57 protein-coding genes, 1 tRNA gene and 1 pseudogene (1 of these 59 only partly in view) are annotated in these 55,146 nt (G+C 62.2%); 30 read left to right on the forward strand and 29 right to left on the reverse strand.

The window, feature by feature from the left end:
- Positions 1-783 precede the first annotated feature (783 nt).
- The 12 genes from F2P46_RS28600 (at position 784) to F2P46_RS28655 (ending at position 12,565) form a co-directional block, all read left to right on the forward strand.
- Positions 784-1,446 (forward strand): energy transducer TonB, encoded by a 663-nt coding sequence (locus tag F2P46_RS28600; protein WP_166896665.1) that lies wholly within the window; start codon positions 784-786, stop codon positions 1,444-1,446.
- Between the two features lie 88 nt (positions 1,447-1,534).
- Positions 1,535-2,470: a MotA/TolQ/ExbB proton channel family protein gene (locus F2P46_RS28605; protein WP_208296814.1), complete on the forward strand. Its 936-nt coding sequence runs from the start codon at positions 1,535-1,537 to the stop codon at positions 2,468-2,470.
- A 6-nt stretch (positions 2,471-2,476) separates the two neighbouring features.
- Entirely contained in the window at positions 2,477-2,917 is a 441-nt protein-coding gene (locus F2P46_RS28610; RefSeq protein WP_166896667.1) for a biopolymer transporter ExbD, read from the forward strand.
- 78 nt (positions 2,918-2,995) lie between these two features.
- Positions 2,996-3,424 (forward strand): biopolymer transporter ExbD, encoded by a 429-nt coding sequence (locus tag F2P46_RS28615; RefSeq protein ID WP_208296815.1) that lies wholly within the window; start codon positions 2,996-2,998, stop codon positions 3,422-3,424.
- A 67-nt stretch (positions 3,425-3,491) separates the two neighbouring features.
- Positions 3,492-4,733, forward strand: a complete 1,242-nt coding sequence (locus F2P46_RS28620; RefSeq protein ID WP_166896669.1) for a hypothetical protein — start codon at positions 3,492-3,494, stop codon at positions 4,731-4,733.
- Positions 4,734-4,855: 122 nt separating this feature from the next.
- Positions 4,856-5,827, forward strand: a complete 972-nt coding sequence (locus tag F2P46_RS28625; RefSeq protein WP_166896671.1) for a bifunctional riboflavin kinase/FAD synthetase — start codon at positions 4,856-4,858, stop codon at positions 5,825-5,827.
- Between the two features lie 69 nt (positions 5,828-5,896).
- Positions 5,897-8,830, forward strand: coding sequence for an isoleucine--tRNA ligase (ileS, locus tag F2P46_RS28630; RefSeq protein ID WP_166896673.1), 2,934 nt, complete (start codon positions 5,897-5,899; stop codon positions 8,828-8,830).
- 21 nt (positions 8,831-8,851) lie between these two features.
- The gene (gene lspA / locus F2P46_RS28635) at positions 8,852-9,370 is read left to right on the forward strand and encodes a signal peptidase II (RefSeq protein WP_166896675.1); all 519 of its coding nucleotides are present in this window, start codon (positions 8,852-8,854) and stop codon (positions 9,368-9,370) included.
- A gap of 17 nt (positions 9,371-9,387) precedes the next feature.
- Entirely contained in the window at positions 9,388-10,608 is a 1,221-nt protein-coding gene (gene coaBC, locus F2P46_RS28640) for a bifunctional phosphopantothenoylcysteine decarboxylase/phosphopantothenate--cysteine ligase CoaBC (protein ID WP_166896775.1), read from the forward strand.
- A gap of 14 nt (positions 10,609-10,622) precedes the next feature.
- Positions 10,623-11,072, forward strand: coding sequence for a dUTP diphosphatase (dut, locus tag F2P46_RS28645; RefSeq protein WP_166896677.1), 450 nt, complete (start codon positions 10,623-10,625; stop codon positions 11,070-11,072).
- Between the two features lie 12 nt (positions 11,073-11,084).
- Positions 11,085-12,176 (forward strand): M48 family metallopeptidase, encoded by a 1,092-nt coding sequence (locus F2P46_RS28650; RefSeq protein WP_166896678.1) that lies wholly within the window; start codon positions 11,085-11,087, stop codon positions 12,174-12,176.
- Entirely contained in the window at positions 12,173-12,565 is a 393-nt protein-coding gene (locus F2P46_RS28655; RefSeq protein ID WP_166896680.1) for a surface-adhesin E family protein, read from the forward strand. Before F2P46_RS28650 ends, F2P46_RS28655 begins: the two co-directional genes overlap by 4 nt.
- 12 nt (positions 12,566-12,577) lie before the next feature.
- Here the strand turns inward: F2P46_RS28655 and F2P46_RS38335 are convergent, their stop codons facing one another.
- Entirely contained in the window at positions 12,578-12,712 is a 135-nt protein-coding gene (locus F2P46_RS38335; RefSeq protein WP_267875896.1) for a hypothetical protein, read from the reverse strand.
- A gap of 50 nt (positions 12,713-12,762) precedes the next feature.
- Here F2P46_RS38335 and F2P46_RS28660 point away from each other — a divergent pair, with 50 nt between their 5' ends.
- The 3 genes from F2P46_RS28660 (at position 12,763) to F2P46_RS28670 (ending at position 15,906) form a co-directional block, all read left to right on the forward strand.
- On the forward strand, positions 12,763-13,770 hold the full coding sequence (locus tag F2P46_RS28660) for an XdhC family protein (protein ID WP_166896682.1): 1,008 nt from the start codon (positions 12,763-12,765) through the stop codon (positions 13,768-13,770).
- A 146-nt stretch (positions 13,771-13,916) separates the two neighbouring features.
- The gene (locus F2P46_RS28665) at positions 13,917-14,813 is read left to right on the forward strand and encodes a DNA-3-methyladenine glycosylase 2 (RefSeq protein ID WP_166896683.1); all 897 of its coding nucleotides are present in this window, start codon (positions 13,917-13,919) and stop codon (positions 14,811-14,813) included.
- Between the two features lie 64 nt (positions 14,814-14,877).
- The gene (locus F2P46_RS28670) at positions 14,878-15,906 is read left to right on the forward strand and encodes a MerR family transcriptional regulator (protein ID WP_166896685.1); all 1,029 of its coding nucleotides are present in this window, start codon (positions 14,878-14,880) and stop codon (positions 15,904-15,906) included.
- A gap of 81 nt (positions 15,907-15,987) precedes the next feature.
- Here the strand turns inward: F2P46_RS28670 and F2P46_RS28675 are convergent.
- Positions 15,988-16,064 (reverse strand) — tRNA-Met (locus F2P46_RS28675).
- Between the two features lie 181 nt (positions 16,065-16,245).
- On the opposite strand from F2P46_RS28675, the gene F2P46_RS28680 reads away from it, so the two are divergent.
- The 6 genes from F2P46_RS28680 (at position 16,246) to F2P46_RS28705 (ending at position 21,525) form a co-directional block, all read left to right on the forward strand.
- The gene (locus F2P46_RS28680) at positions 16,246-16,830 is read left to right on the forward strand and encodes an NUDIX hydrolase (protein ID WP_166896687.1); all 585 of its coding nucleotides are present in this window, start codon (positions 16,246-16,248) and stop codon (positions 16,828-16,830) included.
- Positions 16,831-16,833: 3 nt separating this feature from the next.
- Entirely contained in the window at positions 16,834-17,562 is a 729-nt protein-coding gene (aat, locus tag F2P46_RS28685; RefSeq protein WP_166896689.1) for a leucyl/phenylalanyl-tRNA--protein transferase, read from the forward strand.
- Positions 17,563-17,645: 83 nt separating this feature from the next.
- Complete coding sequence (locus F2P46_RS28690) at positions 17,646-18,374, forward strand: arginyltransferase (protein ID WP_166896691.1); 729 nt, start codon at positions 17,646-17,648, stop codon at positions 18,372-18,374.
- A gap of 77 nt (positions 18,375-18,451) precedes the next feature.
- Positions 18,452-19,489 (forward strand): quinone-dependent dihydroorotate dehydrogenase, encoded by a 1,038-nt coding sequence (locus F2P46_RS28695; protein ID WP_166896693.1) that lies wholly within the window; start codon positions 18,452-18,454, stop codon positions 19,487-19,489.
- Positions 19,490-19,499: 10 nt separating this feature from the next.
- Positions 19,500-20,546 (forward strand): aldo/keto reductase, encoded by a 1,047-nt coding sequence (locus F2P46_RS28700; protein ID WP_166896696.1) that lies wholly within the window; start codon positions 19,500-19,502, stop codon positions 20,544-20,546.
- 103 nt (positions 20,547-20,649) lie between these two features.
- The gene (locus F2P46_RS28705; protein WP_166896698.1) at positions 20,650-21,525 is read left to right on the forward strand and encodes a PHB depolymerase family esterase; all 876 of its coding nucleotides are present in this window, start codon (positions 20,650-20,652) and stop codon (positions 21,523-21,525) included.
- A 27-nt stretch (positions 21,526-21,552) separates the two neighbouring features.
- On the opposite strand, the gene F2P46_RS28710 is transcribed toward F2P46_RS28705, so the two are convergent.
- The 6 genes from F2P46_RS28710 to cysT all read right to left on the reverse strand — a co-directional run bounded on the left by F2P46_RS28710 (position 21,553) and on the right by cysT (position 27,023).
- Complete coding sequence (locus F2P46_RS28710) at positions 21,553-22,776, reverse strand: DUF2325 domain-containing protein (protein ID WP_166896700.1); 1,224 nt, start codon at positions 22,774-22,776, stop codon at positions 21,553-21,555.
- Between the two features lie 10 nt (positions 22,777-22,786).
- Complete coding sequence (locus tag F2P46_RS28715; RefSeq protein ID WP_187362413.1) at positions 22,787-23,062, reverse strand: hypothetical protein; 276 nt, start codon at positions 23,060-23,062, stop codon at positions 22,787-22,789.
- A gap of 112 nt (positions 23,063-23,174) precedes the next feature.
- The gene (locus F2P46_RS28720) at positions 23,175-24,122 is read right to left on the reverse strand and encodes a CysB family HTH-type transcriptional regulator (protein WP_166896702.1); all 948 of its coding nucleotides are present in this window, start codon (positions 24,120-24,122) and stop codon (positions 23,175-23,177) included.
- Positions 24,119-25,192: a sulfate ABC transporter ATP-binding protein gene (locus F2P46_RS28725; RefSeq protein WP_166896704.1), complete on the reverse strand. Its 1,074-nt coding sequence runs from the start codon at positions 25,190-25,192 to the stop codon at positions 24,119-24,121. The genes F2P46_RS28720 and F2P46_RS28725 overlap by 4 nt, the downstream gene beginning before the upstream one ends.
- Complete coding sequence (gene cysW / locus F2P46_RS28730) at positions 25,189-26,058, reverse strand: sulfate ABC transporter permease subunit CysW (RefSeq protein ID WP_208296817.1); 870 nt, start codon at positions 26,056-26,058, stop codon at positions 25,189-25,191. The genes F2P46_RS28725 and cysW overlap by 4 nt, the downstream gene beginning before the upstream one ends.
- Before the next feature lie 62 nt (positions 26,059-26,120).
- Positions 26,121-27,023: a sulfate ABC transporter permease subunit CysT gene (cysT, locus tag F2P46_RS28735; RefSeq protein WP_166896706.1), complete on the reverse strand. Its 903-nt coding sequence runs from the start codon at positions 27,021-27,023 to the stop codon at positions 26,121-26,123.
- Positions 27,024-27,240: 217 nt separating this feature from the next.
- Here cysT and F2P46_RS28740 point away from each other — a divergent pair, with 217 nt between their 5' ends.
- Complete coding sequence (locus F2P46_RS28740) at positions 27,241-27,642, forward strand: hypothetical protein (RefSeq protein WP_166896708.1); 402 nt, start codon at positions 27,241-27,243, stop codon at positions 27,640-27,642.
- 22 nt (positions 27,643-27,664) lie between these two features.
- Here the strand turns inward: F2P46_RS28740 and F2P46_RS28745 are convergent, their stop codons facing one another.
- The 5 genes and pseudogenes from F2P46_RS28745 to F2P46_RS28765 all read right to left on the reverse strand — a co-directional run bounded on the left by F2P46_RS28745 (position 27,665) and on the right by F2P46_RS28765 (position 32,235).
- On the reverse strand, positions 27,665-28,438 hold the full coding sequence (locus F2P46_RS28745) for a sulfite exporter TauE/SafE family protein (protein WP_166896710.1): 774 nt from the start codon (positions 28,436-28,438) through the stop codon (positions 27,665-27,667).
- A gap of 159 nt (positions 28,439-28,597) precedes the next feature.
- Positions 28,598-29,236 carry a peroxiredoxin gene (locus F2P46_RS28750; RefSeq protein ID WP_166896711.1) on the reverse strand — a complete coding sequence of 213 codons (639 nt, stop codon included), beginning with the start codon at positions 29,234-29,236 and terminating at the stop codon, positions 28,598-28,600.
- A gap of 65 nt (positions 29,237-29,301) precedes the next feature.
- Positions 29,302-29,862, reverse strand: a complete 561-nt coding sequence (locus F2P46_RS28755; RefSeq protein WP_166896713.1) for an alpha/beta hydrolase — start codon at positions 29,860-29,862, stop codon at positions 29,302-29,304.
- A gap of 512 nt (positions 29,863-30,374) precedes the next feature.
- Positions 30,375-31,698: pseudogene (locus tag F2P46_RS28760) on the reverse strand (IS4 family transposase).
- 150 nt (positions 31,699-31,848) lie between these two features.
- Entirely contained in the window at positions 31,849-32,235 is a 387-nt protein-coding gene (locus tag F2P46_RS28765) for a diacylglycerol kinase (protein WP_166896715.1), read from the reverse strand.
- Positions 32,236-32,383: 148 nt separating this feature from the next.
- Here F2P46_RS28765 and F2P46_RS28770 point away from each other — a divergent pair, with 148 nt between their 5' ends.
- Positions 32,384-33,166, forward strand: coding sequence for an IclR family transcriptional regulator (locus F2P46_RS28770; protein WP_166896716.1), 783 nt, complete (start codon positions 32,384-32,386; stop codon positions 33,164-33,166).
- 147 nt (positions 33,167-33,313) lie between these two features.
- On the opposite strand, the gene pbpG is transcribed toward F2P46_RS28770, so the two are convergent.
- From pbpG to F2P46_RS28785, 3 genes are all read right to left on the reverse strand, one after another.
- Positions 33,314-34,387, reverse strand: coding sequence for a D-alanyl-D-alanine endopeptidase (gene pbpG, locus F2P46_RS28775; protein WP_166896718.1), 1,074 nt, complete (start codon positions 34,385-34,387; stop codon positions 33,314-33,316).
- A gap of 153 nt (positions 34,388-34,540) precedes the next feature.
- Positions 34,541-35,236: a nitroreductase gene (locus tag F2P46_RS28780; RefSeq protein ID WP_166896720.1), complete on the reverse strand. Its 696-nt coding sequence runs from the start codon at positions 35,234-35,236 to the stop codon at positions 34,541-34,543.
- Between the two features lie 8 nt (positions 35,237-35,244).
- On the reverse strand, positions 35,245-36,090 hold the full coding sequence (locus F2P46_RS28785) for a DMT family transporter (protein ID WP_229509503.1): 846 nt from the start codon (positions 36,088-36,090) through the stop codon (positions 35,245-35,247).
- A 425-nt stretch (positions 36,091-36,515) separates the two neighbouring features.
- On the opposite strand from F2P46_RS28785, the gene phaP reads away from it, so the two are divergent.
- Positions 36,516-37,085, forward strand: a complete 570-nt coding sequence (gene phaP, locus F2P46_RS28790) for a TIGR01841 family phasin (protein ID WP_166896724.1) — start codon at positions 36,516-36,518, stop codon at positions 37,083-37,085.
- Positions 37,086-37,483: 398 nt separating this feature from the next.
- On the opposite strand, the gene F2P46_RS28795 is transcribed toward phaP, so the two are convergent.
- The 7 genes from F2P46_RS28795 to F2P46_RS28825 all read right to left on the reverse strand — a co-directional run bounded on the left by F2P46_RS28795 (position 37,484) and on the right by F2P46_RS28825 (position 44,410).
- A complete protein-coding gene (locus tag F2P46_RS28795) occupies positions 37,484-38,209 on the reverse strand; it encodes an ABC transporter ATP-binding protein (RefSeq protein WP_166896726.1) in 726 nt (241 codons plus the stop codon).
- Positions 38,206-38,979, reverse strand: coding sequence for an ABC transporter ATP-binding protein (locus F2P46_RS28800; RefSeq protein ID WP_166896728.1), 774 nt, complete (start codon positions 38,977-38,979; stop codon positions 38,206-38,208). The genes F2P46_RS28795 and F2P46_RS28800 overlap by 4 nt, the downstream gene beginning before the upstream one ends.
- 21 nt (positions 38,980-39,000) lie before the next feature.
- Positions 39,001-40,209, reverse strand: coding sequence for an ABC transporter ATP-binding protein (locus tag F2P46_RS28805; RefSeq protein ID WP_166896729.1), 1,209 nt, complete (start codon positions 40,207-40,209; stop codon positions 39,001-39,003).
- Between the two features lie 18 nt (positions 40,210-40,227).
- Positions 40,228-41,157, reverse strand: a complete 930-nt coding sequence (locus F2P46_RS28810; RefSeq protein WP_166896731.1) for a branched-chain amino acid ABC transporter permease — start codon at positions 41,155-41,157, stop codon at positions 40,228-40,230.
- 274 nt (positions 41,158-41,431) lie between these two features.
- Complete coding sequence (gene ispH, locus F2P46_RS28815; RefSeq protein WP_208296816.1) at positions 41,432-42,379, reverse strand: 4-hydroxy-3-methylbut-2-enyl diphosphate reductase; 948 nt, start codon at positions 42,377-42,379, stop codon at positions 41,432-41,434.
- A gap of 61 nt (positions 42,380-42,440) precedes the next feature.
- Complete coding sequence (locus tag F2P46_RS28820; protein ID WP_166896733.1) at positions 42,441-42,896, reverse strand: peptidylprolyl isomerase; 456 nt, start codon at positions 42,894-42,896, stop codon at positions 42,441-42,443.
- Positions 42,897-43,000: 104 nt separating this feature from the next.
- Positions 43,001-44,410 (reverse strand): hypothetical protein, encoded by a 1,410-nt coding sequence (locus F2P46_RS28825; protein ID WP_166896735.1) that lies wholly within the window; start codon positions 44,408-44,410, stop codon positions 43,001-43,003.
- A gap of 191 nt (positions 44,411-44,601) precedes the next feature.
- Between F2P46_RS28825 and radC the strand changes: the two genes are divergently transcribed.
- From radC to rpmG, 4 genes are all read left to right on the forward strand, one after another.
- A complete protein-coding gene (gene radC / locus F2P46_RS28830) occupies positions 44,602-45,276 on the forward strand; it encodes a DNA repair protein RadC (protein ID WP_166896737.1) in 675 nt (224 codons plus the stop codon).
- A gap of 82 nt (positions 45,277-45,358) precedes the next feature.
- Positions 45,359-46,963, forward strand: coding sequence for a hypothetical protein (locus F2P46_RS28835; RefSeq protein ID WP_166896739.1), 1,605 nt, complete (start codon positions 45,359-45,361; stop codon positions 46,961-46,963).
- A gap of 177 nt (positions 46,964-47,140) precedes the next feature.
- A complete protein-coding gene (rpmB, locus tag F2P46_RS28840) occupies positions 47,141-47,377 on the forward strand; it encodes a 50S ribosomal protein L28 (protein WP_054264245.1) in 237 nt (78 codons plus the stop codon).
- Positions 47,378-47,387: 10 nt separating this feature from the next.
- Positions 47,388-47,558 (forward strand): 50S ribosomal protein L33, encoded by a 171-nt coding sequence (gene rpmG / locus F2P46_RS28845; RefSeq protein WP_197422130.1) that lies wholly within the window; start codon positions 47,388-47,390, stop codon positions 47,556-47,558.
- A 94-nt stretch (positions 47,559-47,652) separates the two neighbouring features.
- Here the strand turns inward: rpmG and F2P46_RS28850 are convergent, their stop codons facing one another.
- The 6 genes from F2P46_RS28850 to F2P46_RS28875 all read right to left on the reverse strand — a co-directional run bounded on the left by F2P46_RS28850 (position 47,653) and on the right by F2P46_RS28875 (position 53,521).
- Positions 47,653-48,153: a low molecular weight protein-tyrosine-phosphatase gene (locus tag F2P46_RS28850; RefSeq protein ID WP_166896741.1), complete on the reverse strand. Its 501-nt coding sequence runs from the start codon at positions 48,151-48,153 to the stop codon at positions 47,653-47,655.
- Positions 48,154-48,273: 120 nt separating this feature from the next.
- Positions 48,274-49,485: a fatty acid desaturase gene (locus tag F2P46_RS28855; RefSeq protein WP_166896743.1), complete on the reverse strand. Its 1,212-nt coding sequence runs from the start codon at positions 49,483-49,485 to the stop codon at positions 48,274-48,276.
- 212 nt (positions 49,486-49,697) lie between these two features.
- A complete protein-coding gene (locus F2P46_RS28860) occupies positions 49,698-51,050 on the reverse strand; it encodes a mechanosensitive ion channel family protein (RefSeq protein WP_166896745.1) in 1,353 nt (450 codons plus the stop codon).
- A 13-nt stretch (positions 51,051-51,063) separates the two neighbouring features.
- A complete protein-coding gene (locus tag F2P46_RS28865; RefSeq protein WP_166896747.1) occupies positions 51,064-52,380 on the reverse strand; it encodes an RsmB/NOP family class I SAM-dependent RNA methyltransferase in 1,317 nt (438 codons plus the stop codon).
- Between the two features lie 12 nt (positions 52,381-52,392).
- Entirely contained in the window at positions 52,393-53,010 is a 618-nt protein-coding gene (purN, locus tag F2P46_RS28870) for a phosphoribosylglycinamide formyltransferase (RefSeq protein ID WP_166896749.1), read from the reverse strand.
- 112 nt (positions 53,011-53,122) lie between these two features.
- Positions 53,123-53,521, reverse strand: coding sequence for a barstar family protein (locus F2P46_RS28875; protein WP_166896751.1), 399 nt, complete (start codon positions 53,519-53,521; stop codon positions 53,123-53,125).
- A 411-nt stretch (positions 53,522-53,932) separates the two neighbouring features.
- Between F2P46_RS28875 and F2P46_RS28880 the strand changes: the two genes are divergently transcribed.
- Both F2P46_RS28880 and F2P46_RS28885 read left to right on the forward strand, forming a co-directional pair.
- A complete protein-coding gene (locus F2P46_RS28880) occupies positions 53,933-54,466 on the forward strand; it encodes a glycine zipper 2TM domain-containing protein (RefSeq protein WP_166896753.1) in 534 nt (177 codons plus the stop codon).
- A 228-nt stretch (positions 54,467-54,694) separates the two neighbouring features.
- Positions 54,695-55,146, forward strand: the 5' portion of a protein-coding gene (locus tag F2P46_RS28885) for a spermidine synthase (RefSeq protein WP_166896755.1). It continues 331 nt past the right edge of the window; 452 of the gene's 783 nt are visible here — the first part of the coding sequence; its start codon is at positions 54,695-54,697; the stop codon falls past the right edge of the window.

Raw genomic sequence — 55,146 nt, forward strand, 5'->3', positions numbered from 1 at the left:
CCCCCCCCCCCCCCCCCCCCCGCCCCCCCCCCCCCGCCCCCCCCCCCCCCCCCCCCCCCCCCCCCCCCCCCCCCCCCCCGCCCCCCGCCCCCCCCCCCCCCCCCCCCCCCCCGCCCCCCCCCCCGCGCGCCCCCCCCCCCCCCCCGCCCCCCCCGCCCCCCCCCGGCCCCCCCACCCGGCCCTACCAGATGAGCGCAACAGAATCGTCCATGTCCGCGCAAAAAAGACTGGTACGCGCGCATCTATATGCTATATTGCTGACGTGATGACAGTCATTAGCCAGGCGCATAGCTTGGCGCGCCCGACCAGCCCGGCATCCCCCCGATGACGACTATTCAGGCGCTGCGCAGCCAGCCTTTCGACAGCAAGTTCCCGGATGCGCAACCGTGGCTTTCAACAGTACGTCCCCCATGACTGAAACTAGCTATAGTTAGCATAATCGCCACGGCGGGGTCGAATGTTATTTGGCGCAGTGTCAGCAAAGTGTAAGAAACAACGGGTTCAATCCATTGCTCCCTGCATTTTGTACGTTTTAACATGCCCATCAAATAATGTAGCATCTTAGTATTGCTTTTTTTGCCGGAAGATGCAGGTCATGGCTCTAGCGAGGCTTTTGACAATCGTTTTCACACTCCGAATCGCACCGGTTTGGAGCCGTAAAAATGTATGGTAAAAAAAGAATTCGTAGGTATAATTCGCCGACGTCCCGGATGCGGCTCAAGGTCTTGTCGTGTTTTGTGGGTTTAGTAGCAACAAAAAGAGTTGGTATTGGAGAAAGCAGGCATGAATTTTTCGCATGATAAGAACCCCGGGAAGAATTTCACTGGCATTGCGGTCGTCATTGCTATTCACGCGTTGGTGGCTTGGGGGATCGTAAGCGGTCTGGGTACCCGCATGGTCACTAAAATGGCTGAAGCAGTGGAAACCAAGATTGTCGAAGAGGTCAAACCGCCTCCTCCACCGGATGTTCCGCCACCGCCGCCGCCGCCTGAAATGAAGGCGCCTCCGCCTCCGTTCATTCCGCCGGTCGAAGTCAACGTACAGCAGCCGCCACCGGTGCAGAACACGATCGCCGCGGCGACCAATGTCAAGCCGGCCACGACGGAACTGCGCCCTCCAGCGCCTCCTGCGCCGCCAGCACCACCGGCGCCGGCCAACCCGAATCCGGTCCGCGTCGCTGCGGTCGCCGATTTCAACACTTGCGCAAAACCGGAGTTCCCAAAAGCTTCCTTGCGTAACGAAGAAACCGGCACGGTTACCCTGTCTTTCCTGATCGGTACCGACGGTCGCGTCGCCGATTCGAAAATCGTCAAGTCGAGCGGCTTCAGCGCCCTGGACAAAGCGGCGAAAGAAGGCATCGGGAAATGCAAGTTCAAGCCAACCATGGTTGATGGCAAGCCGGAACAAGCGTGGATGCAAATGCAATACGTCTGGACGCTGGATTAAGAACCGAGGCGGCAGTTTAGTCTCACTACTGTGATTTTCGTTGTCATTATGTTCAGCGAACTGATTATTTTATAAATTTGGAGGAAGCATGTTTAAGAATACCCGTTTGTCCGCTGCACTGGCGGCTGTCCTGTTCTCGGTTACAGCAGCTTCGGCGCTGGTCTCCGCACCAGCTTTCGCTGACGCTCCTGCTCCAGCGGCAGCCCCTGCGGCAGACGCAGCGGCTCCAGCTCCAGCTCCAGCTCCGGAAGCAGCTGCTCCAGCAGCGCCGGCAGCAGATGCTCCGGCAGCTCCAGCAGTCAAAGAAGGCGAAAAAGAAGCGGTTCACAACCCGTACGGTATCGAAGCACTGTGGGCCGAAGGCGACTTCGTTTCCAAAGGCACGCTGATCATCCTGTCGCTGATGTCCATGGGTTCGTGGTACATCCTGATCACCAAACTGATCGACCAGGCTAAAATCTTCAAGCAATCGAAAGAAGCCCAGGCCAAGTTCTGGAAAGCATCGTCGATCGCTGCTGGTTCGGCTACCCTGAAAGAAGGCAGCCCATTCCGCTTCATCGCTGAAACCGGCACCAAGGCAACCAATCACCACGACGGCGCCCTGCTTGAGCAGATCGACCTGTCGACCTGGGTGACGATGTCGATCCAGCGCGCTGTTGACAAAGTTCAATCACGTTTGCAAGACGGCCTGTCGTTCCTGGCAACCGTTGGTTCGACCGCACCGTTTATCGGACTGTTCGGTACGGTGTGGGGTATCTACAATGCACTGACCGCCATCGGTATGTCGGGTAACGCATCGATCGACAAAGTCGCAGGTCCAGTTGGTGAAGCACTGATCATGACCGCGTTCGGTCTGTTCGTTGCGGTTCCTGCGGTTCTGGGTTACAACTGGCTGGTTCGCCGTAACAAGTCGGCCATGGAAGATGTCCGCTCGTTCAGCGCCGACGTTCACTCGGTCCTGATTTCGGGTGCGATGTCGACCAGCGAAGCTGGCCGTGCTGCCGGCGCTAAAAAGATCGGATAATTCACCATGTCCATGAGCGTCGGCTCCGATAGCGGAGAAGAAGATGCAGTCATGTCAGAAATCAACACGACGCCGCTTGTCGACATCATGTTGGTTCTGCTGATTATCTTCTTGATTACGAGCCCGGTGGTTCTGAAGCTGCAAAAGATCGCGTTGCCTTCGGAAACCAACCAGGCATTGAAACCTAAGCCAACCACGGTGAACATCGTCGTCAATAAAGAAGGCGACATGTACTGGAACCAGACCCGTCTGAACGATACGACCGAGCTGTTCGAGTTCCTGAAGAAGGAAGCCGTGAAGATGCCGCAGCCTGAAGTCCATGTTCGCGGCGATCAACAGACGCGTTACGAGTTCATCGGCAAGGTGATGTTCACGGCACAGCGTGCTGGGATTCAAAAGGTCGGCTTCATTACGGAACCACCAGATAAAACTGGCGGCACCCGCTAAGCCTTCCTTGAGCAGGGCGCGGGACCAGCGGCACCGGTCCCGCGCCCTGCCGGTTCCAACATTAGAAAAGGAAACATCATGAGTATGAGTGTCGGTTCTCCCGCCGCAGGCGCGGATCCGGAACCAATGATGGAAATGAACATGACTCCCTTGATCGACGTAATGTTGGTCTTGATTATCATGTTGATCATCACGATTCCGAAACAAAACCATGCGGTCAATCTGAACATGCCTGTCGGTCCTGCTTCGACACCGCCGGCGCCGCCTGTGGTCATCACGATCGACGTCGACTTCGACGGCACGATTTTGTGGGACAACGCAGTCATCGCCAACCGCTCGGACCTGGAAGCGAAGATGAATGCCGTCGCCGCCATGGCTGACCAGCCGGAAGTGCACCTGCGCCCCAACAAGCTGGTTGAGTACAAGTATGTTGCCGGCGTGATGGCAACTGCCCAGCGCCTCGGTGTGAAAAAGATTGGTATGGTTGGTAACGAACAGTTCCAATAAGCGCTATTGCTAATTGACGATACGGCAGGGTAATCCTGCCGTTTCGCTTTTGATTGAAAGAGTCCCAATGATCAAGTTTCGTCTCGCACATCTCGGCCTCGCCATGGCCGCTCTTGGCTTTACCGCAGCAACGCCCGTCGTCGGACTGTCCACTGCCTATGCAGCAGAAGCGGTGCGCGCGGAAATCGGTGGTCCTTTGCAGGCCGCCCAGAAAATGATGCAAGCCGGACGCGCGAAAGACGCGCTGAACGAACTGCGCAAGCTCGACAGCAAAAACCCCACCGCGAATGAGCAATACCTGATCGAACGCGTGCGCGCCGCCGCCGCCTCGACCGCCGGCGACTACGATACCGCCGCCCGCTCCTTCGAAAAACTGATCGACTCGGGCAAACTGTCCGCCAGCGAACGCGCTAATTTTTCCGAAGGCTTGATCGGCATTTACATGCGCGCCAAGGAATTCGGCAAGGCCAACGCCGCCATCCAGAAATCGCTGAAAGACCGCGACGATCCGAAGCTGCGCGCTTACCTGATCCAGAATTACATGTCGATGGGTAACACCGCCGAAGCCACCAGGCTGCTCAAGTCGGATCTGGCCGCCTACGACAAATCCGGCCGCACGCCGCCGGAAGAACCGCTGCAAATGATGGCCAATCTGCAGAACAAGAGCGGCGACAAAGTCGGCTATGTGGAAACCATCGAAAAACTGGCCGCCCACTATCCGAAGGCAAGCTACTGGGCCGACCTGCTGAACCGTATCGTCAGCAAGCCTGGTTTCGCCGACCGCCTGCGCGTCGACGTCTCGCGCCTGCAACTGGCCAACAACCTGCTCAAAAAGCCGAGCGAGTACATGGAGCTGGCCCAGCTGGTCCTGCGCGACGGCGCCCCTGCCGAAGCGGTCAAGATCGTCGAAAAAGGCTACAAGGCAGGCATCCTGGGTGTGGGCGCCGATGCGCCGCGTCACCAGCGCCTGAAAGACCTGGCCGACAAGAACCTGGCCGAGTTCAACAAGAACATCGCCACGACCGAGGCAGCGCTGCAAAAAGCCGTCGATAACGATGGCCTGGTGAGCCTGGGCTACGGCATGGTGCAAGCCGGCCAGGCCGAAAAAGGCCTGGCGATGATGGAAAAAGCCATCGCCGCCGGTGGCCTCAAGCGTCCTGACGACGCCAAGCTGCGCCTCGGCCAGGCTTACGCCGCCGCCGGCCAGAAAGCCAAAGCCATCACCACCCTCAAATCGGTGGGCGGCAAGGACGGCACGGCCGAACTGGCACGCTACTGGATCATGGCCATCAACCATCCAATGGCTTGATCGTCACCGCGATTCCGTAGTCTCCTAAAAAGCGCTGTCTGCATCTTGCAGGCAGCGCTTTTTAGCTTTGAACGTATAATCGCTATTTCGATTATTCATGACAGACATCCCAAGAGCACTCTATGAAGGTTTTTCGCGGACTTCCCAACGACAGGGCGCGCGCGCCCTGCGCACTGACGATCGGTAACTTTGACGGTGTCCATCGCGGTCACCAGGCATTGTTGGCGCGCGTGTGCGCTGCCGCCTCCGACCTGGGACTGGAAGCGGCCGTGATGACGTTCGAGCCGCATCCACGCGAATTTTTCGCGCGCCGCGCCGGCGACCTGTCGCGCGCGCCGAACCGCATCGCCAACCTGCGCGACAAGCTGCAATCGCTCTCGAACGCCGGCATCGACCGCGTCATCGTCGAACACTTTAACGAACATTTCGCCGCCATCTCGCCCGACGATTTCGTCGAGCGCGTGCTGGTCGAGGGCCTGCACGTCAAGTGGCTGATGGTCGGCGACGACTTCTGCTACGGCGCGCGGCGCGCCGGCACGGTCGCCATGCTGATCGAAGCGGGCAAGCGCCACGGCTTTCATGTCGAGACGCTGCCCACCGTGATGCACGGCGCCCAGCGCATCTCCTCGTCGGCCGTGCGCACGGCGCTGGCCGCGGGCGACTTCGAGCAGGCCGGCCAGCTGCTCGGCCACCCGTACGCCATGTCGGGCCATGTGATCCACGGCGCCAAGCTGGGCCGCACGCTCGGCTTTCCGACCTTGAATTTGCGCGTGGCGCACCGCCCTGCCCTGTCCGGCATTTTCATCGTCCAGGTGCATGGCCTCGGGCCCGTGCCGCTGCCGGCCGTGGCCAGCCTGGGCGTGCGCCCCACCGTCGACGACAGCGGCCGCGTGCTGCTCGAGGTGCATGTGTTCGACTTCGCCCAGTCCTGCTACGGCAAGATGGTGCGTGTCGAATTCCTCGAAAAGATCCGCGACGAAGAAAAGTACACCGACCTGGCCACCTTGACCGCCGCGATCACGCGCGACAGCGAGCAGGCGCGCGCCTGGTTCGCCCGGCGCGCCGCGGCCCTCACCGCCCTAGACCGAATTTGACGCCGCCCGCTTGAACGCAGCAGAGCGTCACGATCCAAGACACCCAGATACACCTCTTTGAAGAAAAATATGTCCGACAATAGCCAAACCAGCAAACCAGAGCAGCAGCAGCAAAACCCGCAAGGCCAGCAAGCCCCCAAGGGTCCTAAAAAAGAAGGCAAGCCGGTGAGCAAATACCCGGTCAACATGACCGACACCCCGTTCCCGATGCGTGGCGACCTGGCCAAGCGCGAGCCGGGCTGGGTCAAGCAATGGCAGGACAAAAAAATCTACGAGCGCGTACGCAAGGCGGCCAAGGGCCGTCCGATGTTCGTGCTGCACGACGGCCCGCCGTACGCCAACGGCGATATCCACCTCGGCCACGCCGTCAACAAGATCTTGAAAGACATGGTCGTCAAGTCGCGCGGCATCGCCGGTTTCGACGCGCCGTATGTGCCGGGCTGGGATTGCCACGGCATGCCGATCGAAATCCAGATCGAGAAACTGCACGGCAAAAACCTGCCGACCGCCGACGTGCTGACCAAGGCGCGCGCCTACGCGCTCGAACAGGTCGACCGCCAGCGCGCCGGCTTCATTCGCCTCGGTGTGCTCGGTGAATGGGACAATCCGTACCTGACCATGGACTTCCGTAACGAGGCGGACGAACTGCGCTCGCTCGGCGCCCTGCTCGACAAAGGTTATGTGTACCGTGGCCTCAAACCGGTGAACTGGTGCTTCGATTGCGGCTCGGCCCTGGCCGAAGCGGAAGTCGAATACCAGGACAAGCGCGACCCGGCCATCGACGTCGGCTTCGCCGTCACCCAACACGAGAAGCTGGCCGCCGCCTTTGGCCTGGCGGCGCTGCCGGCCGGTGACGGCTTTATCGTCATCTGGACCACCACGCCGTGGACCATTCCGTCCAACCAGGCGCTCAACGTCAATCCGGAAGTAACGTACGCGCTGGTCGAAACCACGAAGGGCGGCAAGCCGCTGCTGCTGATCCTGGCCGCCGACCTGGCCGAATCGTGCCTGGCGCGCTACAAGCTCGAAGGCAAAGTCATCGCCACCTGCCTGGGCGCCGCGTTCGACGGCATCGCCTTCAAGCACCCGCTGCACGCATCCGACGCCTTTTTTGACCGCCTCTCGCCGGTCTACATGGCTGATTACGTCACCACCGAAAGCGGCACCGGCGTGGTTCACTCGGCGCCGGCCTACGGCCTGGACGACTTCATCTCGTGCAAAGCGCACGGCATGAAGGATGACGAAATCCTGACCCCCGTCATGGGCGACGGCCGCTTCGCGTCGACCCTGCCGCTGTTCGGCGGCATGACCATCTGGGAAGCGTCGAAGCCGATCTGCGCGGCGCTCACCGCCGCCGGCGCCCTGTTCGAAGTGAAGATGTTCGACCACAGCTACATGCACTGCTGGCGTCATAAAACCCCGATCGTCTACCGCGCCACCTCGCAGTGGTTCGCCGGCATGGACGTGACACCAAAAGACGGCGGACCGACCCTGCGCGAAACCGCCTTGAAGGGCATTACCGAAACGCGCTTCTTCCCCGACTGGGGCCAGGCGCGCCTGCACGGCATGATCGAAAATCGTCCCGACTGGACCCTGTCGCGCCAGCGCCAGTGGGGTGTGCCGATGGCCTTCTTCCTGCACAAAGAAACCGGCCAGCTGCATCCGCGCACGCCCGAACTGCTGGAACAGATCGCAAAAATGTTCGAAGAGCGCGGCATCGACGCCTGGCTCACCATCGAGCCGAAAGACCTGCTCGGTATTGAAGCCGACATGTACGTCAAGAACAAGGATACGCTCGACGTCTGGTTCGATTCCGGCTGCACCCACCAGACGGTGTTGCGCGGCTCGCACGCGGCCCAGTCGCACTTCCCGGCCGACCTGTACCTGGAAGGCTCGGACCAGCACCGCGGCTGGTTCCATTCGTCGCTGCTGACGTCCTCGATGCTCAATGGCTGCCCGCCGTACAAAGCCCTGCTCACGCACGGCTTCACGGTCGACGCCGAGGGCAAGAAGATGTCCAAGTCGCTCGGTAACACGATGGCGCCGCAAAAAATCTCCGATACCCTCGGCGCCGACATCCTGCGCCTGTGGGTCGCCTCGACCGACTACACGGGCGAGTTGTCGATCTCCGAAGAGATCTTGAAGCGCGTGACCGAATCGTATCGCCGCATCCGCAACACCTTGCGCTTCCTGCTGGCGAACACCTCCGACTTCGACCACGCGAAGCACGCGCTGCCCACGGCCGACCTGCTGGAAATCGACCGCTATGCGATCGCCGCCATGGGTGCGCTGCAAAACGACATCGCCAGCCACTACGAGCGCTACGAATTCCACCCGGTCGTCTCCAAGCTGCAGAACTACTGCTCGGAAGACCTGGGCGGCTTTTACCTGGACATCCTCAAGGACCGCCTGTACACGTCCGCCGTCGATTCGCCGGCGCGCCGTTCGGCCCAGACCGCGCTGTGGCACATCACGCAAAGCCTGCTGCGCGTGATGGCGCCGATGCTCAGTTTTACCGCCGAAGAAGCGTGGGCCGTGTTTGCCGACGCCGATGCCTTCGCCGCCAGCGACGAGACCATCTTCACGCAGACCTTCTGGACCCTGCCGCAAGTGGCCGACGGCGCCGCCCTGCTGGACAAGTACACGCTTCTGCGCGCGGTGCGCACCGACGTCACCAAGCAGCTCGAAGAATTGCGCGTCTCCGGCGCCATCGGTTCGTCGCTGCAGGCCGAGCTGACCATCAAGGCCAGCGGCGACAAATACCGCCTGCTGGCGAGCCTGGACGACGACCTCAAATTCGTCTTCATCACCTCGCAGGCCAAGGTGAGCGACGTGGCCGACGAAGCCGCCGAAGCAATCGAGGTAGCCGCCTCCGGTGCGCCGAAATGCGAGCGTTGCTGGCATTATCGCGCCGACGTCGGCAGCCACGCCGAGCACGCGGGCCTGTGCGGCCGCTGCTTCAGCAATTTGTTCGGCAGCGGCGAGAAGCGCGCCTTCGCATAAACAAAAAGAAGAAACCGACCCATGGCCACCAAAAAGAAACAGCTGTTCTCGTCCTCGCCGCAAGGCGGTTCCGGCATGATGCCCTGGCTGGGCATCGCCGCCATCGTGATCCTGATCGATCAGTTGACCAAGATCGCGATCCAGAAAACCTTCGTGTTCGGCGAAGAGAAGGTCATCACCTCCTTCTTCAACCTGGTGCTGGCCTATAACAAGGGAGCCGCCTTCGGCTTCCTAAACAGCCAGCCCGGGTGGCAGCGCTACTTCTTCACCGGCGTGGCGGTCATCGCGGTCGGCTTCATCTTGTACATGTTGAAGCGCCATGCCGGCCAGCGCCTGTTCTGCTGGGCGCTCGCGCTGATCATGGGTGGCGCCATCGGCAACGCCATCGATCGCCTGGCGTATGGTCATGTGGTCGACTTCCTCGACTTCCACATCGCCACCTTCGGCCACTTCCCGGCCTTTAACGTCGCCGACAGCGCCATCTGCGTCGGCGCCGCGCTGTTCGTCTTCGACGAGCTGCGCCGCGTGAACCGGCAATAAGGAGACGGCCCATGACGATGGACCTGCAAGGTAAGAAGATCGTCCTCGGCCTGTCCGGCGGGGTGGCCTGCTACAAGGCGGCGGACCTGTGCCGCGCGCTGATCAAGCAGGGCGCCTCGGTGCAGGTGGTCATGACCGACGCCGCCACCCACTTCATCACCGCCGTGACCATGCAAGCCTTGTCCGGCCATCCGGTCCACACCGACCAGTGGGATCCGCGCGTGCCCAACAACATGGCCCATATCGACCTGACCCGCGCGGCCGATGCGATCCTGATCGCGCCCTGCTCGGCCGACTTCATGCGCAAGCTGGCGCACGGGGTATGCGACGACCTGCTCTCGACCTTGTGCCTGGCGCGCCCGCAACGCGTGCCGCTGCTGGTGGCGCCGGCCATGAATGTCGAGATGTGGGAAAACCCCGCCACCCGCCGCAACGCCGCCCAGCTGCGCGCCGACGGCATCAAGATCTTCGGCCCGGCCGCCGGCGAACAAGCCTGCGGCGAAACGGGCCTGGGCCGCATGCTCGAGCCGGCCGAACTGCTCGACGAAGTCATCGCCTCGTTCCAGCTCAAGGTATTGGCCGGCAAGCGCGTCCTGATCACCGCCGGACCGACTTTTGAAGCGATCGACCCGGTACGCGGCATCACCAACCTGTCGTCCGGTAAAATGGGTTACGCCATTGCCCGCGCCGCGCGCGAGGCCGGCGCCGAGGTCACGCTGATCTCCGGCCCGACCGCGCTGGCAACGCCGCACGGGGTGCGCCGCACCGACGTGCAAAGCGCGCGCCAGATGCACGACGCCGTGATGAACGCCGTCGGCGGCCAGCACGTGTTCATCAGCGTGGCCGCGGTGGCCGACTGGCGCGTGTCCAACGCCAGCACGCAAAAAATGAAAAAGCAGGACGACGGCGCCACGCCGACCCTGGAGTTCGAACAGAATCCCGACATCCTCGCGTCGGTCGCCGCCACCACCTCGGTATCGGGCTGGCCTTACTGCGTGGGTTTTGCCGCCGAATCGGAGCGCCTGGAAGAATACGGCGCCGTCAAGCGCGAAAAAAAGGGCATTCCTCTTTTGGTCGGCAATATCGGCCACCACACCTTCGGCCAGGACGAGAACAGCATCATGCTGTTCGACGACACTGGCCACACCGTACTGCCGCGCGCCGACAAGCTCACCCTGGCGCGCCAGCTGATTTCAGAAATCGCAAGGCGCATCGAACAGCGCTCCCTGCTCAAGTAAAAAGTAACCGCACCATGAAAACCATTGACGTCAAAATCCTCGACCCACGCATGAAAGACCAGCTGCCGGCCTACGCCACGCCGGGCAGCGCCGGCCTCGATCTGCGCGCCTGCATCGACCAGCCGATTACCATCGAAGCCGGCGCCACCGTGCTCATTCCCACCGGGCTGGCGATTCACGTGAGCGACCCCGGTTACGCCGCCATGATCCTGCCGCGCAGCGGCATGGGGCACAAGAACGGCATCGTGCTGGGGAATCTGGTAGGCTTGATCGACTCCGACTATCAGGGACAACTGATGGTATCGACCTGGAACCGTGGCCAGAACGCCTTCACGCTCAACCCCATGGAGCGCCTGGCGCAACTGATCGTGGTGCCGGTGGTCCAGGTCGGATTCAACATCGTCGACGATTTCGACACAAGCGAACGCGGTGCCGGCGGTTTCGGCAGCACCGGCAAACACTAATTGGAGACTCCTATGGCCCGTTTCACTGGTCTGCTTCCGGCTGTGCCGGTAATCTGCCTGGCATTCATGTTGTCGGCTTGCGAGACGACCGGGCCAGCCCCTGATGCCACTCCCACGGTCCCCATGCCGCAGCAGCCGGTCGAGGCGCCGGTGCGCGCGCTCACGCCGCGCATGGCCGCCGCCGCCGAAGCGCTGACCAAAATGGCGGGCCTGCAGGAACGCCTGTACCGCATCGCCGCCCCGCTCCTGATTAACAATACGGACCTGTGCAAGTCGTCCACGCGCAACCTGCTCGGCTTCACCGCGCGCAACCGTTACTGGTATCCGGGCGAGTACAACGAGGCCGCGCAGATCGCCTTCGGCATGGGCGAGCGCCTGCAGGTGACCGGCGTACTGGCCGGCAGCGGCGCCGCGCGCGCCGGACTGCGCCGTGGCGACAACCTCATTTCGGCCAGCGGCAAGGCACTGCCGGTCGGCCCCAACGCGTCGAGCACAGTCGGTTCCGTGTTCGGTCCCCTGGTCGCCAAACAGGCCAGCCTGGCGCTGCAGATCGAGCGTGACGACAAGACCCGCGAGCTCACCGTGCCGGTCACGCGCGCCTGCGGTTTTGCGATCGAACTGGGAAATGCGGATAACGTCAACTCGTATGCCGACGGTTCGCGCGTCATGGTTACGCGCGGCATGCTGCAATTCGCGAAAAACGACGAGGAGGTCGCCTACCTGCTGGCCAAGGGCATGGCGCACAACATTCTCGGACACGCCACGTCGCAGCGCAGCGTCGGCACCATCGGCAGCATCATCGACAACCTGACCAACGTGCGGCCAGATACCTCGATGTTGATCGGCACCGGCGGCATCAAGGCCATGCCGCCGGAACTCGACGCCGCCGCCGACCACCTGAGCATGTACCTGCTGGCGCGCGCCGGCGTGAGCATCGATGGCGCGCCGGCGTTCTGGAAGCGCCTGGCCTCGACCTATCCGGCCACGGTGTTGAACGGCTACGTCGCCAACCACCCCGGCACTGCCCCGCGCCTGGCCGCGATCGACAAGGCCACGGCCGACATCAAGTCCAAGCACGCCGCCAAGAAGACCATCGCGCCATGAAAAAACTGCTGCTCGCCTGCCTGATGCTGCCATTGCTCGCGCAGGCGGCGCAGTGGATCAAAGTGGGTTCGGCCGCGGGCAGCGTCTCGTTCATCGACAAGAGCAGCATCATCAGGAGCGACAAGAGCTACAAGGTGTGGTCGCTGGTGTCGTACGCGAAAGAGCAGGCCACGCCCGAAGGCACGCCCTACCTGTCGATGAAGGCGTTGCACCTGTATTCATGCGCGAACCGCACCACCACCTTGCTCAGCCAGGTGTACTACGCCGAGGCGATGGGCAAGGGGCCGGTTTCGCAAAGCTTCAAGTACGAAAAATTCGCACCGGAAGACATCGTGCCCGACAGCGTGTCGGACGGCGCGCTGCAGGTCATCTGCAGGCGCAGGAAGTAAAACCGCGCATTTTCAGCCTGGAAAATTCGGGAAGTACGTCCCCATGATCCAGGTCAGCACGCCGCAAAACACCACCACCCCAACGAGGACGATCAGCAAACGGCCGAACTTCGGCGAACCATCGTCATTTTTTGTATCATTGCTCATCTTCCCACCCATCATGTGCTCGATTCAGGAGCGCCAGTATATTCGATTCAATGGACAGCATAGACCTGGAAGTATTAAAGACCGCCTCGGCGTGGATCGCCGCCGGTCACCGCTGCGAATTGATCACCGTGATCAAGACCTGGGGCTCGAGCCCGCGCCCGATCGGCGCTACGCTCGCCATCTGCGACGACGGCCGCGTGGTCGGCTCGGTCTCGGGCGGCTGCATCGAAGATGACCTGATCGAGCGCGTGCGCCGGCACGGCATCACGCGCGCGGTACCCGAAGTGGTCAGCTACGGCATCAGCGCCGACGAAGCGCATCGATTCGGCCTGCCCTGCGGCGGCACCATCGAACTGGCGATCGAGCCGCTGTCGCACGACAGCGCCATCGACGAATTGCTGGCGCGCCTGGAAGCGCACGAACTGCTGGCGCGCCGGCTCGACCTGGCCAGCGGCGCGGTCACCCTGGCGACGGCGCAGTCGGGCGCCGTGCAATTGCTGGCGGACGGCGTGCTGACCACGATTCACGGCCCGCGCTGGCGCCTGTTTATCATCGGCGCGGGGCAGCTCTCGCGCTTTTTAGCGCAGATCGCCACGGCGATGGATTACTACGTCACCGTGTGCGACCCGCGCGAAGAATACCGCGCCGGCTGGAATCTGCCGGGCGTGCAGCTGGTGCACATGATGCCCGACGACCTGGTGCTCGAATCGCACCTCGATCACCGCAGCGCCGTGGTGGCGCTCACGCACGACCCCAAGCTGGACGACCTGGCGCTGATGGAGGCACTTAAGTCCGACGCCTTTTACGTGGGCGCGATCGGCTCGCGCCTGAACAACGCCAAACGGCGCGAGCGACTCAAGCAATTCGACCTGTCGGACGAGCAGCTGGCGCGCCTGCACGGGCCGATTGGCCTCTACATCGGCAGCAAGACGCCGTCCGAGATTGCGATTTCGATTCTCGCGGAGCTCACCGCCATCAAGAACGGCGTGCCGGCCGAACTGCAGGTGCGCCATGCGGCGGCGCTGGAACCGGCCAGCACCGAGGTGTGCGCGGTGTAGCTGATTCAATAGCAACAAGCGGCTTTTCCGCACGCGGCCGGTGCGGGTCACCGGGTGCGGGTCACCGGGTGCGGGTCACCGGGTTCACGCCATTCGGATCGCGTGCTATCGTTGCGCCCTCTCCCAACAGCAAATAGGGCCGCACCGTGCAAACGTCGATTTCTCTTCCGCCAGGTTACCGCAGCGCCGACATCCTCGTCTTCCACAGCCGCGACCCGGAAGGCGTGGCCGAACAGGTGACGCCGGCGCGCATCCGCAAGGGCGTAATGATCGGCGGCGTGCCGGTGCTGCTCGACATCGCCCTCGGCCCCGACGCCGCATTGTGCTCGGTCCATGCCGACGGCGCGCTCACGCCAGGCGACGTGCGCCAGGTCGACGACGCCCTGCTCAACATCCTGGCGCTGCGGATCGACCCTGCGCCGTTCGTAGCCGCAGTGGCGGCCGACCCGCTGCTCGGACCCGTGGTACAGCGCCAGCCGGGCTTGCGCATCGTGCAGTCGGCCACGATTTTCGAGGCGCTGACCTGGGCCATCATCGGCCAGCAAATCAACCTGACCTTTGCCATCGCACTGCGCCGCGCGTTCATCTTGCAGGCCGGCCGCCAGCACAGCAGCGGCTTGTGGTGCTACCCCGAAGCGCGCGATGCGGCGCGCCTCGATGCGGACGCCCTGACCACCCGCAAATTCTCGCGCTCGAAGGCCGACACCTTGCTGCGCCTGGCGCAGCTGGTCGACAGCGGCGCACTAACGCTCGATCGCCAGCAGGACGCGGCAAGCGTCGCGGCGGCGCTGCTGGCCGTCAAAGGCATCGGCCCGTGGACTGTCAACTACGCACTGCTGCGCGGCTACGGCTATCCCGACTGCTCGCTGCATGGCGACGTTGCGATCCGTGCGGCCTTGCAGCACCTGCTGGGCGAAGACGCCAAGCCGGACATGGCGCGCACCGAAGCCCTGCTGGCGCACTACGCGCCGCACCGGACCATGGCGGCGGCCCATTTGTGGGCCAGCCTGCATCCGCGCCCGCAAACCGACGCCGGCGAATAAGCTTGACCCTGACGCCACGTCAGACTCCAGACTGTGTTCACGCATGAAGACAAGGAGCGATTCGATGAAGTTGAAAGTAGGCGAGCTGGCGAAACGGTCAGGATTGACGGTACGCGCGCTCCATCATTACGACGCCATTGGCTTGCTCTGTCCTTCGGCGCGTTCCGAGGCCGGCTACCGCCTGTACAACCGCGACGATATCGCCCGCCTGCACCAGGTGCAGGCGCTGCGCCGCTTTGGCGTGTCGCTGGCCGACATCGGAACCTTCCTGGCCAATCCGGGCTCCAACCTGTCGGGCATCGTGGAGCAGCAGATCACCGCGCTGACCCGCCAGATCGACCGGGCCGGCATCTTGCGCGCGCAGCTGACAACGCTGCAGGGCGAACTCGATGCCGGGGTGGAGCCGGACCTGGCCGCGTGGCTGACCACTTTGGAGTTAATGACCATGTACGATACCTATTTTTCAAAAGAAGAACTGAAACAGCTGCCGTTTTTCGCCGGCGACGCCGCCTGCATCGCCGAGTGGGATGCGATGGTGGCGCGCTTCAAGCAAATGATCGCCGCCGGCACGCCGACATCAAGCCCTGCCGCGCAATTGCTGTCGCAGGAATGGATGTTGAAGTTGGAGCGCGACACCAACGGCGACCCGGACATCATGGTGCGCATCCTCGCCATGCAGGCGCGCGAACCGGCGCTGCGCGAGCAGAACGGCATCACACCGGAGGTGGAGGCGTTTTTGAAGGAAGCGTTCACCCAGTCGCGCCTGGCGATGTTCAAAAAATACGTCTCGCCCGCGGAGTTCGCGTACATGGATGCGCACTATCGCCTGCGCATGGACGAGTGGCCGGCGCTGATCGCGCGGGTGCGCAAGGCCATCGCGGACGGCGCGGCCCCGGACGATCCGCCGGTGCGACAGTTGATGCGCGAATGGATCGATTTATCCCAGTCGTTCGCCGGCGACGATCCCGCCACGCATGCGAAAATCCGCACCGCTTACGAAAAGGAACCGCTGCTGATGATCGGCAGCTGGATCACCGATGAGATGAAGGCGTTCATCGGGCAAGCCATGGCGGCCATGCACCAGCATTCCTGAGCCGAGCGCAAGCACTGAAAGTGCTGTCCGCAAAAGCGAAAGCCGCTGATTCCTGTAAGAGAATCAGCGGCTTGCTGTGTTTGGTTGCGGGGACAGGATTTGAACCTGTGACCTTCGGGTTATGAGCCCGACGAGCTGCCAGACTGCTCCACCCCGCGTCTGTATGTAGCTATTATAGGGGCCTTTTCAGAATTAGGCAATATTAATCCAATCAAGATGTGCGATAGCTCTAAACCAAACGCGGGCGCAGGGGCGTCAGCACGCTTTTACGCCCCGCGCGCACGGCATCCGGCCTGCAATCGGTGTACAGTAAGCGAAAATCATTCTTCCCATTTGACTATGAAATTTTGTTCCGAATGCGCCCATCCCGTCGACCTGCTCATCCCGGAGGGCGACAACCGCCCCCGCTATGTGTGCAAGCAATGCGCGGCGATCCACTACCAGAACCCCAAGCTCGTCGTCGGCTCCATTCCTGTATGGCAACCGGAGGGCGAAGAAGTGCGCGTGCTGCTGTGCAAGCGTGCGATCGAACCGCGCCACGGCTTCTGGACCTTGCCGGCCGGCTTCATGGAAAACGATGAAACCACCGCCGAGGCCGCAGTTCGCGAAACCGAAGAGGAAGCCGGCGCCGATATCGAGATCGGCAACTTGTTCAGCCTGCTTAATGTAGCCCAGGTGCACCAGGTCCATCTGTTCTACCTGGCCCGCCTGCGCAGCCTGGACTTTGCGCCCGGCATCGAAAGCCTGGATGCGCGCATGTTCGCCGAGCACGAGATTCCGTGGGACGACCTGGCCTTCCCCACCATCCGCACCACCCTGGAACTGTTTTTCGCCGATTGCGCCCGCATGCGCGACGGCGGCGGCTTCGGCTTCCACACGCACGACGTGGTGCGGGCGATGCGCATTGCCAGCGATCCCGAATAAGCCATGATTCCCTGGCTTGAGACCGATTCGCCGTTTCCCGACGTCGCCGCAGCGCTCACCTCCGACGCGCCGGGCCTGCTGGCGGCCGGGGCCGACCTGTCCCCCGAGCGCCTGCTGAGCGCCTACCGCCACGGCATCTTTCCCTGGTTTTCCGAAGGCCAGCCCATCCTCTGGTGGAGCACCGATCCGCGCATGGTGCTGATGACTGAGGATTTTCGCATCAGCAACAGTCTGCGCAAGGCCCTGCGCCGGGTCGAGCGCAGCATGGAAGAAGGCGGACGCTGGCAGGTGCGCTTCGACAGCGCTTTCGGGGACGTGATGCGCGCCTGCGCCGCCCCGCGCAAGGATGGGCCGGGCACCTGGATTTCGGACGACATCGTCGCAGGCTACAGCGGCCTGCACGCGATGGGTTACGCCCACTCGTCGGAACTGTGGCTCGATGGCGAACTGGTTGGCGGCGCCTATGGCGTGTGCATCGGCCGCATGTTCTACGGCGAATCGATGTTCGCGCGCGTGACCGACGGTTCCAAGATCGCGCTGGCCTTCCTGGTCGCCTTTTTGCGCCGCCACGGCGTGGCCATGATCGACTGCCAGCAGGAGACCGGCCACCTGGCGTCGCTGGGCGCGGCGCCGATCACGCGCACCGCCTTTTTGGCGCATTTGCGCGACGCGATCGCCAAGCCCGGCATCGCACAATGGAAACCGGGCTCGCCATTTACACAGATGCCGTAAACAGCGTAAAGTTTGGCTACAATAGAACCGAAGGAAGCAACCAGGGCCACCGTTCGCAACCACGCCGTATCGAAAGCGACTGCATGACGCACTTAAACGACCTGCCTTTCTCGACGCTGCAGTTCTACACCACAGCGCCCTACCCGTGCAGCTATCTCGACGCCCGGCAGGCGCGCTCGCAAGTGGCCACCCCTTCGCACCTGATCAACGCCGACGTCTACTCCGAACTGGTCAAGAACGGCTTCCGGCGCAGCGGCATCTTCACCTATCGCCCTTACTGCGACGGCTGCAACGCCTGCATTCCGGTGCGCGTGCGCGCCGCCGAATTTGCCCCCAGCCGCGGCCAGCGGCGCGCCTGGACGCGCCACGCGGCGCTGCTGGCCACCGTCGCCAACCTGAGTTTTTCGGACGAACACTACGCGCTTTACCTGCGCTACCAGACCACGCGCCACGTCGGCGGCGGCATGGACCAGGACAGCCGCGACCAGTACGCCCAGTTCCTGCTGCAAAGCCGCGTCAACACGCGCCTGGTGGAATTCCGCGATGGCGAGGGCGTGCTGCGCATGGTCTCGATCATCGACGTGCTGTCGGACGGCCTGTCGTCGGTGTACACGTTTTTCGACCCCGACGTGCCAGGCGCCTCCTTCGGCACCTACAACGTGCTGTGGCAGATCGCCCAGGCCAGCGAACTGAAACTGCCGTTCGTGTATCTCGGATACTGGATCGAGCAAAGTCCCAAGATGGCCTACAAGATCAACTTCCGGCCGCTCGAAGCGCGCATCGACGGCATCTGGAGCCTGCTCGATCGCTAACCGCTTGTGGATGGGCAGTGAGCGGCCAGCCCCGGCGCACGGTAAAATGCCGGCACCCGCACCAACCCGAGCACTCCATGTCCCAGAAACTGCTGTATGCCTTAGGTCGTCCCCTGCTGTTCACCCTCAAGCCCGAGACGGCGCACAATGTCACCCTGCCCTTCCTGCGTAGCGCGGCCGCGCTGGGCCTGACCGGCCTGTTAAGCAAACCCGCGCCCGATCCGCGCACCGTCATGGGCATTACCTTCCCCAACCCGGTCGGCCTGGCCGCGGGCCTGGACAAGGATGGCGCCTACATCGACGGCCTCTCAAGCCTCGGTTTCGGCTTTATCGAAGTCGGCACCGTCACGCCCAAGCCGCAGCCGGGCAATCCCAAGCCGCGCATTTTCCGCATTCCGGCCAAGCGCGCCGTGATCAACCGCATGGGCTTCAATAATGGCGGGGTCGATGCCTTCGTCGCCAACGTGCAGGCCTCGAAATTTTACCAGGACAAGCAGGGCGTGCTTGGCCTAAACATCGGCAAGAACGCCAGCACGCCGATCGAAAACGCGGTCGACGACTATCTGCACTGCCTCGAAAAAGTGTACCCATACGCCAGCTACGTGACGGTCAATATCTCCTCGCCGAATACCGCCAACCTGCGCCAGCTGCAGGGCGCGTCGGAACTGGACGCCCTGCTCGCGCGGCTCAAGGACGCGCAACTGCGCCTGGCCGACCAGCACAAGCGCTATGTGCCGCTGGCGCTCAAGATCGCGCCGGACGTCGACGGCGACCAGATCAAGGATATCGCCGGGGCCCTGCTGCGCCACAAGATCGACGGCGTCATCGCCACCAACACCACCCTCAGTCATCGCGAAGTCGAGCGCATGAAACACGGCCAGGAAACCGGCGGCGTCTCGGGCGACCCGGTGTTCGAGCTGTCGAACATCGTGATCCGCGCGCTGCGCCAGGAACTGGGCGACGCAGTGCCGATTATCGGCGTGGGCGGCATCATGCGCGGGGCCGACGCCAAAGAAAAAATCCATCTGGGCGCCTCGCTGGTACAGTTATATACCGGCCTGATTTACCAGGGACCGGGCCTGATCCGCGAATGCGCGCAGGCCCTTCGACCATAAGGAACGCACCATGATCAAGACCAGGCTCGGACGCACCCCGCTCGAAGTATCGAAAATCTGCCTCGGCACCATGACCTTCGGCGAGCAAAACAGCGAAACCGACGCGCACAGCCAGCTCGATTACGCGCTCGAGCGCGGCATCAATTTTGTCGACACCGCCGAAATGTATCCGGTCATGCCGCGTCCGCAGACGCAGGGCGACACCGAGCGCTTTATCGGCAGCTGGCTCAAAAAGAGCGGCCGGCGCGGCGAGATCATCCTGGCCACCAAGGCGGCCGGGCCGAATCCGAACCTGCACTGGGTGCGCGAAGGAAAGCAGAACCTCGATGCCGCCAGCCTGCGCGCGGCGGTGGAAGATAGCCTGCGGCGCCTGCAGACCGACCATATCGATTTATACCAATTGCATTGGCCGAGCCGGAATGTGCCGATCTTCGGCGCCACCGCGTTCGACCCGGCCCAAGAGCGCGCCGCCATTCCCGTCGAAGAAACCCTGGCCGGTCTGAAGGACCTGATCGACGCCGGCAAGGTCAAGCATGTCGGCTTGTCGAACGAGAGCGCGTGGGGCGTGAGCGAATTCGTCAAGCAGGCCGAGATGAACGGCCTGCCGCGTATTGCCAGCGTGCAGAACCTGTACAACCTGACCGCACGCAAGTTCGAGACCAGCCTGATGGACGAAACCTGCTTTCGCGAAGATGTGGGTTTGCTGGCCTACAGCCCGCTGGCGTTCGGCCAGTTGAGCGCGAAGTACCTGGACGACCCCAAGGCCAGTGGACGGTTGACGATTTTTCCGGCGTCGTGGAGCCCGCGTTACCTGCGCGCGCCGGTGCTGGCGGCGGTCAAGGAATACGCGGCCCTGGCGCGCGCCAACGGCATGACGCCGGCGCAGATGGCGCTGGCGTGGTGTTACTCGCGCTGGTTCGTGGCCTCGACCATCATCGGGGCGACCAGCCTGGCGCAGCTGAAGGAAAATATCGACGCCATGTCGGTGACGCTGGCGCCGGAAGTAGTCGCTGAAATCGACGCGATCCACGCGCGCATTACCAACCCGGGCGCATAAACCGGGGGGCGGGTGGCGGCCATCGGCCGCCGCCTGCACCTTCACACGGTTTTCACATCCGATGGCTTACCTTGGGGTCTTTCCACTTCTGCAAGGATGCCCCATGAAATCGCTGTTCCCGCTCATCGTTTTTTTCTGCGCGTCGATTCCCGCCACGGCGCAGGAACAGCGGCTGGTCCATCAGGACGTGAAGCGAAAATTCATTGTCTACACGCCCGCCTCGTACGCCACCAATCCGCAACAGCAGTTCCCGCTCGTAATCAACTACCACGGCGGCGGCATGACCATGCGCGAACAGATGCTCTACACGCGGATGAACCAGACCGCCGAGCGCGAAAACTTTATCGTGGTGTACCCGCAGGGCATCAAGCAAGACTGGAACGTCAACCTGGAGCGCGACAGCAAGGAGAGCAGCGACGATATCGGTTTTACCGAAGCGATGCTCGCCAGGCTGAAGGTGGACTACCGCATCGACCAGCGCCGCGTGTACGCCACCGGCCTGTCGCGCGGCGGCTTTTTCAGCTTGCGGGTGGCCACCGAACTGCCCCATCTTTTTGCGGCGGTGGCTGTAGTGGGCGCGGCGACGCCGCAAACGGTCATCGACCAGCATGCGAAACCGGCCAGGATCGGGGTCATGCACATCGCCGGCACGGCCGACACGATCGTCGCATTCGAGGGCAAGGCCGGTCATTATCTCTCCGCCGGCGAGTCGCACCGCTACTGGCTCAAAAACAGCGGAGTCGATGGCGCTCCCGCGAGCGAGCGCACGGCCGATAGCGACAAGCGTGACGACACCGAGGTGACGCACCAGGAACAAAGCCGCGACGGTATCAGCGTGGCGCTGGTCACTGTGAGGAACGGCGGCCATACCTGGCCCGGTGCCGACGCCTTCAACGTCGGCCTGCCGCTAGGCAGGACCAGCCGCGATATCGATGCCAATGCCGTCATCTGGGAATTCCTGGGCAAGCACCGCAAATAGGCGCCGCGCCTGCGGGAGGGCCGGACCCTACGCGGCCAATATCGCGATCTGGCGCAGCCCGCGCGAAAAACTGGTGCTGCTCGGATTTTCCACGAACACGCACTGCTTGCCGGTGCGCTTGCAGTGCTCCTTCACGCGCCAGTAGGCATTGTGGCTGATACAGCCGGTCTGGCAAATCACCAGGTCGGCCGCCGCCAGGTTGGCGTCCAGCAGATCGGCGCCGTGCTCCTGTCCACCGTCATGGTGCGCGAACCTGGCCCCCGCCTCCTCCGTCATGCAGCGGTAACTGGCCACGCTGGCGCTCCTGCCGCCCACGCACAGCAAGGTCTTGTCGACCAGCTGCGCGGCGGCGATGGCCTCGGCTGCGTCTTCCTCGCACACCGGCGCGTCGACCGGCCGCGCCGCCTGCAAGGCGTCGAGCTGGCGCGTGGACGCCGCCAGTTGCTGGCGCAGCTGCGCCAGCTGCGCATCGCGCGCATTCAAACGCTGCGCCGCATCATCGAGCTTTTGCTTGAGCCGCGTGCGCGCTTCCAGGTCCGGCACCGAGGCCGCCAGCTCCGCCATGTCGGCCTGCAAAAATGCGACCTTGCTCTCGCGCGCCACCAGCTCGGCGCGCGCGGTCATCAACTGCGCCTGCACCTGTTCCAGCTCGCGCGCCTTGTCGGCCAGCGTGCGCACGTGGCGCTGCTGCGATTGCGCCAGTTCGGCCGCCAGCGCGGCATTTTCTTCCTGCAGTTCGAGGTAGTGCGCGTGGTCGATGCGCGTGTTGGCGCCGGCCTGGTGCTGGATCATGTGCATCTCGCGCAGCACCGTGTCCTGCACCAAAAAGTCGCTGCGCGGGTGCGTCAGCGCGGCCCAGAAGGCCCCGGCCACGTCGCCCTGCGCGATCGCCTGGCGCCACAGCAGCATGACGGCGTCGCCGCTGCGCGCATCCTTGAAACGCAGCAGCACCAGCGCGTAACGCTGGTCGAGCGCATCCTGCAGCAGGTTCGAGATGCGGTTGCGGTTGGCGCATTCGGCCACCGCGCCGACGTGGATTTCGTAGTCGTCGGCCAGGGCCTGGCCGCGCACGCCCTTGTTCACCAGTTTGCGCAGCACCCCGAGCGGCAGGCACACGCCGATCACCGGGCAGTGGGTATTGGCCGGCAGCTCCCACAAGCGCTGGCGGCGCGACGACGCGGTGCGCGAAGCGGCTTCGCCGTCAGGAGGGAAGAACCGCGCGAGCGGCTTTTTGGCATCGTGGTCGCACATACGCTTCTCCTTAATGCAGCTTGGGGCCGTGGCGCGCTTCGTCGATGACGGCGGCAGCGGCGGCGGCGGCGTTGGACTGGGCTACGTGATCGAGCCGCGCCTGGGCGTCACCGACCATGCTTGAGAGCGCGCGGAACGCTTCCGGCGTGAAGCGCACCGAGACGTGGTTCAGCGACAGGTGCAGCACACTGCATTCGGGGCAGATGCTGACGTGGCCGATGGTGCTGTCGGCGATCGTCACATGCTGGCAAGGTTCGCTTGGATTCTGTGGATGTTTGCTCGACACGATGCTTCCTTGACGGTATGCAGTGGCTGGCAACGGCGGCGGGCTATGCGTGGGTGGATGGCTTGCTGAAATCAAGTATAAACGAGAATCATTCGCATTTGCAAGCAATCACTCACCCCGCTTGACTTTCGCGCGGCGCGTCGGCGTCGAGCGCGCGTTCGATATCGGCGCGCGAGACATCCGGCGCAAACTGTTCGATGAAGTGATACGCATACGCGCGCAGATAGGCGCCGCGCCGCACCGCCAGGCGCGTCACGTTGGCCGCGAACAGGTGCGACGCTTCCACCGCGCGCAGCCCCTTGTCGCGCCCATGGTCGAACGCCATCGAGGCCACGATCCCCACGCCCATCCCCAGGCTCACGTACTGCTTGATGACGTCCGAATCCATCGCGGTGAGCACGATGTCGGGGCGCACTGCGGCCTTGGCGAACGCCGCGTCGATATGCCCGCGCCCCGTGAAGCCCACGTCGTAGGTAATGAGCGGATAGTCGGCCAGGTCTTCCAGCCGGATTGGCGAGCAGCCAAGCAGCGGATGAGCGTCCGGCACCACGATCAGGTGGCTCCAGCGGTAGCACGGGAACGACACCAGGTCCGGAAACTGCGACAGGCCTTCGGTGGCGATGCCGATATCGGCCTTGCCCGACAAAACCCACTCGGCGATATGATCGGGAGCGCTCTGCTGCAGTGCGATGCGCACTTCGGGGAAGTCCTTGCGGAACGACTGCACCACTTTCGGCAGCGCATAGCGCGCCTGCGTGTGGGTGGCGGCAATGGTCAGAGTGCCGCTGTTCTTGCCGGCGTATTCCATGCTGGCCTGCTGCAGGTTCTCGGCTTCGACCAGCAGGCGGTCGATGATCTTCAGGATGCCCTTGCCCGGATCGGTCAAGCCGGTCAGGCGCTTGCCGTTACGCTCGAAGATCACCACCCCAAGTTCGTCTTCGAGCTCGCGGATCTGGCGGCTCACGCCCGGCTGCGACGTGAACAAGGCATTGGCCACCTCGGTCAGGTTGTAGCCGCGCCGGGCCGCTTCGCGGATGGACCGCAGTTGTTGGAAATTCATATCGCCGCTCCCTGATCGACAAACACCTGCATCCGGCGCGGACGCACCACCAGCGTTTCGCCTTCCTTCAACGCCAACTGCCGATAGCGCTCGTTGGGAATGACCGCTTCGATCAATTCGGCGTTGTCGGCGCGCTCAAGATCGAGCTGCGCCAGCGGACCGATCGCATGCGCGCGGCGCAGCTTGACGACGATGCCGTCCGCGCCCGGCGTGTAGCGGTCGATATCGAGATCGTGCGGGCGCACGTAGGCGGTGCCCTGCCCGTTGCTGGCCGAGGCATGCTCCGGCACCGAAAAACTGGCGTCGCCGCTGGCCATGACGCCGTCGTTCACGCGCCCGTGGAACAAGTTCACATTGCCCAGGAAGCCGTACACGAAGGGCGACGCCGGGTTGTTGTAGACCTGCTCGGGAGAGCCCAACTGCTCGACCCGGCCCTTGTTCATCAGGACCACCTGGTCCGACACTTCCAGCGCTTCTTCCTGGTCGTGTGTCACAAAAATGCTGGTCACGTGCAGGTCGTCGTGCAGGCGGCGCAGCCAGCGCCGCAATTCCTTGCGCACCTTGGCGTCGAGCGCGCCGAACGGCTCGTCGAGCAGCAGCACGCGCGGTTCGACCGCCAGTGCGCGCGCCAGGGCGATGCGCTGGCGCTGGCCGCCCGACAGTTGCGGCGGATGGCGGTCGGCCAGCCAGTCGAGCTGCACCAGTTCGAGCAGTTGCTGCACCTTGTGGCGGATCTGCTGTTCGTTCGGCCTATCCTTGCGCGGCTTGACGCGCAAGCCGAAAGCGACGTTCTCGAACACGGTCATGTGCTTGAACAGCGCGTAATGCTGGAACACAAAGCCGACCTGGCGTTCGCGCACGTGGCGGCCGGACGCATCCTGGCCATCGAGCAGCACCTGCCCGCTGTCCGGATGCTCCAGCCCCGCGATGATGCGCAGCAGCGTGGTCTTGCCGCAGCCCGATGGGCCGAGCAGCGCGGTCAGTTCGCCCGAGGGGAACTGCAGCGAAACGTTGTCGAGGGCGACAAAATCGCCGAACCGCTTGTTGATATTCCTCACTTCGATCGTCATGATCCGTACTCCATGTTGCGGTCTGCGGCGTGCAGCGCGTGCGTTTCGCGCAGCCGCCATTCGACAAAGGTTTTGATCGCCAGGGTCACCAGCGCCAGCAATGCCAGCAGCGAGGCGACGGCAAAGGCGGCCGCGAAGTTGTATTCGTTATAGAGAATTTCGACGTGCAGCGGCATGGTGGTGGTCTCGCCGCGGATGTGGCCCGACACCACCGACACCGCGCCAAATTCGCCCATCGCCCGCGCGTTACACAAAATCACGCCGTACAGCAGGCCCCATTTGATGTTCGGCAGGGTCACGCGCCAGAACGTGGCCCAGCCCGAGGCGCCCAGCACCAGCGCGGCTTCTTCTTCCTCGTTACCCTGCGACTGCATCAGCGGAATCAGTTCGCGCGCCACGAAGGGGAAGGTGATGAACACCGTCGCCAGCACGATGCCCGGCACCGCGAACAGGATCTTGATGTCATGCCTGGCCAGCCACTCGCCGAACCAGCCCTGGGCGCCGAACATGAGCACATAGATCAAACCGGCGATCACCGGCGAGACCGAGAACGGCAGGTCGATCAAGGTGAGCAGGATCGACTTGCCCCGGAATTCGAACTTGGCGATGCACCACGCCGCGCATACGCCGAACACCAGGTTGAACGGCACCGAGATGAAGGCGGCGATCAGGGTCAGCTTGATGGCGGCCACCGCATCCGGATCGATAATCGCCGCCACATAGGTTTCGGCGCCCTTCTTGAACGCTTCCGCAAACACGGCGGCCAGTGGGATGAACAGGAACAGGGTCAGGAAGACCAGGGCGATGAGTTTGAGCAGCGCGCTGACCCAGACCGGTTCCAGCGGGTGCGAGCGGCGCAGGAACAGTTCCCGGAACGAGCGGCGCGCACGGCCGGTAGCGGGCGTCGCCGCCTGGTTAATCGCAGTGCTCACTTTTTACCGGTCCTGGCGCGTGTCCACGCCTGTAGCAGATTGATGGCCAACAGCAGCGCGAACGAGGCCACCAGCATCACCACGGCAATCGCGGTGGCGCCGGCGTAGTTGTACGCTTCGAGCTTGATGTAGATGAGGAGCGGCGTGATTTCGGAGATCATTGGCTGGTTGCCGGCGATGAAAATGACCGAGCCGAATTCGCCGGTGGCGCGCGCGAACGAGAGCGCAAAACCGGTCACCAGGGCCGGCATCACGGCCGGGAACACCACGCGGGTGAAGGTTTGCCAGGCGTTGGCGCCAAGGCTGGCGGCGGCTTCTTCGAGTTCTTTTTCCAGGTCTTCCAGCACCGGCTGCACCGTGCGCACCACGAAGGGCAAGCCGATGAAGGTGAGCGCCACCACCACGCCGAACGGCGTGTACGAGACCTTGATACCAAGCTCGGTGAAGTATTTGCCGATCCAGCCGTTGGTCGAGTACAGCGCGGTGAGCGTGATGCCGGCCACCGCGGTGGGCAGCGCGAACGGCAGGTCGACCAGCGCATCCATGATGCGCTTGCCCGGGAATTCATAACGCACCAGCACCCACGCGACAATGCCGCCAAAGAAGGTGTTAATCAGCGCCGCGATAAAGGAAGCGCCGAAGCTGAGGCGGTAGGAGGCGATCGCCTGTTCCGACGCCACCACTTCCCAGAACGCCGGCCAGGTCATGCTGAAGGTCTTGAGGAACACCGACGACAGTGGAATGAGGACGATCAGGCACAGGTAAAACACGGTGAAGCCGAGCGTCAGGCCAAATCCGGGCAAGACCCGGCGCGGGGTCTTGACGTAGCACCAGCGGAAAAGCCAGTCGGAGCCCGGAAAGATCCGGGGCGGCTTGTCGCTGGGAAGCGAAGGGGACATGGGGGCCTCTTATTACAAATTCGTCTAATAAGCGGCAATAATCGCATCAGAACCACATAACGCAAACGAAGCATTTCTTATTTGTATAGATCGATATGCTATTAAGATTGCGCCGAGCGCGCGGCTGCGGATGACTTGAGCGGGCGCAAACGCGGGCTTGAACGGCTGAACCCGGCTCGTCCCGGCGCTGTCTGACATGCAGCGATCAGGAGGAAACATGCACAACCATGAACGTTTGCAGGGAAGTAGCGGCGCGCCGGACAGTTGCCGGGCAGCGCAAGCGGACGCGATGCTCAGCGTCAGCGTGCCGCCGGGGCTGCGCGCCATCTTCCACGTCTGGGCGCAGGAGTGCGATCCGGCGCCGATGCTGCCGCGCGGCGGCGACACGCAGGCGCTGGTGGCGGCCTACGTGCGCCTTGGCGCGGCGGACGGGGCCACGCCGGTCGAGCGCGAACTGCTGGTGCGGGTGTACGTGAATGCGGCGCTCAATTGCGAGTTTGCGCTGTGGACCGAACTGCGCCATGAAGCGGCGACGGTGCTGCGCTGGCTGGCGCCGATCGTGGTCGCCGACCCGTTTCTGCGCGCGCGCGTGGCGCAGGTGTGGCCGAGCCGGCCCTGAGCGCAGCTGGTTTTAACGGAGTTTAATAGACCAGCTTGACCGCCACCAAGGTGAGAGTGGTTGCCAGCAAGCCGCGCAAAAAGCCTTCCGGCACCGATTTGGCGATCCAGGAACCGAGGGTGATGCCTGGCAGCGAGCCGATCAGCAGCATGGCGAGCAAGGCCCAGTCGATCGAGCCGAGCCACCAGTGGCCGAAGGCGGCAATCGCGGTCAGCGGCACGGCGTAGGCGATGTCGGTGCCGGCCACTTCTGCCGGCGTCATGCGCGGGTACAGCATGACCAGCAAGGTCGCACCGATGGCGCCGGCGCCGATCGAGGAGACCGTGACCAGCACGCCCAGCAGCGCGCCGGAGACAATGGTGGCGGCCGCCAGCGCCCTGCCCTGCAACTGACGCTCGGGCCTGGCGTTGATCCAGGCCAGCATCTTGCCTCGGAACAGCAGCGCAATCACGGTCAGCATGACCGAGCCGGCGATGGAGTAACGGATGATCTGGCCGATTTCCTTGTCGAGCGTGCCGAATTGCTTGAGGGCGAAGGTGGCGGCCACGGCGGCCGGCAAGGCGCCGAAACAGAGATGGCGCACGATATCCCAGCGCACGGTGCCGCGCAGGCGGTGGGTAAACGCACCGGCCGACTTGGTAATGGAGGCGAACGCAAGGTCGGTGCCGACGGCGACCGAGGGCGGCACGCCGAACAACAGCGTGAGCAGCGGTGTCATGAGGGACCCCCCGCCGACACCGGTCATGCCGACCAGCAGGCCGACGGCAAAACCTGAAACGATATACGTAAGTTGCATGAATGAGCCCCTAGAATACCTTCAGGGTATAGGGACTCAGCCGTGATTCAAACAACGGAAAGCTTATTTGCTTATGCGTTTCAGGGTGGCGTGGTGAAAATGGTAATGCCGGGGAGTCCTTTCCGCCACTGGCGGCAAGGACGCCCCTGGCACGGCAGCTTACTTGTTCGGCTGCGGCGTCACCCGCAGATACGCGCGTTCGGCGGTGTAGCCTTTCGGATACTTTTGCTTGATCAATTCCGGGTCCTGCACGCTCAGCGGGATAATCACATCGTCGCCATCGCGCCAGTTGCCGGGCGTGGCCACGGTGTAGGCATCGCTCAGTTGCAGAGCGTCGATGACGCGCAGCACTTCGTCGAAGTTGCGTCCGGTGCTCATCGGATAGGTGATCGACAGGCGGATCTTTTTCTTCGGATCGATCACGAACAGCGAGCGCACCGTGGCCGTGGCCGACTGTTCCGGGTGGATCATGTCGTACAGGGCGGCCACTTTCTTGTCGGCATCGGCGATGATCGGAAAGCCGACCACGGTTTTTTGCGTCTCTTCAATGTCCTTGATCCAGGTTTTGTGCAGGTCGGCCGGATCGACCGACAGCGCAATGGCTTTCACGTTGCGCTTGTCGAATTCAGGCTTGAGCTTGGCGGTCAGGCCGAGCTCGGTGGTGCAGACGGGCGTGAAATCGGCCGGGTGCGAAAACAGCACCACCCACGAGTCGCCAGCCCATTCGTGAAACTTGATCGTTCCCAGCGAAGAATCCTGCTCGAAATCGGGAGCGGTATCGCCCAAACGTAAACTCATTGTGATCTCCAATCGTTCATCGAAAGTTGTTCGAAAGTTGTTCGAAAATTATAAGCGGATGTCAATCATGCCGAAAAGGCCAGCGTCCTATTGTGCGCCAATTCGCCCAGGCGCTGCAAATAGTTGTAACCGGCCGGCCAGTCGCCCAGGCCGGAGTCGGCATTGATGTGTCCCAGCCGGCCCTGCTCGATCAGCTCGCTGCCCCAGCGGCGCGCCCACAAGGCCGCGTGCGGCGCGCTCATCCACGGATCGTTGGCGCTACTGACCAATATGCTAGGGCAATCGAGCGACAGCGCGGGCAGGCGCTCGGCCACACCGAATCTGTCGGGATCGGCCGGCGCGACCAGCAGGGCGCCGGCCACGCCGTCGCTGCTGCGGGCGATGCTGTGCACCGCTGTCAGGCAGCCGAAACTGTGCGCCACCAGCAGCGCGGGACGCGGATCGGATCGGCGCACCTGGTCCAGCCGCGCCGCCCAGGCCGCCAGGTCGGGCTGGTCGAAATCATCCTGGCGCACGCGCACGAATTCCGGGTGCAGGCGCTGCCAGCGCGACTGCCAATGACCCGGTCCGCTGTCATGCAGTCCACTGACCACGATTACTTGAAAATGGGGAAAGAGTTCCGTCATGGCGCCACCTCCTGGAACACCAGAATACGGCCCGCTGCGGCGAAAGCGAAGGAATCGTTTCGCGGTTCGATATGCGGCCCGCGCATAAGGCGGGCCAATATCAATCGATCAGTGGACTTAAGTAATCGCCAGATTTTTCTTGTCAAATTCTGATCTATAACGTCGAGGGGCGGCACACCGGCCGGCCGCCGAAGCTGTCCGACGAGGAGCGGCGCCAGCTCGGCGATCTGACGCGCGATGCGGGCGGGACAGCCAGGACACTGCAGCGGCAATGGGAAGACGCGAAGCATAGCCGCTCAGCCGCAACAGCATCAAAGAATATCTGAAGCGCATGGCGTTTCGCTACAAGCGTTGCCGCCTTAGTTTGAAGGACAAGCGCGACTTTTGGCGCAAGTTCGCTCACCTTACCGCCAGCGCACTGCTCGACGAGGTTAATTCCATCACGGCAAATTATGGGACGGAATTTACAATAAATTTCCGGTGACTACTTAGAGCCACCCCTTTCAAGGTCCTCATACGATCCGCCCCTCCTTCAGAACCCGTGCAGTGGATACGTGTTTGCGCGCTTCGGCACCAGACACGTACCCCGACTTCGGTACTTGCGGCCCGCGTTTGTGTTTGCGTAGTCTTTTTGGGTCAGCACGTGCCGCCACTTGCAGCAACAAGTCCGCCAACTGGCGGGCATCAAGGTTGTCGTAAGCGCGCCAATCACTGCTGGGAAGGGCGATCATCATGCCCTCATAGGCTGCCTTCACCTCCAGTGCGAGGTAGAAGGCCGATAGTTCGATCTCGCCGCCCGGCTCCAGTTGGTGACGGATCATGATGGCGCGTTCGAGCACTGCGAGCACGTTATGCGCCAGCACGGCGACGCCAAACGCGAGCAATGCGGCGCGCGGGTGACCCAGCGTTGCCACTTCACTGTTCAGGGCCGACTCCAGGCGCTGGAACATGTTGTCGATACGCCAGCGCCTACGGTAGAGAGAGGCGATATATTCGGCGCTAAACCTCGACTCGGGCAGGTTGCTCAGCAACCGGATCACTGTATCGCCGTCATCGGTGGGTCGGTCCAGTTGCACCTCAATGCGGCGCAACAACAGTTGCCCGTCTTCCTCCGTGCCGATGCTCACCGGCTGTTCGGAGACCAGGCCGGTGTCGACGCGTCCGCAGACATGCGGCGCGTCGCAAGCGGTGGGGTTAGGCGTGCGGCCATGCTCGCGTACGATGAAGGCGCTACCGCGTCGATGCCAGCCGGCCAGGATGGATCTGGTGCTAAAGTTACGATCAGCGATCCACAGTTCGCCCGACTGCGCGCGCTCGAGGATCGGCGCCATGCAGGCGCGCTCCTGTGCATGCGCATCCTCACAAGGCAGCAAATCGATCACCAGGCCGCTATCGGGGTCATACACCACCAGCGAATGTCCCGGCAAGGCCGCGCTGCGGAACTGGCGCAGCGGCTTGAGCCGCTTCTCGCTCGCCGGCAAATGGCTGCCGTCGACGATGCGCAGGCGGTAGCCTGGCTACGGTCGCCGCGGGGGTTGGCTGCATCGCGTCCAATACCGGGCTGAGGCGGTCTTGGCTACCTTGAATCAACGCCCGCATCACACCGAGATCTGCATGGTTGATCTTGTCGTACAGGGCCGTGATCGACACCGGCAGATTCACATAGGCTTTGGCCGCCGCGTGTAACGACGGGCGCAGGCCCATCGCCACCACAGACATAATCTCCATGATCGTCGAAAACAATAATTCGCGCGTATATTGCGACTGGCGATACTGTTCGAACACGGTATCGATCCAGTTCTGGTCCAATGCGCGCTGTATGGCCAACCTCGCCATTACGGGAACAGGTGCCCGTTCGGCGAAACGGGCCATCACCTCATCCATCACCATGATATTACCCCTGAACATGTCTAAAAGCGCATTAGACATGTCAGACTCAGGTTAGTGCCGGGTGGACCTTGAAAGGGGTGCTACTTAGAGCCTATCTTAGTAGAAGCGGTTGAACAGTACCACCGCCCACGAGGCCACGGCAATCATGACCGCCAGCATCACGGCGGCGCTGCCAAAATCCTTGGCATTCTTCGACAGCGGATGGCGTTCGAGCGAGACGCGGTCGACCACGGCTTCGATGGCCGAGTTGATCAGTTCGACGATGAGCACCAGCACCAGCACGGCAATCAGGAACAGTTTCTGGAAGGAAGAAATTGGCAACAGCAGGGCGATGACGGTGCCGATAACGACCAGGAACAGTTCCTGGCGGAAGGCATGCTCGCTTGCCCAGGCCGATTTGAAGCCATCGATCGAATAGCCGGTCGCCGCCACGATGCGTTGGAGGCCGCTTTTGCTCTTGAATTCACTGACAGGCTCGGTCATGGAGTCTCTTCAAAAAAACAGGTAAAACGCATTATGCCCCGCCCCGCCGCCGCTGCGCCATCTTTGCCGCGCCGCAAAGGGAAATTGCCAATCCTTTTCACATTGTGGTATAAAGTACGGACATATACTGCACTGCACCAACCACATCATGAAAATCGACACCGTTGAAGCGCCCAAAACCTCGATCCAGGTCATCGAGCGCATGGTGGCCTTGCTCGACGCGCTGGCCAACTATACCGATCCGGTCAGCCTGAAAGAATTGTCCAAGGTGTCCGGATTGCATCCATCGACTGCGCACCGGATCCTGAACGACATGGTCATCACGCGCTTCGTGGACCGGGTGGAACCCGGCACTTACCGTCTCGGCATGCGTTTGCTGGAGCTGGGCAATGTGGTGAAAAGCCGGCTGTCGGTGCGCGAAGCGGCGCTCGACTACATGCGCTCGCTGCACAAGAAGACCCAGCAGACCATCAATCTGTCGGTGCGCCAGGGCGACGAGATTGTGTACATCGACCGCGCGTTTTCGGAGCGTTCCGGGATGCAGGTGGTGCGCGCCATCGGCGGACGCGGCCCGCTGCACCTGACCTCGACCGGCAAGCTGTTTTTGTCGGTGGATGAACCGAAGGCGATCCGGGCGTATGCCACGCGCACCGGGCTGGCCGGGCATAACAAGAATTCGATTACCGACCTGGGCAAGCTGGAACGCGAGCTGAGCGTGGTCAGGACGCGCGGTTACGCGCGCGATAACGAAGAGCTGGAACTAGGCGTGCGCTGCATGGCGGCGGGCATCCATGACGATTCGGGCAAGCTGATTGCCGGACTGTCGATTTCAGCGCCGGCCGATCGCTTGCAGGAAGAATGGCTGGAGGACCTGGTGAGCACGGCGAGCCAGATTTCGGCGACCCTGGGGTATACGGGACCGGCGGTTTAGTCTTTCGAACGCTTGCGCGATTCAAGCGCTTTCCTCAAAACCGTCATTCCCGCGCCAAGGCGGGAATCCAAGGCATCGTTGCTAAGCCACCGTACCGTGGATTCCCGCCGAGGGCCGCCTTGGCGCGGGAACGAAGTTGTGGCGCTATCAAGACAACCCCGGCGGGCGCAAGCCCTCCAGCCAGCGCCGCATCCGTCCCGCATCGGCGGTGCGCGATTGCTTGCCCTTCGAATCCAAAAACACCATGATCACCGCGCGGCCCTGGATCACGGTCTGCATCACCAGGCAGCGCCCCGCTTCGTTAATGAAGCCGGTCTTTTGCAAGCCGATATCCCAATCCGGCATCGCGACCAGATAGTTGGTATTGTTGTAATGCATCAGCCGGTCGCCCGCATCGACGGTCGATTTCGGATCGGTCGAATACTGGCGCAGCAGCGGCTGGTTGTACGCGAACATGGCCAGCTTGGCCAAATCGCGCGCGCTGGCCACATTGCGGCTCGACAGCCCGCTCGAATCGACATAGCGCGTATCGTTCATGCCCAGCTGGCGCGCCTTGGCATTCATGGCTTCGACAAACCCCGCCACGCCACCCGGATAATTGCGCGCCAGCGCAGCCGCCGCCCGGTTCTCCGAACTCATCAGCGAGATATGCAGCAAGTTGGCGCGCGTCATCCTGGAACCGACGCGCAGGCGCGAACTAGTGAATTTTTCGTGATCGACGTCGTCCTCGGTGATGGTGAGCACCTCGCCCATATCCTGCTGCGCTTCAACCACGATCAGGCCGGTCATCAACTTGGTGATCGAGGCGATCGGCAAGGCGATATTCGCGTTCTTTTCGAACAATACCTCGGCATTGTTCTGGTCGAGCACGAAAGCCACGTTGGATTTGAGGTCGAGCGGGTCGGACGTCTGGTTCAGGCCGGCACGGTCGCCGGCGCTCTGGCGCACCCGTTCGGGCATCGAGGCGGCAATGATCACGCGCTGGTACACGACCTTGCGCTTGCCGCGCACCATGACGGTACGGCGCACCATCGTGTTGCGGCTGTCGGCCACCACGCGGGGAGCGATTTCGCGCCGTTTGAAGCGCGGCTTGCCGACGGCCTGCTTCTTGATCTTGCCCGCACTGACCCCGGCCTTGGCTTTGGCCTTGACCTTGGCCTCGACCGGCGGGGTGAAAGCGAACAGCAGGGAGGCGATAGCGCCCAAGACAAACTTATACATCTGAATTCCTTTGAAGCGAGCTGACCTTTATATCGCTGAAGTCTAGCAAAGTACTCAGCAATCGCAAACGAATTTGACATTCGGAGGAAGTCTTGTGCCGGGCTACAACGTCGGTAGCCAGGGCGCTCCTTGCGTCCGTCACAGTGTACGCGTTTATTCCATGAAGCGAACAAAGCTTGCCACAGGTTCGCGCGCGGTCACCAGGGTGTTCTCGATCTTGCCCGGATCGGCGAAACCGAGCGCCATGCCGCACACCAGCATCTCGCTGGAGGGCAACTGGAGATGCTCGGCAATGACCTTGTGATACGGCGTAAACGCCGCCTGCGGACAGGTATCGAGCCCGCGCCCGCGCGCGGCGACCATGATGTTTTCAAGGAACATGCCGTAATCGAGCCAGGAGCCCTGCTCCAGCACCCGGTCGATGGTGAAAATCAGCCCCACGGGCGCATCGAAAAAGCGGTAGTTGCGGCCGAACTGGGCGTGCATGCCGGCCTTGTTGTCGCGCTCCAGGCCCAGCAGCGAATACAGGTCCAGGCCGACCTTGCGGCGTCGCTCGATGTAGGGCGAGGTCCATTCGCGCGGGTAATAGGGATACTCCTCCACATGCTGGCGGGCTAGTTCGGGATCGTTGTGGACCGCCAAAATGGCTTGCGACAAGCTCTCCTTGGCCTGGCCGGTCAGCACGGTGACCTTCCATGGCTGGATATTGGTGCCAGATGGCGCGCGCGCGCTCACCGCCAGGATCTGCTCGATATCTTCGCGCGCGACCGGGGTCGGCAGGAAGGCACGGATCGAACGGCGCGAGCTGATCGCGGCGTCCACGATGGTTTGTTCTTTGCTAACCAACATTGTTTCTCCTATTTTTTGACAACACACACCACACCGATGACCGCCACCAGCATCCCGGCCACGCCGAGCCAGCTGAAGGCTTCGCCGAACATCAGCCAGGCCATGACGGCCGTGGTCGGCGGCGTCAGGTACAGCAGGCTGGTCACCTGGGTCGCATCGCTGCGGCGGATTAACTGAAACAGCAGGAAGATGGCGCCGATCGAGAGCGCAAACACCGACCACATCCACGCGCCGATGAAACGCGGCGTCCACGTGATGCTGCTGAGCGACCAGTCGAGCCCTTCGAACAGCAGCGCGACCGGCAGCAGCACCGCCACGGTGGAGGCGAACTGGATGACGGTACCGGTGCGCAAATCGAAGCGCGGACAAAAATGTTTCTGGTACATCGTACCAGCGGTAATCGACAGCAGCGCCAGCACGCAAAAGCCGATCGCCAGCGACGACAGGCCGACCAGGGTGATCTTGGCATACACCACCAGCGCCACGCCGGTCAGGCCGAACAGCAGGCCCAACCACTGGCGCGGGCGCACCGTCTCGCCGATCAGGGGAGCGCAGGCGGCGGTGAGGATAGGTTGCATGCCGACAATCAGGGCGGTCACCCCCGCCGGCATGCCGAGCTTGATGGCGCACCAGACGCCGCCGAGGTAGCCCGCCTGCAACAGCAAGCCGGCCACGGCGATATGGCCGATGCTGCCTTTCGGCCACGGCGCTTTCCAGATCAGGACGATGGGCAGCAGCACCACCAGCACCGCCGCGCAGCGCAGCAGCAGGAAGGTCAGCGGTGGCGCGTACGGCAGGCCGAACTTGGCCACGATGAAGCCGGTACTCCACAACAGCACGAAAAACACGGGCATCGGCGAGAGCCAGGGCGCACTGTGGCGCGGCGCAACATTTTTAAACGTTTCGTTTGACATATATCAAGGGTTGCGCTCGACGTCAAACGTCAAGGCGCCGTATCAACAGGTTGGACAGCGCGAACCGCGAGTCTAGCATGGGCCTCATTGCCATGTTATCAAGGCCGGTTTTGTCTATGACAGCGTGGCCGCCGGCTGTCTGGAAACCGTGCCGCCGACTCTGTGCGGACCGGCTATTTCCATTGATCACGAGAGATTTGTGCACTGCACAAGATTCGCTTGACTCTGGTCGAGAAATCATTAAAATAGACTTTGTTGCGCTGCACAATCCTATTGTTCAGCCTTGGCTTGACAGATTTTTCTGCCTCACCGGTTCAACGCAGCATTTATCAACAATACTATTAATCAATATTTGGAGAATATATATGTTTGCAATCCCTGAGCAGTTTTCGAACGCCACCAAAGCTAACTTTGAATCGCAGTTTGCGCTGTACTCGTCGCTGACGACGAAGGCCTTCGAAAGCATTGAAAAGCTGGTCGAGCTGAACATCACCGCTGCCAAGGCAACGCTGGAAGAGTCCTCGATCGCTACCAAGCAACTGCTGTCGTGCAAAGACCCACAAGAATTTTTCTCGCTGACCGCCGCCCAGGCTCAGCCAAATGCTGAAAAAGCGATGTCGTACAGCCGCCAGCTGGCCGCAATCGCCACCGGCACCCAGGCTGAATTCAGTAAAGCTGCCGAGTTCCAGATCGCTGAAACCAACCGCAAGGTGATTTCGCTGGTTGACGAAGTGAGCAAGAATGCACCGGCCGGTTCGGAAAACGTGGTTGCCGCGATCAAGGCATCGATCGGCAACGCCAACGCTGGCTACGAGCAGATGAGCAAGACCGCCAAGCAAGCTAAAGAAGCCATGGAAACCAATGTGAACGCAGCGGTATCGCAGTTCACCCAGGCTGCACAGAACGTTGCTGCACGTACGACCGCCAAGCGTTAATCTGGCGCTGTTGTCGTGAAGTGAAAAACCCCGCGCTGCGGGGTTTTTTTATGGCTGATGCAATCGTAAGCGCTGGCTCCGTGCTGTATGACCGCCTACTTCACCACCGCCGCCGTCTTCTCTCACCACCGCCGCCTACCTCACCACCGCCGTCCTCCCCGCGAAGGCGGGGATCCATAGCACGCGTGCCGATGGATACCGTCGAGATTTGCCACTGAGCGAAAGTGCCATGGATCCCCGCCTTCGCGGGGACGACGGGACAGTGGCGGGGACGACGGGACAGTCGCGGGGTCGACGGGACAGTGGCAGGAATGACGGGATAGTGGCGGGAATGACGGAACTGTGGCGGAAATACCGTAACAGGTCTACGAACGAAATAATGCGCCCGCCCCTTGCCCTTACTCCTCGCCCAGATAGGCCGCCTTCACGCGCGGATCGTGCAGCATGTCCTGCGCGTTGCCGCCCATGATGATCGCGCCCGAATCCATCACATAGCCGCGATTGGCCGCTTCCAGCGCCAGTTTCGCGTTCTGCTCCACCAGCAACACCGTAATGCCCTGCTTGTGCACGTCGCGGATCACCTCGAAAATCTTTTCCACCATGATCGGCGCCAGCCCCATCGACGGCTCGTCCAGCAGCAACAGGTTCGGATGGCTCATCAAGGCGCGCGCCATCGCCAGCATCTGCTGCTCGCCGCCCGACAAGGTACCGGCCATCTGCGCCGCGCGCTCTTTCAAGCGTGGAAACACCGTGAACCACTTCTCCACATCGGCATCGATCCCGGCCTTGTCGTTGCGCGTGTACGCACCCATCAGCAGGTTTTCGTGGATCGACATGCGCGTAAACACGCCCCGGCCTTCCGGCACCATGGCCAGTTTCTGCTGCACCAGCTCGAACGACTTGCTGCCCTTGAGCGAGGCGCCCATGTAGCTGATCGTGCCCTCGACCTTGCAGTCTGGCAAAGTGCCGGTGATGGCTTTCAGGGTGGTGGTCTTGCCGGCGCCGTTAGCGCCGATCAGGGTCACCAGCTCGCCCTTGTTCACTTCCAGGTCGATGCCCTTGACGGCCTTGATGCCGCCGTACGCCACCTTCAAGCCCTGGATCTTCAGAATATTGTCGCTCATGCGTGAGCACCTCCCAGGTAGGCTTCGATCACTGCCGGATTTTTCTGTATGTCGGCCGGTAAGCCTTCCGCGATGGGTTTGCCGTATTCGAGCACGGTGATGCGGTCGCACAGCCCCATCATCAGCTTGACGTCGTGTTCGATCAGCAGCACGGTCTTGCCTTCGTTCTTGATCTTGATGAGCAACTCGCGCAGCGCCAGCTTTTCGGTCGCGTTCATGCCCGCGGCCGGTTCGTCGAGCGCCAGCAGTTGCGGATCGGTGGCCAGCGCGCGCGCGATTTCCAAGCGGCGCTGGTCGCCGTACGACAGGAATTTGGCGGTGCGCTTGGCAAACGCGCCAATGCCGACAAAGTCGAGCAACTCCTGCGCGCGCGCGCGGATCGCCGCTTCTTCGAGGCGCGCCGCCTTGTGCCGGAATACCGCGCCGAACACGCCCTGGTGGGTGCGCACGTGGCAGCCGACCATCACGTTTTCGAGCGCCGTCATCTCGCCGAACAGGCGGATATTCTGGAAGGTGCGGGCAATGCCGGCCTTGGCCACCAGGTGCGGGGCCGACGGCGAATACGGTTTGCCGGCCAGCTCGAAGGTGCCGGTATCGGGCTGGTACAGCCCGGTGATCACATTAAAGAACGTGGTCTTGCCGGCGCCGTTGGGGCCGATCAGCCCGTAAATCTGCCCGCGCATGATCTTGATGCCGACGTTGGTCAGCGCTTGCAAACCGCCGAAGCGCTTGTTCACGCCTTCGATGTGGAGAATGACTTGTTCGCTCATCTGGATATCCTCACGCCGCCATCAGGCCGGCAACTCGCCGCTTTTGTTGGTCTCGGCGGCATCTGGCCGGTCTTCATGCTTCGGCGACGGCCACAGGCCGGCCGGACGGTTGAGCATGATCAATACCATCGCCAGGCCATACAGCAACTGGCGCAGCACTTCCGCTTCGATCAGGACCTTGCCGAACAAGGTCATCTGAAGGGGTTCCACCACGTGGCGCAGCACTTCCGGCAAGGCCGCCAGCAGGATGCCGCCCATGATCACGCCCGGAATGTGGCCGATACCGCCCAGCACCACCATCGCCAGCACGGCAATCGATTCGGTCAGCGAGAACGATTCGGGCGACACGAAGCCCTGGAACGAGGCAAACATGGCGCCGGCCACGCCGCCGAACGAAGCGCCCATGGTGAACGCGAGCAGCTTGACGTTGCGGGTGTTGATGCCCATGGCCTTGGCCGCGATTTCGTCTTCGCGGATCGCCACCCAGGCGCGCCCAAGGCGCGAGTGCTGCAGGCGCGAGGTGATGAACACGATGGCGATGCACAGGAACAAAAACAGGAAATAGTAAGCGTTCACTGACGGCATGCCGTAGCTGCCGATGAAGACGGTCGCCTTCGAGCCCGGCTCGCCAGCGAGCGAGACGCCGAAAATGCGGATCGGATCGATCAGGTTGATGCCCTGCGGACCATTGGTGAAGTTGATCGGGTCGTTCAGGTTGACCATGAAAATGCGGATGATCTCGCCGAAGCCCAGGGTCACGATGGCCAGGTAGTCGCCGCGCAGCTTGAGCGTGGGCGCGCCCAGCAAGGCGCCGAACAAGCCGGCCGTGGCCGCCGCCAGCGGCACGATCAGCCAGACCGACAGGTGGATCCCGCTCTCCCTGATTTCCGGCCCCATGATCGCGACCAGCCATTCCCCGAACACCGGAAACTGGTTGACGACCGATTCGAGCAGGGCGGCAAATTGCGGCGAGGCCAAGAGGCCCGTCATGTAGGCGCCCACGGCGAAGAAGGCAATGTAGCCGAGGTCGAGCAGGCCGGCGAAGCCGACCACGATGTTCAGGCCCAGCGCCAGCATGATGTACAGCAAGGCCATGTCGACGATGCGCACCCACGAGTTGCCGAACTGCTGGGCAACGAAAGGGAAGATCAGCAAAGTCAGCAGCAGCGCCACCATGCTGATGCGGGCCTGGCGCGGGTGGGTTTCAAAATTGAATGAGAGCAGAGCCATGATGTTCCTTTTCTGTGCTCAGGCACGGTCGGCGACGCGCTCGCCCATGATGCCGGATGGCCGGATCGTGAGCACGATGATCAGGACGACAAAGGCGAAAATATCCTGGTAGTGACTGCCCAAAAAGCCGCCGGTGGCCGCGCCGATGTAACCGGCGCCGAGCGCTTCGATCAGGCCGAGCAGGATGCCGCCGATCATGGCGCCGTAAATATTGCCGATGCCGCCCAGCACCGCGGCCGAGAAGGCTTTCAGGCCGGGCAGGAAACCCATCGCGAATTGAATCGAGGAATAGTTGGCACCCCACATCACACCGGCCACCGCGGCCAGCGCCGCGCCGATGGCAAACGTCGCCACGATGACTTTATTGGAGTCGACCCCCATCAAGCCGGCCACGCGCGGATTTTCGGCGGTGGCGCGCATGGCGCGGCCCATCTTGGTTTTTTCGACCAGCAACACCAGCGCGCCCATCGACATGCCCGCCAAGGCCAGCAGCAACACCTGGGTCTGGGAAATCACGGCGCCGCCGATATGGATCGGTTCGCTCGACAGCAGTTGCGGGAAGGATAGCGGGCTGCGGCCCCAGATCATCATCGAGAACGTGGTGAGCAGGGTCGAAATGCCGATCGCGGTGATCAGGGGCGCCAGGCGCGGCGCGTTGCGCAGGCGCCGGTAGGCGACCCGCTCGATGAGGATATTGACAATCATGCACACCGGAATGGCGCCGATGATGGCGATGGCCAGGTCCACATACCCGGGCAGGCCGGGCGCGACGATCTCGAGGCCCTTGAGGATCGACAAGCCCACCATGGCGCCGATCATCAGTACGTCGCCGTGGGCGAAGTTAATCAGGTTGAGCACCCCATACACCATGGTGTAACCCAGCGCGACCAGGGCATACATGCTGCCGAGCACAAGGCCGTTGATAATTTGTTGGATAAAGGTATCCATGATGACCCCGTTTCAATTCGATCTAACAAAAACGGCACCCGGGGAAACCCCCGTAGTGCCGCTCCTGGCCTGACGCCGCTTGTACACTCCGCTGTCCCTGGCCACGGGAACGGCGGTTTTTCATGTCTTTGCTGCAACCGTGCGTCATCAGAACGAACATGACGTCCCGATGACAACATCTGAGCGTCAACATCATAACGAGGTTTGGAAAAAACTAATATCGGAAAATCACACGTGTTCCGAATTTAATTTTGACAAACGGCCATGCTTTGGGTTATGCAACCCCGGCCTTGATACCGTCTAGTCCCTTGGGCAAGGGGAAGGTGACATGCTCTTCCACGCCGTCGAGCGCGCGCACGCTGCGCGCGCCGAGTTCCTTGAGGCGGTCGATGACAGCCTGGACCAGCACTTCCGGCGCCGAGGCCCCGGCGGTCACGCCGATGCGCAGCTTGCCGACCAGCCATTTCGGATCGATCTGCGAGGCGTTGTCGACCATGTAAGCGGGGGTGCCCTTCTTTTCCGCCACTTCGCGCAGGCGGTTCGAGTTCGAACTGTTGGGGCTACCGACAACGATCACCACTTCCACCTGGGGCGCCATGAACTTGACCGCTTCCTGGCGGTTGGTGGTGGCGTAGCAGATGTCGCCCTTTTTCGGCTCGATGATGTTCGGGAATTTTTCCTTGAGCGCGGCGATGATGTCGGCCGTGTCGTCCACCGACAAGGTGGTTTGCGACACGTAGGCCAGTTGGTCGGGCGTCTTCACTTGCAAGGTGGCCACGTCGGCCACGGTTTCGACCAGGTGCATGCCTTCATCGGTCTGGCCCATGGTGCCTTCGACTTCCGGATGGCCGTCGTGGCCGATCATGACGATCTCGCAACCCTGGCGCCGCATCTTGGCGACCTCGACGTGCACCTTGGTCACCAGCGGACAGGTGGCATCGAAAATGGTCAGCCCGCGCGCTTCGGCTTCGGCGCGCACCGCTTTCGAGACGCCGTGGGCGGAGAACACCAAGGTGTTGCCGGCCGGGACATCGTCAAGCTCCTCGATGAAGATCGCGCCCTTGTTGCGCAAGTCCTCGACCACGTAGGCGTTATGCACGATTTCGTGGCGCACGTAGATCGGCGCGCCGAATTGTTGCAGGGCGCGCTCGACGATTTCGATTGCGCGGTCGACGCCGGCGCAAAAACCGCGCGGCTGGGCCAGGAGAATTTCGCTGTCCATGATGAACCTCTTTGTCTTATTTAAACAACGTTCTGTACAACAGTTATATGTGTGACGACAATCAAAGTACCGAAATCAGGCGAACTTCGAATTGCAGCGACTGGCCAGCCAAAGGATGGTTGAAGTCGAACGTCACCGCATCCTCGCCGAACTGGCGCAGCACGCCGGCGAAACGGCCGCCGCCCGGTGCGGCAAAGTCGACCAGGTCGCCCACTTGATAGTCGGCGCCGGGGGCGGAATTCTCGTCCAGGGTGGCGCGCGAGACATCGCGCACCAGCTCCGGGTTGCGCTCGCCGAAGGCTTGCGCCGGGGCCAGCTGGAAGGTCTGGTGCGTGCCTTCAGGCAAGCCCAGCAGGCAGGTTTCGAGGAAAGGCGCGAGCTGGCCGCTGCCCATCATCAGGGTGGCCGGGTTGCCGGCGAAGGTCGTGATCAGATCGGCGCCGTCTTGCGTGGCCAGGCGGTAGTGCAGGGTCAGGTAGGCCGATTCGGTGACGACGGCGGGGGTGGTAGTGGACATGGTCGGTATCGAGGCGTGCAAAGCGACATTGTAAGCCACCGTGGCCCGAACGGTCTCGCTTGCCCGCATTTGATTGCGGGCAAGTGCGCAAGCCGGGCGACTGCTCAGCAGCCGCAGCCATAGCTGAACGTGTCGCTGCCCAGCACTTTCCAGGCGCCGTTGATATTGACCAGCACCAGGCGGTACCAGCGGTCATCGGTGGCGGTGCTGCGCCGTTCAATATCGCCGGGCCCCTTGCCCTCCCCTTCCCAGATGGCCAGATCGGCGATGCCGTCGGCGTCGAGGTCGTAGTACAGATGGGTGCCTTTGACAAAACCGGTACCGGCGCGCGCGAGCGTCATGTGCGTCTCGCTGACCTTGGCCGGGCCGGGCGGCAGGTCGAGTGTGGTGTAGAAAGCGAACAGACTGCCGGGCGGATGGGTATTGTGTTTCTTGTTGGCAGCGGCAAGGGGGCCGAAAAAACGCCACGGGCCGGCATCGGCCGCACCGAAGGCGAAGCCGGGAATCCAGCCTTTGCATTCGGGTTGGTCGGCTTCGCGCCACAAGGTGACGGTCTTGCGGACCAGGCTCGGTGCGGATCGCAGGGCGCCGTCGCGGCTGAGCTGGACCCGGTGCACGGGACGCATCAGGGCATCGGTGCGGCTCTTGATATCGTACAAGCCCGGCGAGGCGTCGCCCGGCGAAGCGTCGCTCGGCGAATTGTCGTCGTCGCTCGTGTGCGTGGGCTTGGGACGCGGGTTGCTCACTTGCCGGAACATGATGCCGAAGCGGCCGCTGGCCTGTTCGGCAGTACTGGCCGGTGGCGCCACCTGGGCCTCGCTACGGAACAGCGAGGGCGTCACCTCGCTGAACTCCAGCACTGTCATCAGCCCGGAGAGACGGCGCCGGCCGCCTGCATCGTCGGTGCTGTACAGTTCGCTGGACGACAGGCCCACCTTCGCGCGCAGGTCGGCGGCAATTTCCCAGGCTTGCGCCTCGGCCTTGTCTTGCGAGCGCAGGCGCACCGCCGTGCGCTTGAGCTCGGCCCAGTCGGCGAACGGGGCGGGCTTGGCGGCGTGCATGCCCAAGGCCAGGTGCGCCTTCATTTTTTCGAGCGCCTCGCAGCGCGGGAACGGCCCCTGCTGCTTGATCCGGAGGTTGCGCTCCCTGAGCGCTTGCGCGTAGCGCTCCAGGTTGCTCCAGTCCGGTTGTCGCCAGAAGGCGCGTTCCGGATCCGCTTGTTCCGGGCGCGGCTGGCCCTGCGCAGTGACGGCGATCATCGGCGCGCGCATCAGATAGCGGCACGCGGTGTAGCCGGTGGCGCCGTCGGCGGTGCGGATTTCGCAGTAGCCGAGCGCGCTTTCTTCGCGCACCAGGGTGACCACGCTGTTGCGCCGCAGGCGGGCCACGGCGGCAGCGTCGGACTTCGGCCCGGCGCGCAAGAGGACGTCGTCGCCGTCGACCCAGCGCTGCGCTGGCGCGGCGTGGGCCAGTGAGGCCAGCAGCGCGATTCCTGATAGGGCGATTATGCGCATTCAACCATCCGTCGATTTCAAAATGCCTTCCAGGTTCCCGCCGATTGTCATGGCGGGATCAGTAAGGCGCGCCTCGGCACGCCGATAATGGCCTGTCGTGCTGCGCCCGACCAGCGGAGCGAATGCCCGCGTCGATCGTCGCTCGCCTGACGCTCGCCATGTTGCAATTTTAACATTCAATTGGAGGCACGATGGGAATCAAGGACTTGCCCGAGCAGCAGCGTCCGCGCGAGCGGCTCATCAGCGAAGGGGCGGCGGCGCTGTCCGACCCGGAATTGCTGGCCGTCTTCCTGCGCGTGGGCGTGCGCGGCAAGAGCGCGGTCGAGCTGGGGCGCGACCTGCTGTTGCGCTTCGGTTCGATCAACGGCCTGTTCGGCGCCAGCCTGCTTCAATTTTCGACGGTGCACGGCCTGGGGCCGGCCAAGTTCGCGCAATTGCAGGCCGTGATGGAGCTGGCCCAGCGCGCCATCGGCGAGCGGCTCGAAAGCGGCGAACTATTGAACTCGCCGGAAGCGGTGCGTCAATACCTGCGCATGCACCTCGGCCGCCAGCCGCACGAATCCTTTCTGGTGCTGTTCCTGGACGTCAAAAATCGCCTGATCGCCTGCGAGGAAATGTTCCGCGGCACGCTGACACACACCAGCGTCCACCCGCGCGAGGTGGTGAAGGCGGCACTGGCGCGCAACGCGGCCAGTATCTTGCTGGCGCACAACCACCCGTCCGGCAACCCCGATCCGAGCGAAGCCGACCTGTTGTTGACCCGTTCGCTGGTGCAAGCCCTGGCGCTGATCGATGTGCGCGTGCTGGACCATTTTGTTGTCGCAGGCCCACATGTGCATTCGTTCGCCGAGCACGGCCAGCTATAAATATCGTTTCCATATCAAAAGTAGTTTTTCCTATACATAACTTCGCATAGCATGTAGGCTTCTTCGTTCTTTCAACATAAACATGTCTCTATTATCCAGGTTCATTCTGCCCCGTCTGGCGCTGATGTACGGCGCTGTGCTGCTGATGTCGGGCTGCGTGTCGACCACATTCGTTACCGATCCCCTTAAACTGCCGCAAAACTCGACCATGAAGCCGGTGCTGGTGAGCATGACCTCGAACACCGGGGCGGTCAACGGCGTCAACCAGATTACGGTGCAGCGGCTTACCGAAGCGCAACTTAACGGCAAAAACGATTTCCAGGACACCTACGTCCTGATGCAACTGGCCCCTGAGTTGTCGCGCGATACGTCCTTCTTCAGCGGCGCGCTGCCGCCGGGCGAATACCGCTTCTACGCATTCAGCGACACCAAAAGCCGCAAGATCCTGCGCATTCCCGAAGGTGGCCGCTTGCTGGGCAATTTCGTGGTCAAGGGCGACAAGGCGGTCGACCTTGGGCGCCTCATCACGACACCGGTCAATGCGAATGTCGTGTACGGCCGCAGCAAGCTTGCCGCCAGCAATCGTTCGTTGTTGCAGCGTTTCGCACCTGACTACGCGCAACTGCTCGCAGGCGACGTCGACAATGGATGGAAAGATGCGACCGGCGACGCCGGAGCGCCGGGCTCGGTCGAGTCATACGCGCTCATCCGCCCCGTCGGGGCCCAGTGCATGACCGAACTGGCCGATGGGCGACTCGCCGCTGCCAGCCGCCTCGGCACGGTCCTGATCCGCTCCACCGACGGGCGCTGGAAAACGGTACGCGGTCCCGGTATCGAATCGCTGCTGTGCGTGACCCCGACCACCGAACCGGGCGCGGAACTGGTCGCCATGGGCGAATTCGGCACCCTCTTGCGCAAGCCTGCCGGGGTCGACCAGCTGTTGCCGATTGATACGGGCAATCTTCCCGCCGGCATGATCACGCGCTTGTATGGCAGCGCCAGGAACGGATGGTTTTTGTCGCTCGTGCGCGGCACCGAGATCCTGATCTTCCACTCCGCAGCCCTGGAAGCGGGAAACTGGTCCGTCGTCCGCAAAGAAAGTATCGCGCACAGCATCATCAGCGGCGCCAGCAACTACTTCATGTGGCCCACTGCCAACGGCTTTGCCTACACGGTATCGGCCGGACCGATCCATTTCTACGATTGGACCAGCAAGGCCTGGACGCAACGTCCGACGCCGGACAATGCGAGTGTGATCGGCATGAACGTCAGCCCCGGCGGCGTCATGCTCGCGCTGACCTCGCCGGGTGGCGGTTTCGCAGGCGCATTTGCCTCGATCTTCATGTCGCGCGACCAAGCCGTCTCGTGGCAACCGGTGAATACGCCCTATTCGATCAAAGCCTTCCCCCCCACTATGACCGCCGCTGGGACGCTGTTGATGGCCGGCGGCGTGTTCAGCAATCCGGAATTACAGAGCAGCAAGGACGACGGCCGCACATGGGAGCATGTGAGCAAATACGAACTCGACCGTAGCGTCGTTGCACTCCCCTCCGGTCAGCTGATCGACTACGATTACGCGCAGTGGGGCCTGTTTACCATTCGCCATTCGAAGGATGGCGGCAAGACCTGGCGGGTCGAATACAGCAACTACGACGAACGCGCGTTCAAGGCGCGCTACATCAAATAAGAAGGGCCAAGGGGGTGCGCGCTCATGCGCGACACCCACTCCCTGCTTCCTTCGCCCCGGAATGTTAAATTCCCACGATCATAAGACACAATTGTTTTTCACAAGTCGTTGATTTGACTTCGCTTTTCACGCTATACTCTTGTTTTTCCAATTTTGGATATATTCAAGGAGTGCGCTATGGCACGTGTTTGCCAAGTAACTGGCAAGGGCCCGATGGTTGGTAACAACGTCTCCCACGCTAACAACAAAACGAAACGTCGTTTTTTGCCTAACCTGCAAAACCGTCGTATTTTTGTGGAATCGGAAAACCGCTGGGTCTCCCTGCGCTTGTCCAACGCCGGTCTGCGCGTAATCGACAAAGTCGGCATCGATGCCGTGCTGGTCGACATGCGTGCCCGTGGCGAAAAAGTTTAATTAGGGAGCTATCATGGCAAAAACTGGCCGCGACAAAATCAAGCTGGAATCGACCGCAGGTACGGGTCACTTCTACACCACCGATAAAAACAAACGCACGATGCCTGCTAAAATGGAGATCATGAAGTTCGATCCTAAAGCACGCAAGCACGTGATGTACAAAGAAACCAAGATCAAGTAATCCGCGATCCCGATTTCAGTACCAGAAGAGCCGCCACGCAAGTGAGCGGCTCTTTTGTTTTCCGCAGCTCTTTTGTTTCCGCAGCTCTTTTGTCTTATGCGGCCTCGCCTTGTGCATCGATGCGCGCGCGCAGGCTGGCCACCAGGCCGTCGGCGGCGTCTTCAATATAGTCAAGGACCAGTTCGAAACCATCGATGTCGCCGCCGTATGGATCGGGCACCACGTCCGCATCCGAACGGGTGGCGAACTGCATCAGCAGGCCGATTTTGTGCTGGTACTGCGGCGGGCAGGCGCTTTTGAGCATGGCGATGTTCTGCCGGTCCATGCCATAGATATGATCGAAGCGCTCGAAATCGGCCAGGGTGATCTGGCGCGCGCGCTGGTTCGTCAGGTCGATGCCGCGACGGGCGGCGTGATCGCTCGAACGCGGGTCGGGCGCGTGGCCGATCCGGTAGTTCGAGGTGGCGGCCGAATCGATCAGCAGGAACGGGTCGAGTCCGGCGGCGCTGGCGCGGCTGCGGAATACCCCTTCGGCGGTCGGGGAACGGCAGTAATTGGCCATGCAGACGAACAGGATGGCGATTTTCTTGGTCATGGGGTTACCCTTCGATGATAAAGCGGCCGGCATTGCGCCTGCGGCTGTAAACTGCAAAACCGTCATTCCCGCGCAGGCGGGAATGACGGTCTTTGAGTCTGGTGGCTGAAAAGACGCGTGTTATGCGTAACTGCGCAGGCGCAGCGAGAATTCCTGCAGCGATTTGATGCCCGACGCTTCGGCGCGGGTGCACCAGTCCTGCAACTGTTGCAGCAACTGGTCACGCGTGAAGTGCGAGCGCTCCCAGATCGCGCCCAGTTCCACGCGCATCTGGTGCATCGTTTCCAGCGCTTTGCTGTGCTGGAACAACTCGATCAACTGCTGTTTCTGCGGATCTTCCAGCTTGCCCGGCTCACGCTGCAACAGCTTGCGCGACGATTTCAGGAAGCGTGCTTCCAGCTCGGCCTTGTGCTTCAGATGCTCGAACTCCTCGCGCCAGGCTTGCTTGACCGATTTGGCGTACTTGGCCATCACGTCATAGCGGTTCGCGATCACCGACTGCAAGGTCTCCAGGTCGGCCACGGTCTTGCCAGGCTCGAAAGCCGGCTTCGGCGCCACTTTCTTCACCTTGGCCAGGCCCAGCGTTTCCAGCACGCGGATATAGAACCAGCCAATATCGAATTCGTACCATTTCGACGACAGCTTGGCCGACGTGGCGAAGGTGTGGTGATTGTTATGCAGCTCTTCGCCGCCGATCAGGATGCCGAACGGGATGATGTTGGTGGCCGCGTCGGAGCAGTCGTAATTGCGATAACCCCAATAGTGGCCAATACCGTTAATGATGCCGGCAGCGGTAATCGGAATCCATGCCATCTGGATCGCCCAGATGGTCACGCCGATCACGCCGAACAAGGCAAAATTGATGACCAGCAGCGCTGCCACGCCCTGCCAGCTGAAACGGGTATACAGATTACGCTCGATCCAGTCGGTCGGCGTGCCGTGGCCGTACTTTTCCATCGTTTCCAGGTTTTTCGACTCGGCGCGATACAGCTCGGCGCCTTCGAACAAGACTTTGCGGATGCCGCGCGTGACCGGGCTGTGCGGATCTTCGGCGGTGTCGCATTTGGCGTGGTGCTTGCGGTGAATCGCGGCCCACTCCTTGGTGACCTGGCCCGTGGTCAGCCACAGCCAGAAACGGAAGAAATGACTCGGAATCGCATGCAGGTCCAGGGCGCGGTGCGCCTGGTGACGGTGTAAATAGATGGTGACGCTGGCAATCGTAATATGCGTTACGATCAGCGTGTAAATCACGACTTCCCAGCCGGACAGGCCAACCAGGCCGGTCGACATAAACTCAAGCACAGCGTTCAAGGTGGTGCTAAACAAATTCATTCCCGCTCCAAAATGGTGGTCGTTGGCATCTCGACCATGCCGCATGGAAACGATCGAGTGAGCCATTTTACGACGATACCGTACCGCACGGTACGATTCTCACCAATCATTTCAGTAGGAATCCTCGAATACGCGGCGCAAGCGGCCCACCCGCGTCCGCGAAGCGCACACCCGGACGACCTTGCGGCAGTCAGCGCAGGCTCATTGCGGACTCACTGCGGGCTGGGGGGCGGGGTTTCCACGCTCTCCGGTACGGGACGCGCCATGCCGGCCAGCACCGTCATCATCTGGGCATCGAGCAAGCGCGTGTCGCGCGCAGGATACGCCAGCCTGATCTGGCCGGCCTGGATCAGGGCGTAAATCTTCTTGTTCACTTCCGAAATCACGCCGCCCCGGCCGTTTTCGGGGTCGCGGATCCAGAAACCGACTTCCAGGTCGTAGCCGTCGGCGCCGAATTTGGTCAGCGAGACGCCAGGCGCCGGATCGTCCAGCACCCGTTCCACGCCCTGCGGCTGCTGTTCGAGCAGGGGCATGATGACCGCCAGGTCGCTGTCGTAGGCCACGGTGATGGTGGTCGCTACCCGGATCGAGCGGTTCGACAGCGACTGATTCTGTACCGGGCCGGAAATGAGCATTTCGTTCGGCAACACCGTTTCCACCCCATCGAGCCCTTGCAGGACGGTGTAGCGGGTATTGATATGGGTGACCTTGCCGGTGAATTTATCGACCGAAATCATGTCGCCGATGGCCAGGCTGCGTTCGAGCAAGATAACGAAGCCCGACACATAATTGCTGGCGATTTTTTGCATGCCGAGGCCGAGGCCGACGCCAAGCGCGCCGCCGAACACCGACAGCACGGTCAGGTCGATGCCCACCAGGGTCAAGCTGCCGAGTACGGCAATAATGATCAACACAGCGCGGCTCATGCGTCCGATGACCGCGCGCGAGGAGGTGTGGATGCCCTGCACGCCCATCAGTCGCTCTTCCAGCGAGGCGCCGGCCCACAATGCCAGCATCAGCAGGATCACGACCGAGACCACGGCCTGGAAAATCGAGGCCAGCGACACCTTGTTTTTGCCGAGCGGCAGCTTGGTATCGTCGAGGAATTCGAACACATCCGGCCAGAGCCCGGCGATGTACAGGGCCACGGCCAGCCAGACCAGCATGGCGAAGATTTTTTCGAAGGTGAGAATGGCGGCCCCGACCGGGCCGTGGCGCGCGAACACGCGCCGCATCAGGTAGAACGCCAGGCGGATCACCGCCAGCGAGGCGAACAGCGGCAGCGCCAGTCGCAGCAGGTGCACATTGTAGCGTTCCGCCACGAACAGCAGTTTGGCGATGGCAAGAAACCCGACCACCGCCAGCGGACTGAGCACATAGGAGAAACTTTCCACCCCTATCTGCACCACCCCGTTTCCGGAACGGCCGCGCAGCCAGGCGCGCCGGATCACGTAACCGAGCCCCCATCCAAGTACGATACAAACCGCGATGGCCCCAGCCTGGTACAAAAAGCTGGGTTTGTCGAAATCCTCGATCAGGTCGGACAGAACGTTCGATAAGGGCATGGGCTAGTCGGTGTTATTCGTCGGCGTCGGCGTCGGCGTCGTCAGCCGGCTTGTCTTTCGGTGGCTTCGGGGCCATTGGCTTGCGTTCCATCACGGCGGCGAAGAAGCCGTCGGTCTGGTGCTTGTGCGGCAGCAGCTTGAGATAGTCGCCCATGTCCAGATCGATTTTTTGCTCAGCGAGCACTTTGCTCATCGGCACCAGATCGAACTCCGGGTGTGCGGCCAAAAATTGCGTGACGATGAACTCGTTCTCTTCGTCCAGCAGGCTGCAGGTGGCGTACACCAGGCGTCCGCCGCCCTTGAGCAGGCGCGCCGCGCCGTCCAGGATCGAAGCTTGCTTTTCCTGCATTTCGGCGACGGCTTCGACTTTCTGGCGCCATTTCACGTCCGGATTGCGGCGCAGGGTGCCCAGGCCCGAGCACGGGGCGTCGACCAGCACGCGGTCGATCTTGCCGGCCAGGCGCTTGATCTTGGCGTCGCGTTCGTGCGCGATCTGCACCGGATGCACGTTCGACAGGCCGCTGCGCGCCAGGCGCGGCTTGAGCTTGGCGAGGCGTTTTTCCGAGATGTCGAAGGCGTACAAGCGGCCCGTGTTGCGCATCAGCGCGCCCAGCGCCAGTGTCTTGCCGCCCGCGCCGGCGCAGAAATCGACCACCATTTCGCCGCGCTTGGCGCCGACGATCTGGCTCAACACCTGGCTGCCCTCGTCCTGCACTTCGATCGCGCCGCTCTTAAACAGCGGCAGGTTTTGCAGGGTGGGCTTTTTGAGCACGCGCAAGCCGAGCGGCGCGTATGGCATCGGCATCGCCTCGATCGGCGCTTCGGCCAGGCCGGCGACGACTTCGTCGCGCGTGGCCTTGATCGAATTGACGCGCAGGTCGAGCGGCGCGGGCTGGTTCAGGGCGTGCGCCAGGGCCAGCGTTTCGGCTTCGCCGTACTGGGCCACGAACTTGTCGAACAACCACTTCGGCAGGTTCGAGCGCATTTGCGGCGGCATCAGGTTACGGTCGATTTGCGCGATGCGGTTCAGGAATTCGGTTTCTTCTTCGGTCAGGCCGCCCAGCGAATCGACGCCGACCGCTTCGGCCAGGCCGAGGATGGTCAGGCGGCGCATGGTCGGACTGGAGGTCGCTTCGGCGAAGTCGGTGAAGAACGACTTGTTGCGCAGGATGGCGTAAATGCCTTCCGCCACGGCGCCGCGCTCGCGCGAGCCCAGGCGTGGGTGGTCTTTGAAGTAGCGCGACAGGGTGGTGTCGGCGGGCGCCGAAAAACGCAAGATCTCGCGCAATACTTCTTCTGTATTGGCGAGAATCGCTGGTGGCAATCTCATGGTATTCCTTGGTTAATTATGTGTTGTATCGGCGATGCGAACGTCGCCGTTATCGATGCTGAGCCGGTCCTCGACGAACAGGCGGATCGCGCGCGGGTACAGCGTGTGTTCCTGCACCAGCACGCGCGCAGCCAGTGTGTCCGGGGTATCGCCCGGCAGCACGTCGACTTCCGCCTTGAGCACGGCCGGGCCGTGATCGAGTTCGGCGGTGACGAAATGCACCGTGGCGCCGTGCCTGGCCACGCCGGCGTCGAGCGCCTGCTGGTGGGTATGCAGGCCGGGAAACAGCGGCAGCAGCGAGGGATGAATATTGAGCATGCGCCCGTCGTAATGGGCGACAAAGCCTGGCGTGAGGATGCGCATGAAGCCGGCCAGCACCACCAGGTCGGGCGCAAAGCCGTCGATGGTTGCTTGCAGGGCGGCGTCGAACGCTTCGCGCGTGGCGAATTCCTTGTTGGCGACCACGGCGGTCGGGATGCCGTGTTCCTGGGCAAATTCGAGCCCTTTGGCGTCAGCCTTGTTGCTGATGACGGCCGCGATACGCGCCGGCCACTGCTCTTCCCGAGCAGCATGGACGACGGCTTCCATGTTGCTGCCGCGCCCGGAAATGAGGATCACAATGTTTTTCATAGCGCGCATTGTACCCTGAGCGGCTGGCCGGACCAATAAACCGGGATACAATTGTTGCAGCGCAGCACGGATGCGCTGGCGGCCCGACGCGCCGCCTGGCGCCGCAAAAGGCTTATTCGAAGGAGTAAAACACGCGGAACGGCACTTTTTTCTCGGCCCAGTAGTCGGCGGCGTCGCGGAACACGTCGAGCAGGGTTTCGCGCGCTTCCTTGTCGAATTTTTGCGTATTGGGCAATTGTTCGAGTACCACGATAAAACCCGGCTGGGCGCCGGCTTTATGAATGGTATCGGTCAGGCATTCGCGCAGGGCGTCGAAGTTCTTGCCGCAAGGCTTGGGAAAATAGAAATTCTCGGCGATGCGTCCGCACACCTGCTGCTTGGTCAGTGTATCGGCGCAATGCGCGTACAGGAAATGCTGTCCCAGCCGGACTGCTTCTTCTTGCAGTTCCACGACACGGAAGGCACGGATGGACTGCACAAGATTGGGCGGCACTGTAATCAACAAACTCATTTTTCCCTCAAGTCGTCCTGGTGTGGTCGGGTGCGTTTCAGTACTATTGTTGCCGATGCGTCGCGCTTACCGGGGAAAACGCCGATCTCCTGCTACCGTTGCCACCCGCCAATATACCCCCTAATCGTATAAGGGTAACGTTTTGTGGTTACTGAATCAACCCGAATGTGATTTGAACCACAACATTTGTAATAAATCAGAGCAATTTCTCTAGAAAGACTCTAATTTGGAGGACTTGCGATGGAAGAGCGCCCGATTCTGCGACCGCTTACCGCCCGTATTCTCCGCTGTTACAAATTGTTGCCATGCGGATTTCAAAATCGGGACTCACAGGACTACCATGGTGTTGTGGTTCTCAGGCTTGGAACTCAGAGCCCTCTTACATTGTCTTACCCTACAACGAGGTATCCCATGAACATGCACACCAAACTGATCGTGACAACCCTGGGTTTTTGCGCCCTGCCGTTTGCCCAGGCCAGCGAATTCGCCGACTACGGGCGTGTGATCCGCGTCCAGCCGCGGGTCGAGCAGATCCGCCAGCCGCGCGAGGAATGCAAGACCGAGTACGTCCAGGTGCCGGTACAACAACAGCAGCAGCAGCGTAGTGCGGGCGGCGCCATCATCGGCGGCATCGCCGGCGCCTTGCTGGGCAACCAGGTCGGCGGCGGCAGTGGCCGCGCGGCAGCCACGGCGGCCGGCGCGATCGCCGGCGCGGTGGTTGGCGACCGGGTCGACAATAACGGCCGCCCGGTGCAGGCCCAGCAGCAATACATGCAGGAACAGGCGGTGCGCCAGTGCCGCATGGTCGATGCGTACGAGTCGCGCACGACGGGCTACGATGTCACCTACGACTACCGCGGGCAGACGTACACCAGCCTGATGGACCGCGACCCGGGCCAGCGCATCCGCCTGCGCGTGTCGGTGGAGCCGGAGCGGGGGCAGTAATTCCGGACGCGTCAACACTTCTAGAGGTTATTAGCGCCGCTAACTTCAACACCGTCATTCCCGCGCCAAGGCGGCCCTCGGCGGGAATCCAAGGCACCTTCGCTTAGCAAATGCATTGGATTCCCGCCTGCGCGGGAATGACGGTGTTACGGGTAATGGTTTCCGCCGCATTTAGCTTGCACTCCAGTAAGCCATCCACCGATAATGGGCGATCGAATCAGGCGTCCTATGCTCATCAAACGAAAATCCATCGAACAGGCCGAATCCTCGCGCCGTCCAGCCCGTAAGCCCAAGTTTGCGCCCGTCACGCTCTCCGAACAGGACGGCGTGCGTTATCTGCATTTCGGCACCGAATGGGTGCAGGGCGCCATGCGCATCCGCAAACCCGACTGGCCCGAGCTCGAATATGCCCAGCAAATGATGGCCTGGATGCTGTTCATCGAGGCCCCGCGCGCAATCGCCCAGCTCGGCCTGGGCACGGCCACGCTGAGCAAATACTGCTACAAGACCTTTCCCGAGGCAACGGTGACGGCGGTCGAACTGAACCCGTCCGTCATCGCCATCTGCGCCTCGATGTTCAAGATGCCGCCCGAAGACGAGCGCCTGCGCGTGCTCGAAATGGATGCGCTCGACTTCGTCAACGATCCCGTCAACGCCGACGCCTTCGACGTGCTGCAATG

It is taken from the genome of Massilia sp. CCM 8734 (genome assembly GCF_011682155.1).
Classification (GTDB): Bacteria; Pseudomonadota; Gammaproteobacteria; order Burkholderiales; family Burkholderiaceae_D; genus Telluria_A; species Telluria_A rubra.

What these genes read in the sequence shown, in the direction of transcription:
- F2P46_RS28650 (WP_166896678.1), top strand. Translation starts at nt 11,085, where the DNA reads ATGGCCCGTTTCACTGGTCTGCTTCCGGCTGTGCCGGTAATCTGCCTG.
- F2P46_RS28755 (WP_166896713.1), bottom strand. Translation starts at nt 29,862, where the DNA reads ATGACGGAACTCTTTCCCCATTTTCAAGTAATCGTGGTCAGTGGACTG.
- F2P46_RS28805 (WP_166896729.1), bottom strand. Translation starts at nt 40,209, where the DNA reads ATGGCTCTGCTCTCATTCAATTTTGAAACCCACCCGCGCCAGGCCCGC.
- F2P46_RS28745 (WP_166896710.1), bottom strand. Translation starts at nt 28,438, where the DNA reads ATGCAACTTACGTATATCGTTTCAGGTTTTGCCGTCGGCCTGCTGGTC.
- F2P46_RS28725 (WP_166896704.1), bottom strand. Translation starts at nt 25,192, where the DNA reads ATGACGATCGAAGTGAGGAATATCAACAAGCGGTTCGGCGATTTTGTC.
- F2P46_RS28780 (WP_166896720.1), bottom strand. Translation starts at nt 35,236, where the DNA reads ATGTTGGTTAGCAAAGAACAAACCATCGTGGACGCCGCGATCAGCTCG.
- coaBC (WP_166896775.1), top strand. Translation starts at nt 9,388, where the DNA reads ATGGACCTGCAAGGTAAGAAGATCGTCCTCGGCCTGTCCGGCGGGGTG.
- rpmB (WP_054264245.1), top strand. Translation starts at nt 47,141, where the DNA reads ATGGCACGTGTTTGCCAAGTAACTGGCAAGGGCCCGATGGTTGGTAAC.
- F2P46_RS28705 (WP_166896698.1), top strand. Translation starts at nt 20,650, where the DNA reads ATGAAATCGCTGTTCCCGCTCATCGTTTTTTTCTGCGCGTCGATTCCC.
- F2P46_RS28660 (WP_166896682.1), top strand. Translation starts at nt 12,763, where the DNA reads ATGGACAGCATAGACCTGGAAGTATTAAAGACCGCCTCGGCGTGGATC.
- F2P46_RS28720 (WP_166896702.1), bottom strand. Translation starts at nt 24,122, where the DNA reads ATGAATTTCCAACAACTGCGGTCCATCCGCGAAGCGGCCCGGCGCGGC.
- ileS (WP_166896673.1), top strand. Translation starts at nt 5,897, where the DNA reads ATGTCCGACAATAGCCAAACCAGCAAACCAGAGCAGCAGCAGCAAAAC.
- F2P46_RS28710 (WP_166896700.1), bottom strand. Translation starts at nt 22,776, where the DNA reads ATGTGCGACCACGATGCCAAAAAGCCGCTCGCGCGGTTCTTCCCTCCT.
- F2P46_RS28880 (WP_166896753.1), top strand. Translation starts at nt 53,933, where the DNA reads ATGAACATGCACACCAAACTGATCGTGACAACCCTGGGTTTTTGCGCC.
- aat (WP_166896689.1), top strand. Translation starts at nt 16,834, where the DNA reads ATGATTCCCTGGCTTGAGACCGATTCGCCGTTTCCCGACGTCGCCGCA.
- cysT (WP_166896706.1), bottom strand. Translation starts at nt 27,023, where the DNA reads ATGTCCCCTTCGCTTCCCAGCGACAAGCCGCCCCGGATCTTTCCGGGC.
- F2P46_RS38335 (WP_267875896.1), bottom strand. Translation starts at nt 12,712, where the DNA reads ATGAGCAATGATACAAAAAATGACGATGGTTCGCCGAAGTTCGGCCGT.
- F2P46_RS28680 (WP_166896687.1), top strand. Translation starts at nt 16,246, where the DNA reads ATGAAATTTTGTTCCGAATGCGCCCATCCCGTCGACCTGCTCATCCCG.
- F2P46_RS28875 (WP_166896751.1), bottom strand. Translation starts at nt 53,521, where the DNA reads ATGAGTTTGTTGATTACAGTGCCGCCCAATCTTGTGCAGTCCATCCGT.
- F2P46_RS28785 (WP_229509503.1), bottom strand. Translation starts at nt 36,090, where the DNA reads ATGCCCGTGTTTTTCGTGCTGTTGTGGAGTACCGGCTTCATCGTGGCC.
- purN (WP_166896749.1), bottom strand. Translation starts at nt 53,010, where the DNA reads ATGAAAAACATTGTGATCCTCATTTCCGGGCGCGGCAGCAACATGGAA.
- pbpG (WP_166896718.1), bottom strand. Translation starts at nt 34,387, where the DNA reads ATGTATAAGTTTGTCTTGGGCGCTATCGCCTCCCTGCTGTTCGCTTTC.
- F2P46_RS28810 (WP_166896731.1), bottom strand. Translation starts at nt 41,157, where the DNA reads ATGGATACCTTTATCCAACAAATTATCAACGGCCTTGTGCTCGGCAGC.
- F2P46_RS28600 (WP_166896665.1), top strand. Translation starts at nt 784, where the DNA reads ATGAATTTTTCGCATGATAAGAACCCCGGGAAGAATTTCACTGGCATT.
- F2P46_RS28820 (WP_166896733.1), bottom strand. Translation starts at nt 42,896, where the DNA reads ATGTCCACTACCACCCCCGCCGTCGTCACCGAATCGGCCTACCTGACC.
- dut (WP_166896677.1), top strand. Translation starts at nt 10,623, where the DNA reads ATGAAAACCATTGACGTCAAAATCCTCGACCCACGCATGAAAGACCAG.
- radC (WP_166896737.1), top strand. Translation starts at nt 44,602, where the DNA reads ATGGGAATCAAGGACTTGCCCGAGCAGCAGCGTCCGCGCGAGCGGCTC.
- F2P46_RS28605 (WP_208296814.1), top strand. Translation starts at nt 1,535, where the DNA reads ATGTTTAAGAATACCCGTTTGTCCGCTGCACTGGCGGCTGTCCTGTTC.
- F2P46_RS28620 (WP_166896669.1), top strand. Translation starts at nt 3,492, where the DNA reads ATGATCAAGTTTCGTCTCGCACATCTCGGCCTCGCCATGGCCGCTCTT.
- F2P46_RS28625 (WP_166896671.1), top strand. Translation starts at nt 4,856, where the DNA reads ATGAAGGTTTTTCGCGGACTTCCCAACGACAGGGCGCGCGCGCCCTGC.
- F2P46_RS28855 (WP_166896743.1), bottom strand. Translation starts at nt 49,485, where the DNA reads ATGAATTTGTTTAGCACCACCTTGAACGCTGTGCTTGAGTTTATGTCG.
- F2P46_RS28690 (WP_166896691.1), top strand. Translation starts at nt 17,646, where the DNA reads ATGACGCACTTAAACGACCTGCCTTTCTCGACGCTGCAGTTCTACACC.
- F2P46_RS28765 (WP_166896715.1), bottom strand. Translation starts at nt 32,235, where the DNA reads ATGACCGAGCCTGTCAGTGAATTCAAGAGCAAAAGCGGCCTCCAACGC.
- F2P46_RS28670 (WP_166896685.1), top strand. Translation starts at nt 14,878, where the DNA reads ATGAAGTTGAAAGTAGGCGAGCTGGCGAAACGGTCAGGATTGACGGTA.
- phaP (WP_166896724.1), top strand. Translation starts at nt 36,516, where the DNA reads ATGTTTGCAATCCCTGAGCAGTTTTCGAACGCCACCAAAGCTAACTTT.
- F2P46_RS28750 (WP_166896711.1), bottom strand. Translation starts at nt 29,236, where the DNA reads ATGAGTTTACGTTTGGGCGATACCGCTCCCGATTTCGAGCAGGATTCT.
- F2P46_RS28825 (WP_166896735.1), bottom strand. Translation starts at nt 44,410, where the DNA reads ATGCGCATAATCGCCCTATCAGGAATCGCGCTGCTGGCCTCACTGGCC.
- F2P46_RS28740 (WP_166896708.1), top strand. Translation starts at nt 27,241, where the DNA reads ATGCACAACCATGAACGTTTGCAGGGAAGTAGCGGCGCGCCGGACAGT.
- F2P46_RS28700 (WP_166896696.1), top strand. Translation starts at nt 19,500, where the DNA reads ATGATCAAGACCAGGCTCGGACGCACCCCGCTCGAAGTATCGAAAATC.
- F2P46_RS28860 (WP_166896745.1), bottom strand. Translation starts at nt 51,050, where the DNA reads ATGCCCTTATCGAACGTTCTGTCCGACCTGATCGAGGATTTCGACAAA.
- F2P46_RS28850 (WP_166896741.1), bottom strand. Translation starts at nt 48,153, where the DNA reads ATGACCAAGAAAATCGCCATCCTGTTCGTCTGCATGGCCAATTACTGC.
- lspA (WP_166896675.1), top strand. Translation starts at nt 8,852, where the DNA reads ATGGCCACCAAAAAGAAACAGCTGTTCTCGTCCTCGCCGCAAGGCGGT.
- F2P46_RS28655 (WP_166896680.1), top strand. Translation starts at nt 12,173, where the DNA reads ATGAAAAAACTGCTGCTCGCCTGCCTGATGCTGCCATTGCTCGCGCAG.
- F2P46_RS28770 (WP_166896716.1), top strand. Translation starts at nt 32,384, where the DNA reads ATGAAAATCGACACCGTTGAAGCGCCCAAAACCTCGATCCAGGTCATC.
- F2P46_RS28795 (WP_166896726.1), bottom strand. Translation starts at nt 38,209, where the DNA reads ATGAGCGACAATATTCTGAAGATCCAGGGCTTGAAGGTGGCGTACGGC.
- F2P46_RS28800 (WP_166896728.1), bottom strand. Translation starts at nt 38,979, where the DNA reads ATGAGCGAACAAGTCATTCTCCACATCGAAGGCGTGAACAAGCGCTTC.
- ispH (WP_208296816.1), bottom strand. Translation starts at nt 42,379, where the DNA reads ATGGACAGCGAAATTCTCCTGGCCCAGCCGCGCGGTTTTTGCGCCGGC.
- F2P46_RS28610 (WP_166896667.1), top strand. Translation starts at nt 2,477, where the DNA reads ATGTCCATGAGCGTCGGCTCCGATAGCGGAGAAGAAGATGCAGTCATG.
- F2P46_RS28695 (WP_166896693.1), top strand. Translation starts at nt 18,452, where the DNA reads ATGTCCCAGAAACTGCTGTATGCCTTAGGTCGTCCCCTGCTGTTCACC.
- F2P46_RS28865 (WP_166896747.1), bottom strand. Translation starts at nt 52,380, where the DNA reads ATGAGATTGCCACCAGCGATTCTCGCCAATACAGAAGAAGTATTGCGC.
- F2P46_RS28835 (WP_166896739.1), top strand. Translation starts at nt 45,359, where the DNA reads ATGTCTCTATTATCCAGGTTCATTCTGCCCCGTCTGGCGCTGATGTAC.
- F2P46_RS28615 (WP_208296815.1), top strand. Translation starts at nt 2,996, where the DNA reads ATGAGTATGAGTGTCGGTTCTCCCGCCGCAGGCGCGGATCCGGAACCA.